Source organism: Mesorhizobium sophorae (assembly GCF_002270415.1).
Lineage (GTDB): Bacteria > Pseudomonadota > Alphaproteobacteria > Rhizobiales > Rhizobiaceae > Mesorhizobium > Mesorhizobium sophorae.
In genome coordinates, this window is the sequence record NZ_NNRI01000021.1 from 114,968 (window position 1) to 172,266 (window position 57,299).

Annotated in this window: 50 protein-coding genes and 7 pseudogenes (2 of these 57 running past the window's edge); 22 read left to right on the forward strand and 35 right to left on the reverse strand. The window is 62.6% G+C overall.

The window, feature by feature from the left end; genetic code table 11:
* The 5 genes from CGZ66_RS28690 to CGZ66_RS28710 all read right to left on the reverse strand — a co-directional run.
* Positions 1-392, reverse strand: the 5' end (the start) of a protein-coding gene (locus CGZ66_RS28690) for an ABC transporter substrate-binding protein (RefSeq protein WP_379018107.1). 877 nt of this gene lie to the left of the window's left edge; only the first 392 of its 1,269 coding nucleotides appear in the window; the start codon lies at positions 390-392; its stop codon lies beyond the left edge, outside the window.
* 215 nt (positions 393-607) lie between these two features.
* Positions 608-940, reverse strand: coding sequence for a hypothetical protein (locus tag CGZ66_RS28695; protein ID WP_095090223.1), 333 nt, complete (start codon positions 938-940; stop codon positions 608-610).
* Between the two features lie 20 nt (positions 941-960).
* The gene (locus tag CGZ66_RS28700; RefSeq protein WP_095090224.1) at positions 961-1,806 is read right to left on the reverse strand and encodes an intradiol ring-cleavage dioxygenase; all 846 of its coding nucleotides are present in this window, start codon (positions 1,804-1,806) and stop codon (positions 961-963) included.
* Positions 1,807-1,849: 43 nt separating this feature from the next.
* Positions 1,850-2,398 carry a flavin reductase family protein gene (locus CGZ66_RS28705; protein ID WP_095090225.1) on the reverse strand — a complete coding sequence of 183 codons (549 nt, stop codon included), beginning with the start codon at positions 2,396-2,398 and terminating at the stop codon, positions 1,850-1,852.
* A 10-nt stretch (positions 2,399-2,408) separates the two neighbouring features.
* On the reverse strand, positions 2,409-3,605 hold the full coding sequence (locus CGZ66_RS28710; RefSeq protein WP_095090226.1) for an acyl-CoA dehydrogenase family protein: 1,197 nt from the start codon (positions 3,603-3,605) through the stop codon (positions 2,409-2,411).
* 244 nt (positions 3,606-3,849) lie between these two features.
* Between CGZ66_RS28710 and CGZ66_RS28715 the strand changes: the two genes are divergently transcribed.
* On the forward strand, positions 3,850-4,431 hold the full coding sequence (locus CGZ66_RS28715; protein ID WP_206073794.1) for a TetR/AcrR family transcriptional regulator: 582 nt from the start codon (positions 3,850-3,852) through the stop codon (positions 4,429-4,431).
* A gap of 335 nt (positions 4,432-4,766) precedes the next feature.
* On the opposite strand, the gene CGZ66_RS28720 is transcribed toward CGZ66_RS28715, so the two are convergent.
* Together CGZ66_RS28720 and CGZ66_RS28725 are read right to left on the reverse strand one after the other, a co-directional pair.
* A complete protein-coding gene (locus CGZ66_RS28720) occupies positions 4,767-5,201 on the reverse strand; it encodes a DoxX family protein (RefSeq protein ID WP_095090228.1) in 435 nt (144 codons plus the stop codon).
* Positions 5,202-5,273: 72 nt separating this feature from the next.
* The gene (locus tag CGZ66_RS28725; protein ID WP_095090229.1) at positions 5,274-6,176 is read right to left on the reverse strand and encodes an NADP-dependent oxidoreductase; all 903 of its coding nucleotides are present in this window, start codon (positions 6,174-6,176) and stop codon (positions 5,274-5,276) included.
* Positions 6,177-6,309: 133 nt separating this feature from the next.
* Between CGZ66_RS28725 and CGZ66_RS28730 the strand changes: the two genes are divergently transcribed.
* The 3 genes from CGZ66_RS28730 to CGZ66_RS28740 all read left to right on the forward strand — a co-directional run bounded on the left by CGZ66_RS28730 (position 6,310) and on the right by CGZ66_RS28740 (position 8,674).
* Positions 6,310-6,900: a TetR/AcrR family transcriptional regulator gene (locus CGZ66_RS28730; protein WP_280952840.1), complete on the forward strand. Its 591-nt coding sequence runs from the start codon at positions 6,310-6,312 to the stop codon at positions 6,898-6,900.
* A 90-nt stretch (positions 6,901-6,990) separates the two neighbouring features.
* A protein-coding gene (locus CGZ66_RS28735) for an IS630 family transposase (protein WP_417568608.1) occupies positions 6,991-7,937 on the forward strand; the annotation gives its coding sequence in 2 pieces (ribosomal slippage) (positions 6,991-7,332 and positions 7,335-7,937; 945 coding nt in all).
* 539 nt (positions 7,938-8,476) lie between these two features.
* Positions 8,477-8,674 (forward strand): GntR family transcriptional regulator, encoded by a 198-nt coding sequence (locus CGZ66_RS28740; protein WP_095090231.1) that lies wholly within the window; start codon positions 8,477-8,479, stop codon positions 8,672-8,674.
* 393 nt (positions 8,675-9,067) lie between these two features.
* Here the strand turns inward: CGZ66_RS28740 and CGZ66_RS28745 are convergent, their stop codons facing one another.
* Complete coding sequence (locus CGZ66_RS28745; RefSeq protein WP_167392290.1) at positions 9,068-9,646, reverse strand: helix-turn-helix domain-containing protein; 579 nt, start codon at positions 9,644-9,646, stop codon at positions 9,068-9,070.
* 243 nt (positions 9,647-9,889) lie between these two features.
* Here CGZ66_RS28745 and CGZ66_RS28750 point away from each other — a divergent pair, with 243 nt between their 5' ends.
* The 9 genes from CGZ66_RS28750 to CGZ66_RS28790 all read left to right on the forward strand — a co-directional run bounded on the left by CGZ66_RS28750 (position 9,890) and on the right by CGZ66_RS28790 (position 20,676).
* On the forward strand, positions 9,890-11,458 hold the full coding sequence (locus CGZ66_RS28750) for a class I adenylate-forming enzyme family protein (protein ID WP_245331272.1): 1,569 nt from the start codon (positions 9,890-9,892) through the stop codon (positions 11,456-11,458).
* A complete protein-coding gene (locus CGZ66_RS28755) occupies positions 11,455-12,438 on the forward strand; it encodes an ABC transporter permease (protein ID WP_095090234.1) in 984 nt (327 codons plus the stop codon). Before CGZ66_RS28750 ends, CGZ66_RS28755 begins: the two co-directional genes overlap by 4 nt.
* Positions 12,439-12,513: 75 nt before the next feature.
* Complete coding sequence (locus tag CGZ66_RS28760) at positions 12,514-13,542, forward strand: sugar ABC transporter substrate-binding protein (protein ID WP_095090235.1); 1,029 nt, start codon at positions 12,514-12,516, stop codon at positions 13,540-13,542.
* 68 nt (positions 13,543-13,610) lie between these two features.
* Positions 13,611-15,728, forward strand: a complete 2,118-nt coding sequence (locus CGZ66_RS28765) for an ABC transporter permease (RefSeq protein WP_095090236.1) — start codon at positions 13,611-13,613, stop codon at positions 15,726-15,728.
* Positions 15,728-16,804: an SMP-30/gluconolactonase/LRE family protein gene (locus CGZ66_RS28770; RefSeq protein WP_095090516.1), complete on the forward strand. Its 1,077-nt coding sequence runs from the start codon at positions 15,728-15,730 to the stop codon at positions 16,802-16,804. Before CGZ66_RS28765 ends, CGZ66_RS28770 begins: the two co-directional genes overlap by 1 nt.
* Positions 16,801-18,303 (forward strand): sugar ABC transporter ATP-binding protein, encoded by a 1,503-nt coding sequence (locus CGZ66_RS28775; RefSeq protein ID WP_095090237.1) that lies wholly within the window; start codon positions 16,801-16,803, stop codon positions 18,301-18,303. The genes CGZ66_RS28770 and CGZ66_RS28775 overlap by 4 nt, the downstream gene beginning before the upstream one ends.
* Before the next feature lie 30 nt (positions 18,304-18,333).
* Entirely contained in the window at positions 18,334-19,515 is a 1,182-nt protein-coding gene (locus CGZ66_RS28780) for a thiolase family protein (protein WP_143748881.1), read from the forward strand.
* A 1-nt stretch (position 19,516) separates the two neighbouring features.
* A complete protein-coding gene (locus tag CGZ66_RS28785; protein ID WP_095090239.1) occupies positions 19,517-19,939 on the forward strand; it encodes a Zn-ribbon domain-containing OB-fold protein in 423 nt (140 codons plus the stop codon).
* On the forward strand, positions 19,936-20,676 hold the full coding sequence (locus CGZ66_RS28790; protein WP_095090240.1) for an SDR family NAD(P)-dependent oxidoreductase: 741 nt from the start codon (positions 19,936-19,938) through the stop codon (positions 20,674-20,676). Before CGZ66_RS28785 ends, CGZ66_RS28790 begins: the two co-directional genes overlap by 4 nt.
* 249 nt (positions 20,677-20,925) lie before the next feature.
* Here CGZ66_RS28790 and CGZ66_RS28795 read toward each other — a convergent pair whose 3' ends face one another.
* From CGZ66_RS28795 to CGZ66_RS40425, 3 genes and pseudogenes are all read right to left on the reverse strand, one after another.
* Complete coding sequence (locus tag CGZ66_RS28795; RefSeq protein WP_206073795.1) at positions 20,926-21,354, reverse strand: transketolase C-terminal domain-containing protein; 429 nt, start codon at positions 21,352-21,354, stop codon at positions 20,926-20,928.
* A gap of 58 nt (positions 21,355-21,412) precedes the next feature.
* Positions 21,413-22,850: pseudogene (locus tag CGZ66_RS28800) on the reverse strand (ISKra4 family transposase).
* Between the two features lie 326 nt (positions 22,851-23,176).
* Positions 23,177-23,320 carry a hypothetical protein gene (locus tag CGZ66_RS40425; RefSeq protein ID WP_206073796.1) on the reverse strand — a complete coding sequence of 48 codons (144 nt, stop codon included), beginning with the start codon at positions 23,318-23,320 and terminating at the stop codon, positions 23,177-23,179.
* Between the two features lie 1,776 nt (positions 23,321-25,096).
* Between CGZ66_RS40425 and tnpA the strand changes: the two genes are divergently transcribed.
* The 3 genes and pseudogenes from tnpA to tnpB all read left to right on the forward strand — a co-directional run bounded on the left by tnpA (position 25,097) and on the right by tnpB (position 25,780).
* Positions 25,097-25,576 (forward strand): IS66-like element accessory protein TnpA, encoded by a 480-nt coding sequence (gene tnpA, locus CGZ66_RS28815; protein WP_095090243.1) that lies wholly within the window; start codon positions 25,097-25,099, stop codon positions 25,574-25,576.
* Positions 25,573-25,665: pseudogene (locus CGZ66_RS41580) on the forward strand (hypothetical protein); the annotation flags it as partial. The gene tnpA and the pseudogene CGZ66_RS41580, both read left to right, overlap by 4 nt.
* Positions 25,631-25,780 (forward strand): IS66 family insertion sequence element accessory protein TnpB, encoded by a 150-nt coding sequence (gene tnpB / locus CGZ66_RS41585; protein ID WP_342586882.1) that lies wholly within the window; start codon positions 25,631-25,633, stop codon positions 25,778-25,780. The pseudogene CGZ66_RS41580 and the gene tnpB, both read left to right, overlap by 35 nt.
* A 6-nt stretch (positions 25,781-25,786) precedes the next feature.
* Here tnpB and CGZ66_RS40050 read toward each other — a convergent pair whose 3' ends face one another.
* Together CGZ66_RS40050 and CGZ66_RS41790 are read right to left on the reverse strand one after the other, a co-directional pair.
* Complete coding sequence (locus CGZ66_RS40050; protein ID WP_167392282.1) at positions 25,787-26,032, reverse strand: hypothetical protein; 246 nt, start codon at positions 26,030-26,032, stop codon at positions 25,787-25,789.
* A 22-nt stretch (positions 26,033-26,054) separates the two neighbouring features.
* Positions 26,055-26,189: pseudogene (locus CGZ66_RS41790) on the reverse strand (IS110 family RNA-guided transposase); the annotation flags it as partial.
* Between the two features lie 215 nt (positions 26,190-26,404).
* On the opposite strand from CGZ66_RS41790, the gene CGZ66_RS39455 reads away from it, so the two are divergent.
* The 4 genes from CGZ66_RS39455 (at position 26,405) to CGZ66_RS28840 (ending at position 30,235) form a co-directional block, all read left to right on the forward strand.
* Entirely contained in the window at positions 26,405-26,722 is a 318-nt protein-coding gene (locus CGZ66_RS39455; RefSeq protein ID WP_206073798.1) for a hypothetical protein, read from the forward strand.
* On the forward strand, positions 26,722-27,216 hold the full coding sequence (locus CGZ66_RS28830) for a hypothetical protein (protein ID WP_095090245.1): 495 nt from the start codon (positions 26,722-26,724) through the stop codon (positions 27,214-27,216). Before CGZ66_RS39455 ends, CGZ66_RS28830 begins: the two co-directional genes overlap by 1 nt.
* An 804-nt stretch (positions 27,217-28,020) precedes the next feature.
* Positions 28,021-29,673, forward strand: a complete 1,653-nt coding sequence (locus CGZ66_RS28835) for an anti-phage dCTP deaminase (RefSeq protein ID WP_095090246.1) — start codon at positions 28,021-28,023, stop codon at positions 29,671-29,673.
* A gap of 1 nt (position 29,674) precedes the next feature.
* Positions 29,675-30,235 (forward strand): hypothetical protein, encoded by a 561-nt coding sequence (locus CGZ66_RS28840; protein WP_095090247.1) that lies wholly within the window; start codon positions 29,675-29,677, stop codon positions 30,233-30,235.
* Positions 30,236-30,337: 102 nt separating this feature from the next.
* Here CGZ66_RS28840 and CGZ66_RS28845 read toward each other — a convergent pair whose 3' ends face one another.
* Entirely contained in the window at positions 30,338-31,477 is a 1,140-nt protein-coding gene (locus CGZ66_RS28845) for an ImmA/IrrE family metallo-endopeptidase (protein ID WP_095090248.1), read from the reverse strand.
* 8 nt (positions 31,478-31,485) lie between these two features.
* Positions 31,486-32,103, reverse strand: a complete 618-nt coding sequence (locus CGZ66_RS28850; RefSeq protein ID WP_143748884.1) for a hypothetical protein — start codon at positions 32,101-32,103, stop codon at positions 31,486-31,488.
* 175 nt (positions 32,104-32,278) lie between these two features.
* Between CGZ66_RS28850 and CGZ66_RS28855 the strand changes: the two genes are divergently transcribed.
* A complete protein-coding gene (locus CGZ66_RS28855) occupies positions 32,279-32,665 on the forward strand; it encodes a hypothetical protein (protein WP_095090518.1) in 387 nt (128 codons plus the stop codon).
* Positions 32,662-33,186 (forward strand): RES family NAD+ phosphorylase, encoded by a 525-nt coding sequence (locus tag CGZ66_RS28860; protein WP_095090250.1) that lies wholly within the window; start codon positions 32,662-32,664, stop codon positions 33,184-33,186. The genes CGZ66_RS28855 and CGZ66_RS28860 overlap by 4 nt, the downstream gene beginning before the upstream one ends.
* 41 nt (positions 33,187-33,227) lie before the next feature.
* Here the strand turns inward: CGZ66_RS28860 and scpB are convergent.
* From scpB to CGZ66_RS28950, 20 genes and pseudogenes are all read right to left on the reverse strand, one after another.
* Positions 33,228-33,933, reverse strand: a pseudogene (scpB, locus tag CGZ66_RS28865) (SMC-Scp complex subunit ScpB).
* A 2-nt stretch (positions 33,934-33,935) separates the two neighbouring features.
* A pseudogene (locus CGZ66_RS28870) lies at positions 33,936-34,889 on the reverse strand (DUF1403 family protein).
* A 205-nt stretch (positions 34,890-35,094) separates the two neighbouring features.
* Positions 35,095-37,062 carry a relaxase/mobilization nuclease RlxS gene (rlxS, locus tag CGZ66_RS28875; RefSeq protein ID WP_095090251.1) on the reverse strand — a complete coding sequence of 656 codons (1,968 nt, stop codon included), beginning with the start codon at positions 37,060-37,062 and terminating at the stop codon, positions 35,095-35,097.
* A gap of 197 nt (positions 37,063-37,259) precedes the next feature.
* Positions 37,260-37,946, reverse strand: a complete 687-nt coding sequence (locus tag CGZ66_RS28880; RefSeq protein ID WP_095090252.1) for a lytic transglycosylase domain-containing protein — start codon at positions 37,944-37,946, stop codon at positions 37,260-37,262.
* The gene (locus CGZ66_RS28885; protein ID WP_095090253.1) at positions 37,934-38,479 is read right to left on the reverse strand and encodes a S26 family signal peptidase; all 546 of its coding nucleotides are present in this window, start codon (positions 38,477-38,479) and stop codon (positions 37,934-37,936) included. The genes CGZ66_RS28880 and CGZ66_RS28885 overlap by 13 nt, the downstream gene beginning before the upstream one ends.
* On the reverse strand, positions 38,476-38,715 hold the full coding sequence (locus tag CGZ66_RS28890; protein WP_095090519.1) for a helix-turn-helix transcriptional regulator: 240 nt from the start codon (positions 38,713-38,715) through the stop codon (positions 38,476-38,478). The genes CGZ66_RS28885 and CGZ66_RS28890 overlap by 4 nt, the downstream gene beginning before the upstream one ends.
* A gap of 147 nt (positions 38,716-38,862) precedes the next feature.
* The gene (locus tag CGZ66_RS28895) at positions 38,863-39,186 is read right to left on the reverse strand and encodes a DUF736 domain-containing protein (RefSeq protein WP_095090520.1); all 324 of its coding nucleotides are present in this window, start codon (positions 39,184-39,186) and stop codon (positions 38,863-38,865) included.
* A gap of 536 nt (positions 39,187-39,722) precedes the next feature.
* Positions 39,723-40,823, reverse strand: a complete 1,101-nt coding sequence (locus CGZ66_RS40980) for a hypothetical protein (protein WP_245331273.1) — start codon at positions 40,821-40,823, stop codon at positions 39,723-39,725.
* Positions 40,787-41,179, reverse strand: a complete 393-nt coding sequence (locus CGZ66_RS40985; RefSeq protein ID WP_245331274.1) for a ParB/RepB/Spo0J family partition protein — start codon at positions 41,177-41,179, stop codon at positions 40,787-40,789. The genes CGZ66_RS40980 and CGZ66_RS40985 overlap by 37 nt, the downstream gene beginning before the upstream one ends.
* Positions 41,130-41,501, reverse strand: coding sequence for a ParB/RepB/Spo0J family partition protein (locus tag CGZ66_RS40990; RefSeq protein ID WP_245331275.1), 372 nt, complete (start codon positions 41,499-41,501; stop codon positions 41,130-41,132). Before CGZ66_RS40990 ends, CGZ66_RS40985 begins: the two co-directional genes overlap by 50 nt.
* Before the next feature lie 26 nt (positions 41,502-41,527).
* A complete protein-coding gene (locus CGZ66_RS28905; RefSeq protein WP_095090254.1) occupies positions 41,528-41,944 on the reverse strand; it encodes a DUF2958 domain-containing protein in 417 nt (138 codons plus the stop codon).
* A 244-nt stretch (positions 41,945-42,188) separates the two neighbouring features.
* Positions 42,189-42,401 (reverse strand): annotated as a pseudogene (locus CGZ66_RS28910) (zincin-like metallopeptidase domain-containing protein); the annotation flags it as partial.
* Between the two features lie 148 nt (positions 42,402-42,549).
* Positions 42,550-43,476, reverse strand: a complete 927-nt coding sequence (locus CGZ66_RS28915; RefSeq protein WP_095084956.1) for an ArdC family protein — start codon at positions 43,474-43,476, stop codon at positions 42,550-42,552.
* 218 nt (positions 43,477-43,694) lie between these two features.
* Positions 43,695-44,132, reverse strand: a complete 438-nt coding sequence (locus CGZ66_RS28920) for a hypothetical protein (protein WP_095084957.1) — start codon at positions 44,130-44,132, stop codon at positions 43,695-43,697.
* On the reverse strand, positions 44,129-46,291 hold the full coding sequence (locus CGZ66_RS28925) for a hypothetical protein (RefSeq protein WP_095084958.1): 2,163 nt from the start codon (positions 46,289-46,291) through the stop codon (positions 44,129-44,131). Before CGZ66_RS28925 ends, CGZ66_RS28920 begins: the two co-directional genes overlap by 4 nt.
* Positions 46,291-48,129, reverse strand: coding sequence for a hypothetical protein (locus tag CGZ66_RS28930; protein WP_095084959.1), 1,839 nt, complete (start codon positions 48,127-48,129; stop codon positions 46,291-46,293). The genes CGZ66_RS28925 and CGZ66_RS28930 overlap by 1 nt, the downstream gene beginning before the upstream one ends.
* A complete protein-coding gene (locus CGZ66_RS28935) occupies positions 48,126-49,472 on the reverse strand; it encodes a tyrosine-type recombinase/integrase (protein WP_245331108.1) in 1,347 nt (448 codons plus the stop codon). The genes CGZ66_RS28930 and CGZ66_RS28935 overlap by 4 nt, the downstream gene beginning before the upstream one ends.
* A gap of 337 nt (positions 49,473-49,809) precedes the next feature.
* Positions 49,810-50,553: pseudogene (locus tag CGZ66_RS28940) on the reverse strand (ArdC family protein); the annotation flags it as partial.
* Between the two features lie 720 nt (positions 50,554-51,273).
* Positions 51,274-51,489: a helix-turn-helix domain-containing protein gene (locus tag CGZ66_RS28945; protein WP_095090521.1), complete on the reverse strand. Its 216-nt coding sequence runs from the start codon at positions 51,487-51,489 to the stop codon at positions 51,274-51,276.
* Positions 51,490-51,838: 349 nt separating this feature from the next.
* A protein-coding gene (locus tag CGZ66_RS28950) for a shikimate kinase (protein ID WP_245331276.1) crosses the window boundary here: on the reverse strand, positions 51,839-57,299 show its 3' portion. Its footprint extends 827 nt past the window's final position; only the last 5,461 of its 6,288 coding nucleotides appear in the window; the start codon falls outside the window, past its right edge; it ends in the stop codon at positions 51,839-51,841.

The following is a 57,299-nucleotide window of genomic DNA, read 5'->3' on the forward strand; positions in this document are numbered from 1 at the left end:
GAGGTGATGCAAGGAATTTCGTTGAGTTCCGCCTGATCGGCGACGGGATTGGCGGTGTCCGGCGCCGCCGAGGCCAGCAGCATGTTGACGCCATCCCGTTCGATCAGCTCGGTGGCGACTTCCGCGGCACGGTTCGAGCTCGATTGCGAGTCCTTGGCGATGATCTCGACCGCTACGGGTTTGCCATTGTTGGTCAACCCAGCGAAGGCCTTCCTCACGCCGCCCAGAATGAACGCGTCCGCCTCGCCGAAACCGGCAATCGGGCCGGTGTTGGGCGACACGTAGCCGATCTTGAACACGGCGTCCTGCGCGGAAGCGCGGGTCACGCGTAGAATGGCTGGCGCGGCAAGTAGGGTCCCTGCACCCTTGAGCAACTCTCTGCGATTCATGATGTTGAGCTTGGACATGAAGACCCTCCCGGTTGCCTTGTTTCCGACGAACCCGCGCCCACTTCTCCTGCGCGGTCTATGCATTTCGCAATTGTCACGACGGCGTCCCGTCGGTTAGAAATCTGCTGTCTTGCCTATGCTCAAAGGGGCGCATCCCTGAGCAAGGGTATGTCTTGAATCCACTGCTATCCTCGCGTTCCTGGTTACCTATCCCGGCGCTACTTCAGTGCCAGATAGGTTTCCGGATTGAGTTGGGTCGAACGAATGACCGCGCGCGCGCCTGCCGCTTGCGAAAGCGCCTCGCGTAACCGTTCGCAAGCGCCAAGTATGACCTCGCGCGTCCTGTCAGGTTTCGGAAGTATCTGGATCTCCGCTGCAACGGGTGCTTGATCGTCGACGCCCCAGGTGGGGATGATGGCCAATTGACAGAGCGACGTGTCGACCTTGAAGGTCTTGCAGAGCATCGACCGTATCGGCTCGAGCACTGCGACCAATTCATCCTTCCTATCTTGCCAGAGGTCGTTCTCGACATGAATCTTTACCAACGGCATGAATTAACCCTCCAATCCGATTAGGCTGAGATTGGCGTGAGCACGAAATCGAAGGGCGAATGCCATTGCGTCTCGCCGTCCTTGACAAGCTCGAACGACGCAATCAGCGATTTCCTGACCCCGAATACGGCATCGGATTCGAGATAGGGATCGTCTCTAACGAAGATGTGGGTCACAAGTTTTTGGTATCCGGGCGCCGTCACCACGTAGTGCATGTGGGCAGGGCGGTAGGGATGGCGATGAAGTTTCCCGAGCATCTTGCCGACAGGACCATCGTCCGGAATCGGATAGGAAACGGGCTTGATACCGACAAAGGCATATCTGCCATCCTCGCCGGTGACGAACAGGCCGCGATTGTTCCACTTCGGCTGAATGCCTAGTTGCTGCACATCGTAGAAGCCGTCGGCATTGTCCGACCACACGTCCACGCGGGCGTCATTGACTGGGTTGCCGCTGAGGTCCAGCACCCTGCCCTCGAACAGGCAACTATCGCCCTTGCCGTCCAGACAGATATTCTCGCCCATCTTCCGGACTGGCGGATTGTCGACGTGGAATGGCCCCAACACAGTGTTTTCGGTGGCACCAGTCGGCCGCCGGTTGTTGATCGCGTCCACCAGCATGGAGAAGCCAAGTACGTCGGAGAGCAGGATGAACTCCTGCCGCTCGGCGCTGCAGATCTGGCCGGTCCGGGTGAGAAAGTCGATGCCGAAGTCCCACTCTTCCTGGGTCAGATGGATTTCCTTGGCGAAGGCGTGCAGGTGCTTGACCAGGCACGTCATCACTTCTACCAGCCGCGGATCGGCGCTCTCGCCCATGCGCGCATTGACGGCTTCGGTCGAATTTTCCTCCGTAAAGTATCGCGTCATCAGATCCTCTCCCGCGGAGCCTTTCGACCGCCGCCGACAGCATTCAGAGAAATTCGTTTTCACCAACATCTACGCCGGCAAAGACCTTGCGCAATTGCCTGAAACGGCGCCCGCCGTAGAGCAGGGTATCTGCGCCCCTGCGATCAGCCGTTGCGACCACATCCCCGAAAAACACGGTATGCGTGGACTGGTCGGACGTCCCCCCGACGAGGCAGTCGAACACAGCGGCCGCCCCGATCAGAGCGGGAGCGCCGGTCTTGAGCGTTATCCATTCGCCCACCGAGAAGCGATCCTGCCGGTTGCCGCCGACCCCCGCGAATACCAGGGCCAGCTTGTCCTGCTCCTCGGCCAATACGTTGACGCAGAAGCTGCCGGCCTCCAGGATCTTCTCATGTGTGATGCCGCTCTTGTTCACGCAGACCAGTAGCCGAGGCGGCTCTGCCGAGACCGAGGACACGGCTGTAGCCGTCATGCCAAACCGTTCGCCGTCAAGACCCGTGGTGATCACGCATACCGAGGAGACGTGTTGCGCCACCGACGTGACATATTCAGCCGCCGGAACCGATGGGAAGGTCGAGGTCCTCGCAACCATGACTAATACCTCAAATCACACCAGTGCCGGGATCCACGCCAAGGAGCACTCGGCCATAGATTTCCGCGCCGGCGTTGTGCAGCAGAAAGCCGTGCATCGATGTGGCCTGCAAATTGCGGAAATTGAGCTGGATCGGGCTCTTCAGCGACAGGCCGGCAGCGCCACCGATTGTAAGCAGTTTCTGCACCGCATCGCGGCAGAGGCGCGGAACAACAGTGATATCCATGCGGATGCGGCCGCGCATTTCCATCGGCATCTTTTCACCGCGACGAGCATACTCGTCCACGTCGTCGGCACATCGGTAGAAGACTAACTCCGCCTGATGGATCATCGCCGCGGCCTCGCCCAATTCAATCTGCAAGGCCGTCCATTCATGCGAAATGTGAGAGGTATACATTACCTTCTTGCCTGGCACGAGCTTGCGGAACTCTTCGAGCGCGCGCCGCGCACCGCCAAGCGCCGAAGTGGCAATGAACATGCCGAGGGCCGGACCGCCCTGACATCTGTAAATCGCAGGCGCGTCGTGGCTTGCGAAGACAGGCGTTTGATTTTCCAGGATCGCGGGCAGCGACACGAAACGATGGGCAGGAACCGCGACATTCGTGCATTTCACCGAGTTGGAGCCAGTGCCCTGGAGCCCGGCCACATGCCAGTCGTCGATTTGCTCAGCGTCGCCTGTCGGCACCGCGAGATCGCCCTCGTCCAGCTTGTTGCCGGCCTCGTCGAACACTTCTGCGCCGAGCAGCAGCCAACGCGCCGCAGCATTGCCGGAGGCGAACGGCCAGAATCCATTCAACACATAGGAGCCATCGGCTTGTCGGACCGCCTTGCCTCGTGGCCCAATGACGGCGGCCACGGCGTTGATATCGCTGGTCGAGTAGATTTCCTCCTGTACCCTCTCGTTCATATGCCCGATGATGTAGTCGTGGGCATGATAGACGCCGAGTACCCAGGCCGTAGCGCCACATCCCCTGGCAATTGTAGACACCGCATCGACATGGGCGCGCATGGACAACTCGGACCCGCCCCATTTCTTGGCACGGAACACGCCAAGCAGCCCGCTCTCATGCAACAGCTTGATGTTCTCCGCCGGTACTTTGCGGTCTTTCTCGGTCTCGAAGGCTCGTGACGAGAGCAACGGGATCAAGCTCTCGGCAATGGCCTTGACGTTCGATTCCTCGACGCGTGCGAGCGCATGAGCGTTCATGGCTACCCTCCCGGAGTTTCTATCCACCCAACGAAAATGAATGGTATTCGAGTTTGAATGATTGTCAATATCGATCTGTAGCCGTAAATGACTTATCTTCGCGTTCTCCGAGTCCGAACTTGACTTTTGTCGGCATCGTACGGCATGCACACCCGCAGGAATGGGAGCAAATCCATTGCAGGTTTCGAAAGCGTCGACCAAGAGCAGAGTCGCTCTCAGGCAGGAACGAAACCGGGAAGCCTTGGTGCAGGCCGGCTATACGGTAATTTCCCAGAAGGGCATTGATTCCGCCACGATGCAGGAGATCGCCGACCTCGCGGACGTAGGCGCGGGAACGGTCTACAGCTATTTCAAATCCAAGGATGATCTCGCCGTTTCAGTAATGGAGCGCGTGATGCATAATCTGGCACTGCGAATTGAGGAGGTCACCAACACCTTCGCCGATCCCGCGCAGGTCTACGCATTTGGCATCCGGACCGTGATTGACCACGCGACGGGCGACATGCGCTGGAAGCAGCTCCTCAACCGCCCTGAAGTGATTGCCGACGCCATGTTCCGTTGCATGGGTCCCTTCGCGATCCGGGATCTGGAAAATGCCACGCAGGCGGGTCGCTTCAAGGTGGTCGATGCCAGACTCACTTGGCAAATGGCGTCCTACGCTATCGTCGGCGTCAGCCTCGCCATCACGAAAGAGCACCTGCCACCGTCGCTCATAGACGAGACGGTCGTCCGGCTCCTCTGCATGACCGGTATCGGCGAGGCCGAGGCCAAGGATCTCGCTTCACGACCCCGCCCTGCCCTTCCGCCGGAGAAATCAAGGCTCTGAAATCTCCAGGTAGCCCGCATAGGTGAGCCTATCCCGGTCGCGAGTCATTTCTCGTGAATCTGCCAAGCCATTCGCACTAAAGATTCATCTCCTATGGGACATCAGGGTAACGGGGAAGCCGGCTGCAGCATGAGCGCGCGTGCCAGGCCGAACGCTGCCGCTGGACACCCGAGAACGCGTGTGGAAAGCGCTCGGCGCGCCGGCGACCGGTCCGGGCGGTGACTAGCCCTTTTCGACGCTAGCTTGAGAGCGGCCTTGAAGGGGTGTGCTGTCTGTTCACTCAGGCAGGCGCATGCTGAAGTGTGCATGCGCCGGAAGATGTGGGAACCGCTGCATCAGCGGCTGGCAATCGGTGCCTTGCGCGTGCGGCCCCAAAGGACGAACAGCGATAGCGCCAGGAAGATGATGTTCATCGGCAGGGTGTGAGCGGTTTCGCCTCGAAATGCATGGAAGCCTACGGCCAGCACTTGAATGGTGACAAATCCGAGCGCGGCCAGGGGCGTCAGGAACGGCAGGATGCGCGTCGCCGCCGGAAGAATCATGCCGAGTGCGCCGGCCAGCTCGCATAGTCCGATGAAGCGCAGCAACCAGATTGGGACGTCGGTTGCCCAGGCAATACCCATCGGCGCAAGAGCCGACGGATCCATGAATGTCTTCATGATGCCCGGCATGCCGAACAGGATGAAGAGTGCGATCTGGGCGACCCACAGCCCGATGTGCCACGGACGAGAGGACGAGCGAGAGGCAGTGTGAGCTTGAGAAACAGACATGGCGGCTATGACCTGATTTGGAGGTTCAGCAGAAACATCGCTCTGTGTGGCTGGACACCACGCTATGGACGTTCAATGGTTCAGCACGACTTTGCCCCCGGCGCCAGCGGCGACGGCGTTCTGTGCGGCGCCGATTTGATCCAGGGGGAAGGTCTTTGCGACCGGGATGGTCAATAGACCGCGGGACGCGGCGTCAGCCACTGCGGCCAGCGTAGCCGCGTCCGCGCGATGGTAGAGTTCATAGATTGTCACGCGATCGCGAACGTTGCCGTCTTCCGGCACCGGAACGATGCTGGCAACCTGACCACCGTTTCGCACATGCTTGATGAGATTGCTCGCGGCGGGTGCTGTGGTGCTGATCGCATAGTCGAATGTCGCGGCAGTCGGCGGCTGGGTGATATCGAGCGCCTCGCCAGCCAGTTGGCGCGCCTCTTCGAGCTGATCGGGACGGACACCGGCCACCGGCTTTGCCCCAATCTCCTGGAGATATTGGATTGCGGCGCGCCCGACCGCGCCGATGCCTCCCGAAATCAGGACGCGGTCGCCCGCCGTGACGCCAAGAGCATCCACGGATTGTCGTCCAGTGAGACCGGCTTTCGGTAGAGCAGCACCTTGTTCGAATGTGAGATTGGCAGGAAGTTTGGCGGCAGCCGTAACAGGAACAACTCCGTATTCGGCATGGGCACCCCTGCCGTTCGCCGCGAAGTCGGCAATCACCCGATCGCCGATCACGATTCCGGTCACGCCCGCGCCGACCTCGACAACGGTACCGGCAGCATCACCGCCCAACACCGCGGGAAGTTCCAAAGGGATGTATTGGGCCATGTAGCCTTGGCGGATAATCAGGTCGAAATGATTGACCGCGGAGGCTTCGATCTTGATCAGCACCTCGCCGGCTTCCGGTTTGGGCATAGGAACGTCATCGATGACGAACTGATCAATGTCCCCATACGCTTTGAGACGGGCAGCTTTCATATGTCGGCACCTTCGTGTATTTTGACGCAGAGATACGATAAGGTTCAGTATCGTTCAAATGATATGATTGACTATCGTATCGGAGTCAAGCCGCATGAAATCCTGGGCTCCCGACCATCCCAAAGCGAAGTTGATGGCGAGCAAGCGTGCCGACATCCTCGCGGCCGCAAAGGCATCATTCCTCGACACTGGCTACGAGGGGACGAGCATGGAAAGCATCGCCAAGACGGCGAACGTCTCGATCATGACTCTCTACCGGCATGCAGAGAGCAAGGACGAGCTGTTCTCGGCCGTCATCTCCAATGCCTGCGATCCCGACGACGAAGCCGAGCAGGCAGAGTGGGCGGCCCTTCTGGAGAAGCCGCTAAGAGACGTCTTGATCTGGGCGGGGATGACAGCGCAGACCCGTTTGACGGACCCAGACACCATAGCCCTCATGCGCACTGTTATCGCCGAGGCCACACGCTTTCCCGGTTTGGCAGGGATGGCGCATACCAGCCTCGTGGGCAATCTCGAAGGCATGCTTGCGTTCACGCTCGGACTTAAGCAGGAAACCAGCGCGCTCAGTGCGGAGCGCCGACGCGAACTCGCCGTCCAATTCATCGATCGGCTGCTCGGCAGCCATATGCTCGGCCTGCTAATGGGGCTTGCCGGCCCCTCCAGACGGGAGCAGCAGGAAAGAAGCGAGACCGCTGCCGACGGGTTGATCAGTTCGCTTGGCTAGAGCGGTTTTCCCTTAATCGGAGTCGTTTGTTTGCAGTGAACGGCTTGTTCTGATTCCCTGATCGAAGTGATTTGCGGAAGGAGCAGCGGCATGGCACGAGCTTACAGCCTGGATTTGCGGACGCGTGTTATCGAGGCGATAGAGGCAGGCCTGTCGACCCGAGAAGCGGCACGGCGGTTTGCCATCGGGATATCGACGTCTGGTGCATGGTATCGGGCCTGGCGTTCGAGCGGCAATCTGGAACCTGGGCGGCAGGGCAAGCCGAAGGTATCGAAGCTGGACGCGCACGAGACTTTCATTCTCGCCTTGGTCGAGACCGATGAGCGGGACATCACGCTTGCCGAGATCGTCGATCGCCTTGCGGCAGAGCGCGGGGTCAAAGCCAGCCTGACGACGGTCCATGCGTTCTTCGCAAAGCGTGGCATCACGTACAAAAAAAGACAGCGCACGCGGCCGAACAGCAGCGACCGGATGTTTTGGCAGCGCGGGAAGAGTGGTTCGAAGGCCAACTCGATCTCGATCCGAGCCGCCTGATCTTCATCGACGAAAGTGGCCTCAATACCAAGATGGCCCGGCTACGAGGCCGCTCTGCGCGTGGACAGCGTTGCCGGGCGGCTGTTCCTCATGGGCACTGGAAATCCACGACCTTCACGGCCGGCCTGCGCCTCGACGGGATCGTCGCGCCCTGGCTCCTGGACGGCGCCATGGATGGCGAAGCATTCCTGGTCTACTTGCGCCGCGTCCTCGTGCCGACGCTTCAACCCGACGATGTCGTCGTGATGGACAACCTGCCTGCTCATAAAGTGGTCGGTGTCCGCGAAATCATCGAGGCTGCGGGGGCTTCCCTTCGCTATCTTCCGCCCTACTCCCCGGACTTTAACCCCATTGAGATGGCCTTCGCCAAGCTGAAGGCTTTACTGCGAAAGGCAGCAGCCCGGTCCATCCCGGAATTATGGGACGCCGTGGCCGTCGCCATCGATCGTTTCCACCCCAAAGAATGCGAAAACCTGTTCGCCCACGCCGGCTACGATGCCTAACCGTGATTATCCAGAAACTGCTCTAGCGGTGTCTGTAGCCAAAAGCCATAAGAACAAGATCATTCGCCGGCTAGTAGTGCCGCCGTACCGCATGTCACCGGAGATGGCGACCAATTGATAGAAACGTAGGGCGAGGCCCGCGCCATCACCACGCTGGTGATGCTGCCATCCGAAGCCTTGAGCGAACAGGACCTTGCCCAGCAACTCAGCGTCAGCCGCACGCCGTGCGTGAAGCGCTCATTCGGCTTGCCTATGAAGGCCTGATTGACATCCTGCCGCAGCGCGGCAGCTTCGTCGCGCCGATCCGGCTGAGCGACGTGGAGGAAGCCCAGTTCATTAGTGAGTGCTCAGTGTCACTGTCGTGCAGAGGCTGGCCGGCCACGACTCGAGTGATTTCATCGCCGACGGCAAAGCGAACCTCGCCAGGCAGGCAAAGGCGGTTGCCGAGGGCGCCCGCGAGCTTTTCCTCGATATCGAGAACGCTGTGAGGAGGCCGGCCTGCCCCGGAGCTGGCGGGTCATCCAGGTGGTCAAGCTGCGATGGATCGTGTGCGCTACCTTAGCTTGCCCGAGCGTCGCCACCTCGAAACGCAGCTTGCTCAGCATGTGGCGATCTTCGAGGCCGTTGAAACCGGCGAGGCAAAACAGCCCGGTGCCCGGATGGCTGCGCATCTGCGCGAAGTGCTGTGGACGGTGCAGCGGCTCAACGTGGCGTGTCCCGACCTGTTCGGCGACTAGCGTCGCTTCCATGCGGCTTGTAAGAGCGCGGCCCTCATCGTTTGGCCGTCATGCGACTTGGTGGCCTTTCGATCCGCATCGTTCAAATCCCAGACTGCTTTGTACGCGACCGGATCGGAACGTGATAGAATTCAACCAATTACTCGACATATAATAGAGTGCCCCGACCCGGCCACCTGCAGACGAGCCAGTTTTCTCCATCAAATGGGACAGACCGGTCGTTGCTCGCTTATCTCGAGGCGCCGGCGTGATGATGCATATGACGCGCGGGCAAAGTGGCGGACCTGATGGGTAGCGCCCATTGCTGGGATTTGTCCGAAGGAGTCTCCGCAGCGAGTTGACCCATTCAAAATGGGCCGCTCGTTGATCAAAACAGCAATATGATCGACCCTGTTACGTTGACCGTTCAGGCGTAATCACCACGAAGGCCTTGGCTTCCTTGCCGTCGATAGCGACGCCATTGTGCTCGAAAGAGGATTCGAACTGGATGCAGTCTCCCGGTCCGAGGATCATCTCGGTTCCGGCAAAGTCGAAACGGATGCGCCCCTCCAGCATCAGCAGGATCTCCTCGCCCGCATGCCGGAAACGCGGCAGCTGGACGTCTTCGATGCAGGGCAAGGTCAGGAAGAATATCTCGGATCGCGGATTGGCCTTGTTGAAGGAGGCCACCTCATAGACATAGCCAAGCTCGCTGCCGTTGCGGTTGATCGGCCTTCGTTCGTCGGCACGGACGATGGAGATCGGCCCCTTCTCGCCGGGCGAGATGAAGACATCGGACAACGGCACGCCATAGACGTCGGCCAGCCGGCTGACCACCGCGATCGAGGGCTGCGAAACGCCTGATTCGACCTTGGAGAGATAGCCCTTGGTCACCTCTGCCTGGCGCGCGGCCGCCTCCATCGTCAGGTTGGCGGTCTTGCGAAGCCGGCGCAGGGACGCGCCGATTTCTCCCATCTTTGCGCTGACGTCCATTTTCCTCCCCCGATCGATCGGAGCACACGAAAACCGCTGGCGCGTCGCACGCTGCGTGTCGGCATAGTCGACGGGATATCGCATAAATCGTGTTGACATGAAAGTTTTCTTGTAGGAAACATCTAGGAAACATCAGTCGTTGTCCGGGAGGAGATGGATGCGACAGCCCATGTCGCGCCGCGTTTTGGCGCGTGCCGAAAATCTGCGCCATCTGTCCGCCGGCAGCCTCTTCGGAGCAGTGGCGTGAGCGATCCGCGCCCCATGGGTCTTCACGGATCCAGCGCGGTTCGTGCCGCGGCGGCGGGACCAACGGTGGCATCGCTGTTTCGCGACAGTGCCCGCGCCAATGCTGCCTCGCCCGCCATCGTCGGGGCTGGCAACACAATCAGCTACGGGATGCTCAACGAGCGTGTGAACCGGCTGGCATCGGCGCTGCGGCATGATGGCGTGATGGCGGGTGATCGTGTCGCAATCGTCTCGGAGAATCGGTCGGAATACATCGAGATCGTGCTTGCTTGCGCCAAGATCGGAGCTATCGCCGCTTGCCAGAACTGGCGGCAGGCGGCACCGGAACTCGCCCATTGCCTCAGGCTTGTCGAACCGCGCTTCATCTTCGCCTCGCCGCGCTTTGCCGAAGCGGCGGCAAGCCTCGGGCTGGCCTACCCGCTGGCCCTGTTCGGCGACGGCTATGAACATATGCTGGACACAGGCTCGCCGCAGGAGCCGGATATTTCGGCAAGCGCCGAGGATGGGCTGCTGATCCTCTACACCAGCGGCACCACCGGCCTGCCCAAGGGCGCCGTCATCAGCCACCGCGCCATCATCGCCCGGGCGCTGGTGATGATGGCCGACTGGGCTATCCGCCCAAGCGACGGCTCGATCGCCTGGTCGCCGCTGTTCCACATGGCGGCAGCCGATCCGGCCCTTGCCGCACTCTGCCACGGCGCGCCGGTCTACATCGTCGACGGCTTCGATGCTGATGCTATCGCCCAGGCGCTCGCCGAGATCGATGTTGGCTGGTTCGTGCTGATGCCGGGCATGATCGAACGCATGATCGAGGCGCAGCGCCGCGCGCCCAATCCGCCGCGGCGGGTCGCCGCCGCCGGCTGCATGGCCAATCTCGTACCGCCAGCGCAGATCGCGGAAATCTCGCGGCTGGTCGCGGCACCTTTCCTGAACAGCTTCGGCTCCACCGAAACCGGCATTGCACCTGCCAGCGGCGACAAAATCCCCGCCGGTGCCTTGCCCACCTCTTTCGCCAAGCGGCAGACCTCGTTTTGCGAAATCCGGCTGGTCGACGAGGACGACCGCGAAGTGGCGATCGGCGAGGTCGGCGAGATGACGCTGCGCTCGCCGACCCTGTTCAGCGGCTACTGGAACGCGCCTGAGGTAACCGAGCGCGATTTTCGTGGCGGCTGGTTCCATATGGGCGACGATTTCATCCACAACGCTGACGGCACGCTCACATTCGTCGACCGCCGCAAATACCTGATAAAATCAGGCGGAGAAAACATCTATCCAGCCGAACTGGAACTGGTGCTGAGGGACCACAAACGCATCCGCGAAGCGATCGTCGTGCGGCAGCCCCACCGCCGCTGGGGCGAAGTGCCTGTCGCCTTCGTCGTGCCCGCCGATGACGGCCTGACCGCGGACGACGTCATCGCCTTTCTCGACGGCAAGGTCGCGCGCTACAAGCTGCCCAAGCGGGTGATCTTCGTGCGCGACGAAGAGCTCGAACGCAACGCCACCGGCAAGATCCAGCGCCAGCCGCTGGAACAGAGGCTGGCCAGCGAAGCCGAGGCGCGCCCATGAGATCTTCCGCAGCCTTCGTCTTCACCCAGGAACGCATCGTGATCGTCATCACGCTGGCGCTTTTCGTGCTGTTCTCGGCCACGCTGAGCAACTTCCTTACCGCAGGCAACATCCTGGCGCTGATCCAGAATGTGTCGATCCTGGGCATCCTCGGCGTGGCCATGGCGCTTGCCATCATCGGGCGCGGCATCGATCTCTCCGTCGTCGCGACCATGGCGGTGTCAGTGGCCTGGGTGCTGCAGCTTTCGAACAACGGCGTGCCGATCGATCTCGCCATCCTGATGGGTCTCGGCCTGGCGCTTAGCATTGGTTTGGCCAACGGTTTCCTGGTCGCCTATATCGAGATCCCCGCAATCTTCGCCACCCTTGCCATGGGCACGGTCGCCTACGGCTTTGTCCGCTCGCTGCTGCTCGACGACAACCTCATCTATCTCAAGGGCGCGTCCGACACCTGGTTCGAATGGATCGGCAGCGGCCAGGTGCTCGGCGTGCCGAACGCGGTGTTGCTGTTCGGTCTCGTCGCGCTGGTGGCACATGTCATCCTGCGTATCACCGTGGCCGGCCGCTTCCTCTACGCAATGGGCGACAACCCGGTCGCGGCGCGATCGACCGGTGTGCCGATCCGGCCGCTGATCCTGCTGCAATATGTGACTTCGGCGGCCATCGCCTTCATCGCCGGCGTCATCGCCGCCACCTCGGTCGACAGCGTCGAAACCCGCATCGCGCGCTCGAACCTGGTCTACGACATCATTCTCGTGGTGGTGATCGGCGGTGTCGGGCTGTCCGGCGGCAAGGGCAGCATCCGCAATGTCATCGTCGGCACGCTGATGATCGGCGTGCTGGTCAACGGCATGACGATCATGAACGTCCCTTACACGCTGCAGAACATCATCAAGAGCCTGATCCTGCTCGGGGCGATCATCGTCGACTCGATCATGAACCCACGCGACGAGCAGACGTCGCAGCAGGGAGACATCTGACGTGCGGTTGCCGGCCGCACCCAACGCAACATCCGGCTAGGGAGGAACTCAACGTTGGAACATGGGAGGAAAGCAATGAATAAGCATATGCTGGCAACGCTGCTTGCGGCAGCAATCGGAACCGCTGGGCTGATCGGCGCCGTGCGCGCCGAGCAGCCCGATGACGGGCTGGTCAATGAAAGTGCTGCGGCGATGAAGGGCAAGAAAGTCGCCTTCGTGCCAATCGCCATGGGCTTCGACCTGACAGAAGCCTGGGCCGCCGGTCTCAAGCACGACGCTGAGAGTCTCGGCTACAATCTGACCATCCGCGATCCGAACTGGAGCGTCGACGCCGGCGCGCAGGCGTTCTCGCAGCTGATCTCCGAGCAGCCCGACGTCATCGTCGTGCACCCGCCGGAGATCCAGGCCTATACGCGGCTGATCCAGCAGGCGAACGCGCAAGGCATTCCGGTCATCACCATGAACCTCAAGGCCGACGCCAATGGCGACGTCTTCATCGGCGCCAACTGGTACGACATCGCCGTCAAGCAGACCGAGGCGATCGTCAAGTCTTGTGGCGCGGGCAGCGGCAAATCGGGCAAGATCGCCGTCATGCAGGGTGTGCTGACCAACCCGACCTCGCAATATGGCATCCAGGCCATCGAGGCGACGCTGAAGCAGCATCCGGAGGTGCAGATCGTTTCCAACCAGGCGGCCGATTGGGATGCCAGCAAGGCGCATGCCATCGCGGTCACGGTGCTGAAGGCCAATCCCGACCTCTGCGGTTTCATCGGCATGTGGGACAATATGGACGTCGGCATCGCCGCGGCCATCAAGGAGGCTGGCAAGACCGGCCAGGTGGCGCTGGTGAGTTCGGGCGGCGGCAATCAGGCATCGGCCTGCGACAATGTCGCGAACGGCAATTTCTCGACCTACATCAGCTACGATGCCAAGGGCCAGGCGCGCGACCTGATGATGGCCGTGCGCTCCATCCTCCAGAACAAGCCTGCGGAACCCGGCGCCAAGGCCTACGCGCTCTACACGCCACTGAAGACGATCACCAAGGACAGCAACTATCCCGGTGCCTGCTGGAACCTTGACGACGTCAAGAAGTACGGCCCCTGACGTCCGCCGGCCGGTGCCCGGCTCTGAGCCGGCGCCGGCCGGTCCAGCAATTCCTGATCGATGATTTGATGCGCGAAACACTGACCCGACTGCGCTACAGGCTGGTGCCGGACCATGTTCTTGGTGAGATCCTCGCCAAGAACTGGATCGACAATGCGATCCCGTTCGTCATCCTGCTGTTGACGCTTGCCGTTCTCGGCGCGCTCATTCCGGGCCTGTTGACGCTTGGCGGCCTCAGCGGGCTGGCGCCGCAGTTCGGCGAATGGCTGCTGGTCGTGCTTGCCATGACCATCGTCATGCTCGGTGGCGGCATCGATCTCAGCGTCGGCTCGGTGTTCGCGCTGTCGAATTTCGTGACGCTGGCGCTGGTCAACATGCTGGGCTGGCCGATCCCGCTGGTGATGCTGATCGCACTCGCCTGTGGCGCGGCGGTCGGCCTGGTGAACGGGGTGCTGGTCGGCTATCTCCGGCTGCGCGCTTTTCTGACCACGCTGGTGACGCTGATCATCGTGCGCTCGGTCGTCGACATGCTGATCCTCGCCTATGCTGTGAAAGTGGCGCGGCCCGTTACCCGATCGGCGATCTGGGACTTCATCAGCTTCAGACACGTGCTTGGCATGCCGGTCTCGCTGGTCGTCGCACTGACGGTCGCGATCGCCGGCCATGTCTTCCTGACGAGGTTGCGGCCCGGTTGGCAGATCCTTGCCGTCGGCGGCTCGCGCCGCTCGGCCTACAATGCCGGGCTACCGGTGCGCCGGACCGTTGCCATGACCTATGTCGTCTCGGGCACGCTGGCGGCTGCGGCCGGCATCTTCTACGCCTCGCGCCTCAACGCCGCGGGCTCCGATACCGGCGTCGGCATGGAGGTGCTGGCGCTGACGGCGGCCGTCGTCGGCGGCAACAGCCTCGGCGGTGGGCGCGGCTCGGTCTTCAAGGCGCTGCTCGGCACCATCATCGTGCTGATCGTCTCCAACAGCCTGATCCGCCTCAGCCTGCCGACCGGCGGCAGTTCGCTGGTGCTCGGCCTGGTGCTGCTCGCGGCGGTGGCCATCGACGTCAAATGGCTGAAGAACCGCGGCAAGGTTCTGTCCCGTGTCTATGTCTCGCCGACCTACATGAAGCTCGGCCGTTCGCCCGAAACCGGCGAACATTCCAGCTCGCCCTATGCGGTCAACGACCGGCTCAGGGATGTCGAACTGATCGGTCTCGGCGAGATCGACGGACCGGAGGATCCGATCCTCGATGCCGAAGGCAATCTCTACAGCGGCACACGCCAGGGCGACATCATCCGCTTCCTGGCTCCCGACTACAGGCGCAAGGAAGTGTTCGTCCACACCGGCGGACATCCGCTCGGCATGGCCTTCGACCGCGAAGGCAATCTCGTCACCTGCGTCGCCGGCATGGGCGTCTACCGCATCGGCCCGGATCGCAAGGCGGTGAAACTGTCGGACCAGACCAACCGCAGCTGGTTCTCGGTGATCGACGATTCGCGCATGCGGCTCGCCGACGATCTCGACATCGCGCCTGACGGGCGGATCTTCTTCAGCGAGGCGACCATCCGTTTCGACATGTCGGAATGGATGGTCGACGCGCTGGAATCGCGCGGCAACGGCCGCATCATCTCATTCGATCCGCGCAGCGGCTCGACCCGTACCGTGATTTCGAAGCTGCGCTTCCCGAACGGCATCTGCATGGCACGCGACGGCCAGTCCTTCTTCTTCGCCGAGACGTGGGGCTGCTCGATCTCGCGCTATTGGTTCGACGGGCCGAAGCGTGGCACGCATGAGGTGGTGATCCCCGACCTGCCGGGCTATCCCGACAACATCAACCGCGCCTCCGACGGCGGCTACTGGCTGGCACTGGTCGGCATGCGCACGCCCGCCTTCGACATGGCGCTGCGCAAGCCGGGCTTCCGCAAGCGCATGGTCGAGCGGGTGGCTCCGGATTCCTGGCTGTTTCCCAACATGAACTATGGCTGCGTGGTCAAATTCGACGAGACCGGCCGCATTACCGATTGCCTGTGGGATCGCCGGGGCACCAATCATCCGATGATCACCTCAATGCGGGAAGATCGCGGCTGGCTCTATCTCGGCGGCGTCTCCAACAACCGGATCGGCCGCTATCGCATCCCGGGCGCCGATCCGGAGTGGACGGCCTCCGCTTCCTATCGCGGGGACAAGCCATGATGGCCGCGTTTTCCCGCTGGTACGACCGCCTGCGCGGCGCCGGTGCCTTCGCCGTGACGACGCCGCCGATGGACGGCGCGCTGCAGCCCAACCAGGCGATCGAGGCGGCCGATCTGCTGCACGCCGCAGCCGCTCCGGACAATCTCGTGCGCAGTGCGGTAGGCCTCCTGTTTTCCAGCGGCAACGCGATCCTGCGGCTCGACAGTGGCGACGAACTCGTACATCGCTTCGACGCTGACATCAGCGCATTGGCCGCAAGTCCCGACGGCGCGCTGGCGATCGGGCTGGAGAGCGGCCGGGTGCTGATCCAGGGCGGCGCGCATGACGGATTGTCGATCGACAAGCTCGACGGCCGTCCGCTCGTCTGCCCGACGGCGCTTGCCTTCGATGACGCATCCACCCTGATCGTCTGCCTGGGATCGAGCAGCAATGCGCCGGCGCGCTGGAAGCGCAACCTCATGCAGCAGGGCGCCACCGGCTCGCTCTGGCGGGTGCCGCTTGGCGGCAAGCCGGCCTGTCTCGCCGATGGCCTCGCCTATCCCAACGGCATCCTGCTTGCACCCGACGGACGCCTCGTCGTCTCGGAAAGCTGGCGCAGCCGCCTTGTCACCATCGAGGCCGGCGGCAGAACCACGATGCTCCTCAGCGATCTTCCCGGCTATCCCTCGCGGCTGGCGCCACGCGCAGGCGGCGGCGCCTGGCTGGCGGTCTTCGCGCCACGCGGCCAGCTCATCGAGTTCGTGCTCGGCGAGCGGGATTACTGCGACGAGATGATGCGCGACATCGAGGAGGAATTCTGGATCGCGCCCTCGCTCACCGCACCCCACTCCTTCCTTGAGCCGCTCCAGGGTGGCGCGCTGAAGCAGCTCGGCATGCTGAAGCCCTGGGCGCCGACCCGCTCGTTCGGGTTGGTACTGGCACTGGATGCGCAGTTTCGGCCGGTGGCGAGCTGGCACAGCCGCGCCGACGGCACCAGGCACGGCATCACCTCCTGCATCGAGGACAAGGACGGGCTGCTGATCACTTCCAAAGGCGGCGATGCAGTGCTGCGGCTTGGGCCCGAGATGCTGCCATGAACGACAGGCCGGTGCTGATCGAGATGCGCGGCATCACCAAGCGCTATGGCGGCGTCGCCGCCGTCGAAGCCGTCGACTTCACGCTTCGCAAAGGCGAAATCCATGCCTTGCTCGGCGAGAACGGCGCGGGAAAATCGACGCTGACCAAGCTGATGGCCGGCGTCATCCAACCGAACGCGGGCGAGATCCTGCTCGAAGGCGTGCCGGTCTCCTTCGCCTCGCCGGCCGATGCCATGCGGCGCGGCATCAACATGGTCTATCAGGAAAACAGCCTGGTGCCGTCGATGACGGTGGCGCAGAATATCTTCCTCGGCGACGAACGCTTCTTCAACAAACTGCGTCCGCTCTACATCGCGGCCCAGCAATTCCTTCAATCGCTGAACTTCAACGTCGACCCATGGGCGAGCGTCGCCGGCTTGGGCGTTGCCAAGAAGCAGATGGTCGAGATCGCACGCGCGGTGCGCCAGAACGCCCGCGTCATCGTCTTCGATGAGCCCACGGCATCGCTGACGCCGGAGGAGAAGCACCATTTCTTCGCTTTGGTCCGGCGATTGAAGAACGACGGCGTCTCGGTCGTCTTCATCAGCCATGCGCTGGAGGAAGCACTGGAACTCTCCGACCGCATCACCATCCTGCGCGACGGCAGGCTGGTGATCAGCGACGACCGCGCGAAATTCGACCGCGAGCGCATCGTTACCGCCATGGTCGGGCGGGCGCTGTCGCGCGACCTCTACGGCGAAGGCGGGAAGCCGCGCCGCAAGCCCGGCGAGCGTGTGCTGTCGGTGCAGAACCTGTCGATGGGCAAGGTCGTGCGCAACACCTCCTTCACCGTCTATGCCGGCCAGATCACCGGCATGTTCGGGCTGATCGGCTCGGGCCGCACCGAAACCGCAAAAATCATCGCCGGCATCGCCAAGCGCAATTTCCTGCATGGCGGCGAGACCAGGCTCGGCGAACGCTCCGTCCGCTACCGCGTGCCCCGGCAGGCCGTCCACGACGGCATCGTCTACGTCACCGAGGATCGCAAGGTCGAGGGCTTCTTCGACACCATGTCGATCGCCGAGAATGTCGGCGTCGGTCACATCGCCGCCGGCTTCAACAAGGGCCTGGTGGTGAGGATGTCGCAAATCGCGACGGTTGCCCGCGACTGGAGCCAGAAGCTGGCAATCCGTTCGATCAACGCCGACGCCCGCGTCATTGAACTGTCGGGCGGCAACCAGCAGAAGGTCGTCATCGCCAAAGGGCTGGTGCAGAAGCCGAGGATCATCATCTTCGACGAACCGACGCGCGGCGTCGATGTCGGCGCTATCGCCGAGATCCACCAGTTGATCGAACGCCTCGCCGAAGACGGCCTCGCGGTCATCGTCATCTCGTCCTACCTGCCTGAAATCCTCGGCCTCAGCGACCGCATCCTGGTCTGCCAGAAGGGCCGTGTGGTCGAGGAATTCCGCACCGAGGACGCCACCGAAGAAAAGATCATGTACGCCGCCGTGCACTGAACGGCGGCGCCAGCAATACCAGGAGGCCCCATGCCAATGCAGAAAGCCAGAGCAGCCGCGGTCGGAATTGGCGAAGTGCCATCCGGCCGGTTTCCCGAACGCAGCGAGATAGAGGCGGCGATCCTCGCCTGCCGGCAAGCCATCCTCGACGCCGGCATGTCGCCGCGTGACATCGATGTGGTCATGCCGGTCGGCGCGCTGGCGTCGCGCCACTTCAACGTCGACCTGGTGTTCTCGAGGCTCTGCGAGGAGCTCGGCATGCTGCGCTCGGCCCGGATGAACGTGCAGGTGATGTCGGGCGGCGCGACCAGCGCCAGCATGCTCGCTTTGGCCGAGGGACTGGTCGCCAGCGGCCTTGCCCGCAACGTGCTGTGCGTCCATTCCGATGCTGTCGGCTCGCTGCCCAAGCAGGCCGGCATCGACCTGTTCTCGACCACCGGCGTCTCCGAGGAATGGGAAGCACCATACGGCCACAACATGAACGCCGTCGGCGCGCTCGCCTCCAACCGCTACATGCACGAGACCGGCACCACCGACGAGGAGATGGCGGCACTTTGCGTGTCGCTGCGCAAATGGGCCGAGCTCAACCCGCACGCGATGTTCCGCACGCCGCTCACCATCGAGGAGGTGCTGGCCTCGAAGATGGTGGCGACGCCGCTCAGGGCCAAGCATTGCAACATGCTGGCCGACGGCGCGGCCGCCTTCATCGTCGCCCGCGCCGAGGATGCCAGCCACATCACGGCAAATCCGGTCTATGTGCGCGGCCACGGCTCGCTCGTCACCCACTACACGACCTCGCAGGATACCGACCTCGCCAGGCTCGGTTACGAACAGGCGGCGGCGCAAGCTTACGAAAAGGCCGGCATCGGCCCGAAAGATATCCAGATCGCCGAGCTCTACGACGCCTATCCGGTGTTCGCCATGATCGCGCTGGACGGGCTGAAGCTCTGCCGTGGCGAGCGCGCCGGCGCCTTTGTCGCGGCTGGCGAGACCGCGCCCGGCGGCTCGATGCCGATGACCACCAATGGCGGCATGCTTTCGCAGGGACATACGGCCGTCGGCGGCGGCATCGCGGTGCTGGTCGAGGCCTTCCGGCAACTGATGGGCAAGGCCGGGGCGCGGCAGGTGCCGAACCTCGTCAACGCGGTTGAAACCGCCTCGGGCGGGACGTGGATGGATTCGCACGTCACCATCCTGTCGAAGGAGCATTAGCATGACCAACTCCCCTCGCCCGCTGCCCCACCCCAGCCACTGGTCGGCCGGCTACTGGCAGGCCGCCGCCGAACGGCGCTTCGTGGTCCAGGAATGCGGCGACTGCGACAGGCCGATCATGTACCCTAAGCGTGTCTGCCCATACTGTCTTGGCGAGAGGCTGAACTGGCGCGCGTCGGCCGGCAAGGGCGAGATCTACGCGGTGACGACGCAGCTCGCCGGCCCACCGACCGGCTTTGCCGACCGCTTGCCCTATGTGCTCGCCGTCATCCGCCTAGACGAGGGCGTGCAGCTGATGAGCAACATCGTCGGCGACAGCGCGCTGGAGGCCCGTATTGGCGACCGGGTCAGCGTCGATTTCGAGCCGGCGGGAGACATGGTGCTGCCGGTTTTCCGTCTCGAAAAGACCGGAGTGTCGCAATGAGCGTGGCGGCACCGGTCGCCGTCATCACGGGTGGCGCCAGGGGCATTGGCGGCACCGCCGCCGGAATCCTCAGAGATCGCGGCTGGAACGTGCATTCGCTCGACCGCCAGCCCAATCCGGACCCGGCGATCACCAGCCATATCTGCGACGTCACCTCGGACCACGAGCTGAGCGCCTGCGCTAGCGAGATCGGCGGGATGGATGCGCTGATCGCGTGTGCCGGGATCAATCTGCGGCCGGACGACAACCGCGCCGAACAGCTGACGCTCGACGCATGGAACAAAACCCTTGCCGTCAACCTGACAGGGGTGATGCTCAGCGTCCGTGCGTTCCGCCCGGCGATGCACAACGACGGCGCCATCGTGCTGCTGTCGAGCATCGCGGCGCTCAGGGCAATGCCGCTCGCCGATGCCTACACGGCCTCGAAGGGCGCCCTGGTGGCACTGACCCGCTCCTGGTCGGTCGACTATGGGCGTTTTGGCATCCGCGTGAACTGCATCTGCCCTGGCCCGACCGCAACGGAGATGATGTCCGGCGTCATGGAAGGCTTCTCGTCCAGCCAGCAATTGCAATTGCCGCAGCAACGGATGGCCCGGCCGGAAGAGGTGGCAAACCTCATCGCCTTCCTGGTCTCGCCGGAGGCATCCTATATTTCCGGTGCCATCATTCCTGTCGATGGCGGAGCCGCCGCCCACAGCGCCGGCATGCCGTTTCCCAAGCGCCGAGTCAAAAAGTAAATGCCACTATCCAGAGGCGGCCTTCACGAATGCAAGACGTTCCGAGTTTCATGGTTTCAGTCTGCTTCTGCGAGGTGGTTATGGCTCCGGCGATGACCCCCTTGCTTGAGGCCGCGCAGAGGGCCGGCGCGCATGTCCACCGGGAGACAGGATGCTGATCGGCCAGATCGAGGCAATGTCCGCCTTTTTTACCGATGGCACTGGCTAAAATGGAGCCGGTGATTCCAAAACCACACCGGAGGCTGGCGGTCAGCCCCCTATTGCTCTCACGGCCTCCGCAATTGTCTGGGCATTCGGGAGAAGCGCCTTCTGCAGTACGGGGCTCGATGGCATTCTGACGTCGGGGGTCGTCAATCGTGAAATCCTGACATCCATTTCCGGAACGAGTTCGCGAATACGCATGGCGATTTCGGCAGCGAATCCCCCCGTCCTCACCGCCTCGTGGACAATGAGCACCTTGCCTTTCGCCGCTGTCACGGCGTCGACGATAGCCTTCTCGGCAAGTGGGTTCAGCCAACGAAGATCCAGCACGCCCACATCGAGCTGTTCCGCTGAAAGAGCCTCGGCTGCCGCGAGAGATGGCCCAACCATGGTTCCCCAAGTGATGATCACAGCGTCGTTCCCGTCGCGGCGCGTTCTTGCCATGCCGACAGCTTCAGCGCCATCGGTCAGCTCCACGGCCGATTTCGTTTGGTAAAGGGAGCGGGATTCAATGAGGCCGGTAATTTCTCTGGGGTTACGCGGCGCGCAGAAGGGGTGGTTTGGGCTTGAATAATGGGCGCACGTTTGGCTCTGGCTGTCGGAAGGGTGCCCGCAGCCGATCGCGAAGTTCGCAATTGATCTCCGCCGTCCGGACTTGCATGAGCATGTGGGCCCCGTAGGAGGACCTGCGCATCTGCTGCTTTTTGACCATCCGCTTGCCGACGAGTGAATTCACCGCCGACTCGGCCAGAGCGGAGGCAACGCGAAGCCCAGCCCGATAGCGCTTTCCATAGTTGACGATCGCGCCGCGATCAGGAGCTGCGAGGCGAGGCTATAAGGCCGTGCGATCGAGAACTCGCCGTCCCTTTGCGAGTCTTTCAGTCTCGCCAGGAGTTGCTCCAGGTCGCGGATCGCGCCATCGACCCGCCCGTGCCAGAGACGCCACTTCACGGCTTTGATGTCCTTGTCGATGGTTGGAAGCACTTCAAAAGGGTCGGACTGGGAACGATGTGATCGGCGATCTGCTGCATGGGCTGGATCTTCATGGCAATGTGGAACCAGTCGATGATGTGGGCTGTCGGCTTCGGCATGGCGCGGGGCAGCCGCTTCAGGATTTCGGCGCCGTCCGAGATCACGGTGACGTTGCCAAAGCCGCAATAGCCTTCTTGCTGAAGTGCGTGGAGGGCTCGATCCCGGATTGCAGCCTGGTCGGTGTTGCTGGTCACGAGGTAGCGGCCACCGACATCACCCCGACCGCCGCGGCCGCATCGAGCTACAACGAGCTCGAAGTTTCGCGCGGAATTGGGATCGGCGCTGCGAACATGTGCCGTATCGATGCTGATGACGAACTCTTTGCGTCGGTCGCCGGGAAGCTGCATTTCAAGCTGGCTTCGATCGTGCCTTTGAGCTCGCGCGCGCCTTTCTTCCTTCGCGATCTGTTCATCGAGCCGTTCACCGATCCTGATGGTCCGCTTGCGCACGGTCACGTACGTCTCGGTGGGTTCAATGGGCAGAAATTCGCCAAGCACCTTCGCTGCCTGCCGATACGGCATCATGCTTCCCAATCGCGCCGTCAGTTCAATCAGTTCAGGCGTGGCTCGATCAGGGCAGATCTCGTTGAGTGGTGCGAAGGCAGCGACCATGCCAGGATGGCACTTCCGGCAGAGCATCCAACGGGGATTGCGAACCTCCACCGTGCCGAAGACAGTCCGGATTTTGCGCGTCGTATAGCCCTTGACCGGCCGGAACGTGTGGCAATCCGGGCAGACGCGGCGAAAGAGCGAGTAGGTCTCCGCCTCGTGGCTGACGACCGCGCTCTGCAGGGCCGCCATGATTTTCTTTCCATCGTCGATCGAGAAGCCGATATCGCCGTCGAACAAGCCCTTCCAGCTCTTGTCGATGCGGACCTCCTTCCGGCAGGTGTCGCCAAATTCGTTCCTGCCCTCGATCGTGATCGTCCATTCCACTGCCATCGCTGCCTCCTTGAAGAAGCGACGGTGATGGACTGCTTGGGCCAAACAACCCGTATTCGACCCCAGAGAAATTACCGGTCTCGATATCATTACGCCGAGGAGTCTCATTATTAAATGCAGCGCGACACACTACCCTGTCGGCCTCCGGGAGAATTTGGACAATCGAAAGTTCGGGCGAAATCAGCGAGCGGAAGGCATGGAGCACGGGCAAATCACGGCGTCGACTGCGATTCCGACTCTATGAACTTATTCGCACCGTCCGTGAATCCCGGCACCTGCACCAAATATGCGGAAGAACCCCTGTTTGTCGTGCGGCAATCGCTTGTTCAGTTTCGGCGGTAGAACACAATGATGTCGTTTTGCCTGCCTGATGGCCCCAACGCCGCTGTGTAGGGCACGCCACCGATGGTGAAATTTGTCTGCGGCTGCGACGGGCTCGGCAGCGCGCCCATGTAGTGCATTCCGCGCATGAGGTCCTCAGGCGCGCGCTGATCGCCGTGTTGCCAGCCGGGGACGTAGATTGCTAGATCCGGCGCCGGAGGCGCGTTGGGCACGTGTGCTGCCCCAAAAATCCATGCCCCGGCGCCTTGATCCGATGGGCCTGGCTGGTTAACGGTTGGCGCTGGCGAAGGCGCATTCATTCCCTGCCAAATGGGCGGCGGAGAAGCGCCGCCCGGCGCCGCCTGGGCCGCATCATAATCGCCCCAAAGCTGATCTTGATTGTAACTTGACACTCGCGACGGGGATGACTGCGGAGAAGCGCCACCCGGCGCCGCCTGGACCGCATCATAATCGCCCCAAAGCTGGTCTTGATTGTAACTTGACACTCGCGACGGGGATGACTCATGCTCTGGTGATGGCCGTTGCACTGGCTGGCGAGAGCTGCCCTCCGCAGCATGCGAGGTGCCCTCTCCAAGGGTTTCCCGATACCTCTTCAGCATGCTCACCCCACTCTGGACCCTGGGGTCGTCCGGACACAGCTCCCTAGCATAAGCCTTCAGCGATTCGTCACTAAGTCCATTAAGAGACAAATTGTAACGCTGCTGGAGCCTTCCAGACAATCTGCGGAGACTCGTGGAATTGTTAGATATAGACCCAGCCTCAAGCCTCCCGCGAGCCGCACCACCCGCATTATGGATTAACGCCGCATCTTCAGGAACGACATCATACCGCCTTCCCTGTCCCTGACGCGAGGTACCCGCTCCAGAGGCACCCTCTCCATAGGCACCCTCGCGGTACGCCCTAAGCATGCCCAACGCCGTAATGACCCGGGCTTCACCCGGAAACAGTTGCTTAGCATAATCCTTCAGCGACACGTCACTAAGTCCATTGAGAGACAAATTGTAACGCTGCTGTAGTGCTTCAGATAACTTGCGGAGACTCGAACCGTTCACGACTGCGGAGCGATACGCAATCTTCTGGCAAGCCGCATTACGCGCATTCCGGATGAGGGCCGCGTCATCAGGGGCGATGGCGTACCGCCTCCCATGATCGGGAGCGTCCTGCTGGCCCGCCTCTTCCAGGTGCTCCTCAAAGTCGCGCTGCGCGGCCTCCTCCGGCTGGCCCCCCTGTCCTGCCTGCTGCTGGGCCAGCATCGCGTAGTACGAGTTTTGCCAATCTGGTGAGAAGGGATTGAAGTTCTTCGGATCCATAATTCACCTCCGTGGTTTGAGAGATCCATCTAGCGAGGAACTATCCTGCCCGCATCCGCTGACGAGAAGCTGACGAGGCCCGCAGTTCAAAGACTGACAGCGCAGGCCTGCCGTTAGAAGCAGCGCTGAAAGGAAAAGGGCCAGGCGGTTTCAGGTGCATGGGGAAGGACTATTCACAAGATGTGCGAACGGGCCATTGCGTCCGCACTCGAAGGCGTCAGCGGAGCGTCAGCTAACGTGACATCCTCTCGGCTCTTACCGGTGCAAGAACAATGCAGGATCGATTTTTTTGTATTTGCTGACGCTGGCGCCGAACAGCTCAATGCACGAGTATGTGATGGCGTGCAAAATTTTGCTCCGATTTTTATCTGTTGCCACCGTCGGCACTGCTGCTTGCGCATTGGCTCGGCCTTCCAACTCCCACATCAGCCATCAATTCGAATTGAACGGTCGTCAGGTCTTCTGCTGCGCCACAATCGCACGCGTTCGAATGTCGGACCGACGGTACGCATACGCTAAAGGCCGCCTACTGACGCGTACCTTGTGGCGGTAGTGTCCGCTTAGATTAAGTGGACGCTTGGCAATGAAGTAGCTATGGAACAGCCGTCGAGGGTGGAAGCGAGCACGCCCGCGGCTCTGCCGCTGCCGACGGATGCGGGCCGACAGCGGACGCGCCGCTCCTGGACGGTCGAGCAGAAGCTGGCGATCATGCGCGAGGTGCAGAAGTCCGGTGATCCGGTGGCGGTTGTCGCGCGGCGTCACGACATGAACGCGAACCACTTGCACATCTGGATGAAGCAAACCCGGGAACGGAGATCGGGTGACCGATCCGAGACCCCACCAATCGCCTTCATTGAAATGGGTGTGGTCGGTCACAGCGTGCACGATGTAGAGCCGGAAGAGCCGGGTCCTGTGCGATCGCACTCCGAAGTGCCAGCTGCGAGCTGCCAAGCGGTGTCTACCGGTGGCCGGATGGAAATCGTCGGGGCCAACGGCCGGCGTGTGATCGTTGACCGCACTGTCGACGTCAGTGTCCTGCTGCGGATCTTGCAGGGCCTGGAAATGCTGCGATGATCCCGACAGAAGGCGTGCGTGTGTGGTTGGCGACAGGCTACACCGATATGAGATGTGGCTTTCCATCGCTGGCGCTCCGGGTGCAGGAGGTCCTCAAACATAATCCCCTTGGGGGGGAACCTGTTTTGCTTCAGGGGGAAACGCGGAAATTTGTTGAAGGTCATATGGCATGACGGCCAAGGAGCATGCCTGTTCACAAACTAACTGGCTTCATACTACAGCCCTTTCCTTGAGATCGGAGCATTTTGAGGAGTTGAGTCGGCGGATAGCCTCTGCCCGATGGGCAAGCTGGTTCCATCGGCTGCACTGTTTGGCTGGGACGTGCGGTCCTGGCAGCTCATAGAGGCTGATATAGCCGTTGTAGGTATGTCTTTTCACGATGTCGTATTTCGCCCATCTGACCAGGGTACATTCGGTGATCCCGAGTTTTGCGCAGGCTTCTGCTTTTGTCAGCATTCCCCGCTCGCGCTCTCCGGCAGATAGCCCGCTTCACGAAAGGCGACAGCACCCGTGATACCGCCATGCAGTTGCCGGTCGCCTCGATCACCACCTCGTCCGTCGCCAAAAGGCTCTTGACGAAGCCTTCCAGCGCCGTCCGGGTCAAATCTACTTTTGTCTCCAGAGTATCCGAAACACTTGAAGGTCGCGGCTTGAGCGTAGGCCAGATCGGTGATCTCGCTACCAAGGCGCGCGATGCAGGCTTTCCTATCCTTAGCGATCACACATATGAAAGCGCGTTGTGGATCATCGCCGAAGGGATGCGGCAGGGAGGCCGAGGCGTTGCTTACGAGGTACGTCGTTCTGGCCGATCGTCCGGTACCGGACGCCTTGGGTTACCTCACAGCAGCTCTGGAGGTTTCATCCCGCGGGCTCAGTCGGAAACGACTTTCAGAATTGCAGACAATTGTCGCTGCCCATGCCACACGGTACGATCTGCTAATCATCACCGAGTTGGACCATGCCATTCCACTTGGCCCAGAGCGCGACACGAACGCGATCTTTCGCTTAGCCGCAGGCCAGCATGTAACGGCTGTGATCGATCAGGTCCGGCCTCAAGCCATTCGCATGACATCAAAAAATACGGACGAAGTCGTGGCCGGTGCCGTCGAACAGGCTCTTGGCCATTTCAGCAAAGGAGGTTCTTGATGTCTTTGTTGCAGGTTCGAACAACCATAAACAAGATTATCAATTCCGCCGCCAAAGGCGGCGATATCAGCACAAAAACTTTGATCGAAGCGCTGCGAAAAGATTATGCCGTGATCATTTCAGCCGCACAGTCAGAACTCGAAACCATCGCGTTGACCAAGATTGTAAACGAAGTTGCCCGCCGGCGTGTCCGAGAGGTGCCAGGTCAGAGCGAGCTTCTCGGTGGCTACTCCGGCATCTGGCAGACCATTGTCGTCAAAAGCCGCGGACCTGACGGCAAACTGCGATATGAACGTAAGGCAATAAACGTTGCTACGCCCGAAGAGGTTGAAGGCTGGCTGCAAGAACACACACAAACGCGCCGCAGTCAGCCAGAGAAATTTGCTGGTATGCGCCGTATGCTAGAGGATGCAAGGAACGTTGGTGGGGCCAACGGCGCCACCATCGGCAGCCTCCTGGCCGAGAAGCGCCGCCGAGAGCTGGCCGCGGAGTAGCTCACAACCTTAAGCTCTATGAGCCTCGCAGTAGCGTCAAGGCATTAGCGGTTCTAGGAACATCCAGCTGAGCTGTTTGGAGCCACCGGCCTTGCCGAAGCTGTGTTGGAAAATAGAATGTTGACTGTCGATAGTCACTTACGAGAGCGTGCCGTTCAACGACCGAATCGTGGAGATGCAGGTTTTCAGAATTGGTTCTGCCGATTTACGATTTTACGAGCATTGCGTGCCGTTCAACCCCGCGCATACGACGAGGCGCTCGGGATCGACACGCCGCGCATGTGGACTGCCGCTCGCAACCGTGGGCCACTAAACAACACGCGCCGCCTGACCTCCCCAAAATCCTCATGCTCCCCAAATGCAGAAATACCCAGAGCTATCCTCCCGTGGCTCGCGGGTTCGTTCTCCGGAGGCTTCGGGCCCCTATCGGCAGCGAAGCCCCCGACCGACCTTTATCGAGAGGTGTTTGGCTGAGGCAGCCGTTCTGCCGGCAGCCTCTTTCGCCATTGCGCAGGGAGCCTGCCAACCCGAGGCTTTGCGGCGCTCGTCGCTTCACGATTGTCGGCCTCCTCGGCTAACGTTGCGATCCCCATCCGAACGGTCTCTCAGGTTTCTTAGTTCCCATCCTTACAGTCCGCTAAATCATCCAGCTCTCTCCCCTAAATGCCGGGCTTCTGTAAGTAGTTCAACATCGGAGGTTCTTCTGGATTTCGTGATTATACCAATGCTATAGACGCTTGCACTTTGCGAGTTCTTCGATATAGAAAAAGAATAAGCCGAATGGGGATCGGGGGAGGCGCTAGCATGGCGAGATCGACGGTCGTCGGGAAGATTGAACAGAAGGCTGGTCAGAAGCCGGATAGCAAGACCGTTTTGGCTGGGAATCACTCGAAAGAGCTTTTCTTCGCCGTTGTCGGTCCGGTAGGGGCAGGTGCGTCGCAGGCGATCAAGGCACTGCAACGCGTTTGCAAGTCCGGCGGCTATGAAGTTCACCTGATCAAGGCAAGCGACTTGATCCGAACCTGGGCAAATGAGAACGGCCTGGCCTTCCCTGGTGTCGGCACCAAGACCTTGGAACTGGTTACCGAGTTGCAGAACCTCGGTGACTCGATGCGCGAGCATGACATGGCCGAAGTCGCCAAGGCGGCAATGCGCGAAATCGCACAGCGACGTGCCAATCGCACCGGTCAGACGTACGTCAAGGGCGAGAAGGTCATTCCCGACAGCGTCAAGCGCGTCTATCTTATCGATTCGATAAGGCACCCGGCCGAAATTCACCTGTTACGCAGAACTTATGGCAACGCATTCGGGCTGATCGGAGTCGTTTGCGAGGAGGGCGTGCGTCGCGCACGAATTCTCGAGAAATACTTCCGCGGGCCGGAGAAAGGGCTGCCCGAAACACAGAACGCCGTCGACCGTTTCATGGATCGTGACTCGGACGACTCCAGTCGCAAGCATGGCCAGCATGTGACCGAGGCGTTCTACGAGGCGGATTTCTTTATCGACAATACCCGTGACGACCCGAACGGCACCAAGAACCTGCTGGACACCGATTTGAGCAGGTTCGTTAGCATCATCTCGCATGATCGGGTGGAGCGGCCCACCATAGAGGAGACCGCGATGCACCATGCCCACTCCGCGCGCGTGCGCAGCGCCTGTCTATCCCGACAGGTGGGCGCGGCATTGGTCGACGCCGATGGAACTGTGGTTGCGACCGGAACGAACGAAGTGCCGGCGGCCGGAGGTGGCGTCTATGGTGAGCGCTTCGCGACGTCGAGTAGAGGCATTGACGATCATCGTTGCGCTTTCCGCGCCGAGGCGTACTGCAGCAGCAATCGCGAGCAAAACGACATCATCGACAACTTGATCGAGGTCATTCCGGAACTGAAGCAGGTTTCGGACAAGATCGACCTGGCTGCGCGCATCCGGAAGACTCGGCTGGGGGGCCTCATAGAGTTCAGTCGTGCGGTCCATGCCGAAATGGATGCGCTGCTGTCGGCCGGGCGCGAAGGTGTCTCGACCGTCGGTACCCGCCTCTTCGTCACGACATATCCGTGCCACTATTGCGCCAGACACATCGTCAGTGCCGGCGTGTACGAAGTTCAGTTCATCGAGCCATACCCCAAGAGCCTGGCCAGAAAGCTGCATAGCGATTCCATCGAAGTGACCCCGTCCGAGTGGATACCGCCGGTCCCAAAGAGCATCGGTGCCGCGCGGGCACAGCTGCGTACCGCTTCGGACGTCGATAAGGACGACGTTAAGCTCAATGAGCCTAAGGTGCTTTTCAGACCGTTCGTAGGGGTAGCACCCCGGATGTACGTCCGTGCATTCGAGAAGACGTGGCAACTCAAGAATAAGACAAGCGGTGAATTTGAGATGCGGGCACCAGAATGGGGTAGCGAATGGACCACCTTGACGGTAGGCTATCCCGAACTCGAAGCAGCCTTGGCGAAATAGCGTGGCGAAACCGCAACTCACACTCGTCGAGAATACCGGAAGCTGGCATAGCCGCGTCGATGGTCGCGTTGTCGCGCAGACGCATGAGGTCGCCACCCGTGATACTGTGCAGAGCTCACCACGCGCTGATCAGCTCGATTTGTTCGACGCGCTTGCTCTTCCCGATTTGCGCGTTTTCGTCGTTGCCATGGATACCGTGCACGGCCGGACGCTTCAAAAGGCAGTGCTGTCTAGCAAACCCAGGTCGGTGATCGATCTGCGATACGCAGCCCGTTTTGACCAATACGGATCTGACAGGGATACGTTGTTTGCCTATTTCAAGTCGGTCGGTTCTTACTATGCCTTGGACTCAATGCCTTGGCATGACCTTTCGATCCGCGACTTCATGACTGAGGGCGGCGTTCAAGTCCCCAGAGTTCATCATGAGCTGGTCGAGCTGGACAGAGGGGCAGTGATGTTCTTCGTTCCAAAGCCTCAGCACGCCAGCATGCTGATTGCGTACCTGAACCGGACGCTCTCGGCCAAAGCCAAGACCAGTTGGCGGATCGAGCAGATCGGCTGATTTTAGAGGGAGCCGCCGGTTTCCGAGTCCGTATCTCGCCGTATCTTCTTGCCTCTTTCCCTACGGAATCTCATAACGTGAGGTCAAACGCGGAAACAGCACCTACAAAAGCCTATCTGTACCGAACGGTACAACATTGTCGGGTAACGTCGGCATGCGCTCCCCGGTAAGTCGCGCAAATAGCTCGGGGGCCATGCCAAGATTGGCAAGCAGGTGGTAAAGGACAATCGGGTCACGGTTGGAAATCCAGCTGATGGCCGCGCGCAGCAGCTCTGGCTCCTCGATCGCAACCCGTTCGTCGTAGCGCTCCGCCTTAGCTTGTCCGGTCTTTACCAGTTGGATGTTGGCGGTGCGATATTGCGCAGCGTCGATTAGGCCCAGATCAAACGCGCGCCGGGCGATGGCGCGTACCGAAACCTTCCAACGAAGCTTCATTGCAAACAGTGCATTCCAATCGAGAGTCCGCCGACTTCGAGGAAATTCACGCGCGAACGCGGCGCGCGGGATCAAAAAGGCCCCGGCGAACCGGTGCGCCTCCCCTTCAGTGACACTGTCGCCGGTCTGGATGCCTTGATGCATAATCAGGTGAGCGGCTTCGTGTGCGAGGTCGAAGCGCAAGCGGGCGCCGGCAACTTTCGCGGTTGAGCGAACGATGATAGGCCGGCGCCGAGCCATAGACAGCGCATCGATGCGGTCAGTGAGATCATCGAAGTGGACCACCACTGCACCAGCATTCTCCACAACACGCATCATACTGGTGATTGGACCATCAAGGCCCAGACCCCAGTGCTGTCGAGCATTCTCGGCAATGCGCTCTATCGCGTTGGGCGAAGCGGGGCGCGCCTCCTCTGGAAAGTCGACAATCGGCATGCGCACCTGGCCCTCGAGCGCGTCAACTAGTGCTTCCAAAGCTGTCCCCCGAGCCACAGCCTGCGCAGTCAGCGCTCGTGGGGCGCTCGCCAGCCGACGGAAGTGACAGTCTTCTTCACGGACGGGGTTCGTCGCCGGCGTTGCGAAGAACGCAGACGTCACCGCGAGCGCAGCTGCTAACGCGTCACGCATCTCTTCGGTTGGTTCCTTGGCGCCCGTTTCAAGCTGATGAACAAACTGACGGCTAGCGGTCACAAGCCCGCCTAACTCATCGAGCGACAGCCCTGCGAGCAGTCGCGCCAGTCGGAGCTTGTCGCCGTAAAAGAAACGTGCCCGATCCTCCCGGACTTGGCCCGGCGCACCTCCCTTCATTGTCACGCTTACACCCCGTCGGAAGAAGAGGCGATTTCGTCGCCACGCTCGTCCTGGTCGTCCCGGTGATCGCCGACAGACGGCGATGAAAGTTCAATACCCTCAGGTCGCTCTTCGTCCAGTAGCGCGATCAAAGGCTCTGCCTCAGCAAGGGGCAAGGGCCACACGACTTCGGGCTGGTCGTTGCGTAACGCGACGAAACTAGCTCCGAGGAGCGCGCCATCCATATCGGTCGTTACACCGATTCGAAACAGCATGCCGGCGGTCGGAATGCCTGGCTCCAGATCAAGCAGCAGTTGCTCGAAGGGAGTGGCAATCGAAATCTTTGCCGTAGGCTCTGCGGGATCTCCGCGCCAGAAGCGCATTGGAACACCGCCGATGCTGAACTGGAAATGCTTGCCGGGATCAATTACTCTTAGCCATTCGAAACCCAGTGTGCCGGCAGCCTTTGCGATCTGAAAGCAGCCGTAGTTGTAGGCGCAGACTCCCAAGGTCCAGTTGTCGTCTCCTATTGTGGGGTCAAAGCGATCGACCGCACTGCCACGGCCCAGGGCGAGCAGCTGTGCAACCTTGACAAGCCGTTCTACGGTCAGCTCGGGGTGATAGTCCCAAGGCAGCATCTTCACTCTCTCTTTCTCGAATCGGGCATTTCTTAGAGTCTGTCAACCATAAGGATCATTGTCAACCAATGCTTTGCTGCTGCTTCGCTCCGAGAATGAGGATGGCGGTGACAGATCGCTGTTCGCTTGCTATGCGCTGAAATGTGCATATATTGTGCGTATGAGAGGCCGGAGATTTGTCATGACCCACGCACAGCTTGCACATTCCAGGGTGGTCTCAGGCTTCGTTGACAGCCTGCAGGAGCCACGCACACCCTATATCTCGCCAAAGCGCCTGTCGCAGGCGCTTGGCGTGAAGGTGGCCAACCTGGCACAACTGACCGGTGTCCACCGCAACACGCTGCGCAACCCAGCCTCGGAGCGCCTGCAGGGCAGGATGCGCGAGATGGTGAAGGTGATTTCCGCAGCCACCGAACTCACCGGCGACGTCGACAAGGCGATCTACTGGTATCGCAACGAACCGATCGCCGATTACGGCCACCGCACGGCTGCGGAGCTCGTTGCGGACGGCCGGGTCGAGGCCGTCCTGGCCTTCGTTCGTGATCTCGAAAACGGCGCGCGCGGGTGAAGATCACCCGGGTCGGGCCGGACGAGATATTCCATCGCTATCTGACACCCAAATGGGCTTTTTTGCCCATCAGCGGTGCAGGCGCGGCGATTGACGGCGGTCGTTTCAACCGGCCAGGCGTCGAAGCGCTCTATCTGTCCCGTTCGACCCAGACCGCTCTTGATGAATACAAGCAGGGTGCCGGCATCACCCCGCCGGCGACCCTTGCCGCTTACAAGATCACGCTCGCCGACGTCGCCGACCTTTCGCAGGGGTTCGACCCGAATGCGTGGGATAGTGCCTGGAAGGAATGGGATTGTGCCTGGCGCCAGATCGCTCGCATTGACAGGAAGATACCTTCATCGTGGAAGCTTGCGGACATGGTCATCACCGCCGGGCTTCGCGGCATCCTGTTTCCGTCGCTGCGTCACGCCGGCGGCACCAATCTGGTGATCTTTCCGGCCAATCTTGTCGACGGCGATCATGTCGCGGTTCACGATCCCGATGACCGGCTCCCGCACGACCAGTCGTCCTGGTCCTGAGTCATCGACCGTCTCTGTGGTCGCAACGCGACAACGCGTGCTCACCACACCTGGTCCTCAACGACATCGTCCTCGCCCTCCCCGCTTGCCAGCCCGGCCGGAATATCGCCGGCCAGCATCTTTTCCTTCGACAGCAGGCCTGCATCCTCGGGCGCCTCGAAATCCGGCAGCTGGCGCAGCGTGTCGAGCCCGAACTGCGACAGGAAGTTCTTCGTCGTCACATAGGTATAAGGCGCGCCCGGCCGCGGACTGCGCGGCCCCGAGGCGATCAGCTGCTCAGCGCGCAGTACGCCGATCAGATCGCGTGACACCTCCTTGCCGAAAAAGCTCGACAGCTCACCACGCGTGATCGGCTGGAAATAGGCAATGCACATCAGCACCAGCGCCTCCGACTGCGACAGCTCTTTTGTCCCCTGCTCCGCGGGCGTGCCAAATGCACAGTGGATGGCGTCGCCAAATACTTTCTTGGTCCGGTGCTGCCAGCCGCCGGCGACCGCCACCAGCTCGTAAGGGCGGCCGGCGAGCTCGGCGCGGATGTCGTCGATGATCAGCTCGAGATTGCAGTTTCTTCCCACCACCCGCGCGAGGACACTACGTGTCACCGGTTCGCTGGCAGCAAAGATCACCGCTTCAACGCGACCCATCCACTCGCGCCAGCAGTTCTGGCGGCAGGTGCTCCAGCTCGGTGTCGACCAGCATTCGCTGGACATTTTTTTTCGCCCTTTCGTCGCTCGCTGTCTCGGCCATCGCTAAAGTCCAAACAGCCGGAAAGAGGAACCAGACAGCTCGCGCACCGCCTCGAGCTGTCGCAGCCGCTCGAACAGGCGGCGCGCCGCAAAACGCAACAGGTTTTTGGTCGTCAGCGAGCCCGAAACGGCGTCTTCGTTGAGCAGCAGAAAAATCACATCACCGGCGCCCTTGGCGCGCAGTTTTGGCCCGATCGCCAGAAGTTTTTCGGCGCGGCGCGACAGCTCGGCGGCCAGCTGGCAGGCCTCCGCCGCCGCCTGGGCAAGCGCCAGGCAGACCGCAGCCTCAAACCCCTCTTGTCCCGGCCGGATTCTTTTGTCGCGCGCCTCCGTCGACCGAAATGCCGGACCCAAAACCTGCGCCATCAGGAGCGGCAGCGGCCGCGGCCAGCGCAGGCTTTGCGCCAGCACCAGGTCGGCCAGCTACCAGGCCAAAAGCTCGGCATCGGGGCGCAGGGTAACGGTATGAGCGGCGATCGCCGCGGCCGCGAACGGCGCCGGCCGCCGCGACCGCGCCAATTCCTCGATTTGCACGCAAAGCGCGGCGAGCGCGGCGCCGCCCCAGGCGACCCCGAGCATTTCGACAATCTTGGCTAGCCGATCGGGGCTGGCTGCCGGCGGCCGCAGCGCCAGTTGCCGCCAGGCGCCAAGGACAGCGCCGGCGGGGCCGGGATCGGCGCCGGCCGGGCAAAGCTGCCAGGCATCGCGCAAGGCGGCTTCGTCCTCGGCGCGGCTGGCTAGCCGCATGCTGGCGGCGGCGCATTTGAGCGCCAGCCGCTGGCGCCAGGCACCGGACCAGGAAGGCTGCGCCCGGCAAAGCGTGTCGAGCGCGCCCAAGGCGGCTCCGGCCTGGAAGGCGGCGTCAGCGTTGCTCGGCGCGCCGCCCCGGGCGAGCGCCCAGGCCGGAACGGTCGGCTCTGGGGCGGGGCTGGCAGTCGTGGGATCGAGCCGAGTCATGGTTTTGCAGGGTAAAGCACCCGTGCGCTTTCCGCCATGATTTTCGCGCCAAAGCGCACAGCCTGTCGTCAGTAAATAACGAATGATAATGTTGCATTATCAGTCTTTTAGATGCTGCGGCATCTATGCCGCCACCAACGACTGGCGTACTCCTTCCGACAGGGCACCCATTCTGGCGCACAGGCAATGAATCCGTGCCGCCATGTCACGAAACGCTCGGCCCGCTCCTCTGCCGGCCGATGGTCCAGGAAATCCCCTCCCCGCGCACGATACCGGAAACCTCCTTGCCGAAGTATCGTTCGAGCACCGGCCGCCACGGTACGAGGGTGAATTCGCGCGATTTCTCCACGACGGCATATTTGCCGCTGGCTAACTCAACTGATCGGCGCAATGTGCCCTCTATCCGATCTCCTGCCCGGGCTTCGACATAGGGCAGACCGAGCTCGCCCGACAGTTGACCGGCAACACGGTTCAACTCTCGCTGACGCAAGACCGAAATCATGTTGGCGCGGTAGACGATACGCCCTTGCTCTTCGTCCGCGAGCGCTTGAGCGATCAGCCACTGCCGCCGGCGGGCCTGCGCCTCCCCGACCTCGTGGCCGAAGCCGGTATTGCGCAAGGGCTCCGGCGCATCCGAAACCAGCTCGCGGTCGAGCCAGGTGGCGCCGTCGAAGCTAACCTGTCGCGCCAACGGGATCGATGACAGCTTTTCAACGATCACAGGCTCGGCTCTGGCCCGCTGGCGCTCGTAATCCGCGACACGGTCCAGATGGTCCGGCGCGATGATCCAAGTGCCATCCGGCTCACGCTCCACGCCGCCGGTAGCACGCCGGATCGCCTCCAGTCGACGGACATGCGTTTCGGCGAAACGCTCGGTGGCCGATCTATCATGCTTGAGATGGATATCAATACTGTAGCGCCCGCCACTGGTCGCGGCGATATCGGCAACGGTGCGGTCGACCTGCCTAGGTTCGGTGTTCCTCGGCGTGACACGCACGATGTACCCGTCGGGCGTCGGTTCCGTCGCCTCGCCTTTGCCGATATCGATGTAATGGCTTTTGCCCTCCATCCCATCGAGGATCAAGTAGTGCCGGTCGTTGATTTCGTCGGCCAGGCCGCGAGCGACAACACGGCCGACCACAGGCTCGGTCTTCGGTTCCGCATCGTGGACGACATAGTCTGCGGCACTGCGGGCGAGCCCCTTTCCGGTCAGCTCGCGATGCATGGTCTTGATGATATCGCCGCGCTCGCCGATGCGGCGCAGCGTCACTTCAAGCTCATCGTCCAGGCGCCAACGGCCCGGAGGGGTCTCCTGGGCAAGTCCCATGCGCTCCAGTTTGCGCAGGCGGCCCTGGTGCAACGTTTGGCGAAACGCGTCGCGGCCGGCCGCCGAGACGAAACCGTCATCGTCGCGCATGCGCAGCAGCTGCCGGTCGATGCTGGTGAAGCGTTCCTGGTCCATTTCCTGGCGCAAGCGCTGCTCGATCTCGCGGTCGGTGCGGGGACCAAGATCGAGGCTGACCAGCTCGGCCGCCCGCTCGCGGATTCCGCTCGAAACATATTCCCGCGCGATGACGAGGTTTTCGTCGCGGTCATCCTTCCCGCGAACGATGATGTGGGTGTGCGGATGGCCGGTGTTGAAATGATCGACGGCGACCCAATCGAGCCTAGTGCCGAGGTCCTTTTCCATCTGCGCCATGAGCCGCCGCGTGAGCGGCTTCAGGTCGTCGTACTCAATGCCGTCTTCGGGCGCCACGATAAAGCGAAACTGATGGCGGTCTCCATCCGCGCGATCGAGGAACTCTTTTCCGTCAACGCGATCCTTGTCTGCGCCGTAGAGCTCGCCCGGCTCACCCTCGCGGGTGACACCGTCGCGCTGGATGTAACGCAGATGAGCACGCGCCCCGTCCTGCCCCTTGCCGGCTAGCCTGACGATGCGCGCCTTGACCATCACCCGGCGCTGGCGGAAGGCAGCGTATCGATCGCGCGATCTGAGTAATGCAGCAGCCGCCCCGCCTCGCCCTGCCCGGCTTCCGGTAAAGCGGCCGCCGCGCATGGGCTTGCCGCCTGCTCTGTTGATCGCCGCCCTGACCTGTCCAGCGTAGCCTTTGCCTGCCTTCGAGCCGTTAGACCGGATTTTGCCTAGCTTCGGCGTGAACTCATCGTCCTGCATGCCGGCCTCCAGCTAATCAAGAGTGAGATCAAGCGCTTATGCGCCCCAGCCTCCTGCGGTCGGTAGCAGCCTCTTGGAAAAACGATGTGCAGACAAAGACTTGACTGCCGCCTGGAGGCGGTACCTTTATCTTGCCTTCCGCCGACCCTGCTTCTGCCCCCGCCCAGCCGCCCTCACCGACCCGCAGCCGCCAGCCCTCACCGGCTGTCCGGCTTGCTTGTCCCAAGGTGATCCTTCCCGAGCGGCACCAGAATTTTGCCGTTCGATTTGCGCGCCAGCTCGCCGTTCCGCAGAAAAAACAGCGATCCTCCGGAGGGAGCTTCTGGTGCCTTTGCACGCGGTGATTTGCCCTTGAACTGATCCATGTCGGCGGCCGAAACCCCGGCCGCCGTTAGCCCTTTCAGATAAGCAACCGTCTCATTTGGAAGCGGTGTTCCGCGTTTCAAATGCGCCGCATAGCGTACCGGTCCAGCGTTGTAGGCGGCGAACAGGCCGGGGAAGCCGAAGCGGTCATACATGGCGCGCAGATAGGCGGTGCCGGCCAGGATATTGTCGTGCTGATCGTGCGGATCGGTGCCCAGACCGTGCGCGGCCCGCATGTCCTGATAGGTGCCAGGCATGACCTGCATGAGGCCCATGGCGCCGGCGCGCGAAGTGATGGGACGGCCATCGAGCCTGGTCTTGCCGTCGCTCTCGGCATCGACGACGGCGTAGATCCAGGTTTCAGGAATACGGAAGCGCCTGCTTGCTTCCGATACGAACTTCTGCCACTTTTGAAGCTGCGGACTATGGGAGATGGCGACCGGCTCAGCGCCGGTCGAGGCGGAACAGGCGCATGGCGCAAGGGCGATCATGCCCAGCATCAGGAGGGTCAGTCGGTCCATAGCGGCACCAGCCTCCCGATGACATTCGAGGCCGGGACCGGCCCGAAATAGCGGCTGTCGAAGGAGCGGGGCGTCTCGCCATTGAGCAGGAAGACCTCGTCATCGACGAGCTTTCGACACGCGTTCCACCATGGCAGCGCGCGGCCTTGAATGTCGGTTGCGAGGCGGCGCGCGACGATCGCGCCGCCGATGATTATGGCTTCGTTGAAGGTACAGACATGCTCGTGCGGCAGTGCAGCGATGCGCTTGACCAGCGGCACGTTGCGGGGCAGATAGCCGCGTTTTTCGGCGAGATCGGCGACCGCTTGCGCGGTCCGTACAAGCACCAGATCGCCGCGCGCCGGTGCTGCCGAAGCGACCAAATAAAGGCCTAGCGGCGCGCTGGCCGAGGCGTTCCAGACCAGCCAGGGCGATGGTTTTTCGAAGGCGGTGAAGCCGATGAGGCCGACGCCAATCGCAGCTATGGCGATTGCCTTACGGACCCGAATTCGCCGCAAACGGCTGCCGATCAGACGGATGGGGGGACGACTCATGACCGGCCTCCATGCTGAGCGTCGGAGTCCTGCTGGCGTCCTTTTGACCACTCATCGAGTTCGTCGATGTGGTAGCGGACATAGCGGCCGTGCTTGCGGAATTTCGGGCCACCGCCGGTGAGCCGCATCTTTTCCAGGGTGCGCTGGGACAGCCCGATATAGAAAGCAGCCTGCGCTGTATTGAGGAACGGGCTGCCCTTCTTGGCGCGGGCCGCGCGCTCGTTTTCGTCGTCCATGATCATCCTCGTTCGCGTGGGAGAAGCGAGGAGGATGATCGCGTGAGGGCGCTTCAGGGACGGGCGAAGAGTCGGACCATGGGTTTTCGCCGCCCCTTGAGAGGAGCCCCCGCGCCGGCTGGGGCGCGAGGGCCTGGGGCTTGCCGATCAGTCGACCGGGTTCCAGATGATGGCGTAGGTTTCGTCGTCATCCTGCCCGGCGGCGCGGCCGAGATTGGCGTAGAGCTTGCGCGGGCCGAACTCAGGGGCGGCGATTGACAGGCTCACATAGTCCTTGCCGGAGGTCTCGCCGGTGCGGATCCAGCCCGCGCCGACCTCGACGCCCTGCGTCAGCACCCGGAAGTCGGGATGGTTTTCGGCACCCTTGGCCTGGTTGGGCACGATGTCGATGTCGGCGCGGACGCTGAGCGTCTTGAGCTGGCCCTTGTAGCCGCCGTTGTCCTGCTTGGTGACGTAGCCGATCGCGGTCATGATAGTCTCCTTTTGCTGTTCGCCGGGGACCATTCCCCTGCGATGGCGGACCGTGATGGGCGCGTCAGGAACGCCTGAACCCTTCAGGGCCGCAGCGACAGCGAAGGACCCGAGCGGACGGCTTTTTTTGAAGCGAAGCGGCGCGAGGAAGCCGCCGCAGGCGGCGGGGAAAAAAGCTGGCGGCGAGGGTTTCGGGCGGGCCGGATCGCCCATAGGTCGACAAGCCAGCCGCAGGGAAATGGTCCCTGAAGACACATGGAGACAGGTCGCGCTGACCGCGCTGCATGCAACAAGCAGACGACGGCAAGGTGGGGCCGTGGACGCTCGGAGGCCGTGCCGACGACAGCTGGGCCGATCAGCGCTGGCGCTCTGCCAGCCATGCGGGTGTGGTGATCATTGGCCGATGGCGAGGAGTTTGGCGGTCGGATCTTACTGCGGTTGCGAACCGCCAGGGACGGCTGAATGCGGAAATCCACCCGACCGGAACGTCGCGTGGGCGGCGGTAAAGGGAGGTGCCGCCGCCCGAGCGAGAGGGGTCATTCGGAGCCGAACAACGCGCGGACTTTCGCCCACTGATCGGCGGTGCGGAAGCCGCCGCGACCGGTATAGGTTTCGGCAGGGACTTTCATCCGGCGCGGCAGCCATTGGTCGACCTTGTGGCGGCCGTTCTCGCCGCAAAGGAAGTCGCGGATGATCTTCTTTTGCGTCTTGACCTTCTCCGAAACATTGCCGTCCGCGACGTGCTTGCCGGCTATATCGGCCAGCATGGCGTTGGCGATTTCCCTGTCGCGAATGAGGTCGAAGAAGGCCTCGTCCGGCTGCCAGCAGGCGCCGATATCGACATTCAGATGGTTGCCGAGCGCCTCGACCACAACACTTCCTGCCTGCAAAGTCTCGCCCATGACGATGGTGAGCGCGCGCATCACGTCTTCGTCGGGAAGCGCCAGGAGGCGGGCAAAGACGCTCGCCGTGGCATGATCGTCGCTTTTTCCCCCGGCGACGGTTCTGTTCTCATCGGCCATGTTCAGCAGGGCCAGGACCGCGCGGCGTTTTTCGGCGAAGGCGGCTTCGGCCTTGCCGTTCGCGAGGCTCGCGGCCACCGCCTCGTTGGCGGCGCGTTGCGGTCCGGGCCGCACGTGCCAGAGACCCGAACCGGTGATGGCATGGGCCACCATCAGGCGCAGTGCTGTGCCCGCATGATCGAGCATGGCGGCGCGCACGGCGGCGTGGCGATGCAGATCGACATAGTTCTGCATTGGGCCAGAAAGCTCGGGGCGTGACGGCTTGGCGGGCGTGTCTGCTTCCTCACCGGCATCGGCTTTCCCGCGAGCGCGGCGGGCTTCTTTGTGCGACAGCCAGCCTTCGTGACACTCGACTTCGCCGCGATGCGAGACGGTGATGACGACCTTGCCGCCTTTTTTCTTCGGCGTCTTTTCGTGGTCCCATGAGTGGAAATACTGGCCGGGTTCCAGCACCACCACTTCGGCCCAGCCGGCTTCCAGATAGGCGTCGCGTCTGGCGGCAATTGTCGCGTTCTGCTTTTCCCAGAACAGATCGGCATCGGCGAAATAGCTATCCTCGCCGAACAGGTCGCACACCATCAGACCGGGGTAATCCTCGATTGGAAAGAGCGCCACCTTGGTGGAAATCGACTGCCGCCGAACAGCCACTGCTTCAGCTGGAAGCCGCGCGGCGGGTATTGCTCGGGATCGGCAAGAAGCGCCAGCCAATCCTGTTGCTGCGCCTTCGAGGCCATGGTGAGATGGCGCGCGGTCTCGGCGTCGATTTCGTCGCGCCTATAGGCCTCGCGGAGTTTCGGCAGCAGGTCGCCAAGCGCCAGGATGCGTTTCACGGCAAGCTCGGTGATGCCGAAGGTGGCGGCGATGTCTGGAACGGTGCGGCCCTGCTTGATCAGCCGCGAAAACGTCTCCCACTGCGATACTTCATCCGGGTCGAGGCGGGCGATGTTTTCGATCAGCGAGGCTTCGAGCATCGGCGTCGTCGCCGTCTTCCATGATGGCGCAGGGCAACGGTTCGGCTTCGCCACGCTCGTTGGCAATGGATTTCGCGGCGAAGTAACGCCGGCGTCCGGCGACGATTTCGAACATGTCGGGCGCGCCGTTGGGCCGCATCAGAAGCGGCACGAGAACGCCGCGCGCGCGAACCGAGGGCAGAATGCCGGACACGTCCGGGGCGCGTCTGGCATGGCGCATGTTGACGGCGGAAATGTTGAGCCGGTCGATTGCAATGTGGGCAAGCTGCATGGTTTTTCTCCTTTTCTTCGGTTGGGATTGTCCTGACGCGAGGCGCGACAAGCGGCGCGGCAGGGACGGTTTTGCGCCTAGCGGCGCTCTCTCGCCACGTCGGGCGAAAGCTCAAAATGGCGCTTCGAGAGTACGCTTGCTGCCTGTCGAAGAAGCTGTTCGGCCTCGGTGATATGGCCGGCGAGGCGCGCGGCCTGCGCATGGACCGAGAGCGGGAAGCGGCCCTCGAAATGGAGGTCGCGCTCGATGCCGAGGCCAAGCGGACCTTTGACGGTTTGAAGCTCGGCAAGGCTGACGCTGCCGAGTTCGGGGTACCCGAACCCGAGGTCGCAAAGGCCGAACAGCGTGTCGCCGTCGGGGTCGAGTTCGGTCAACAGCCAGGTCGCCGCGCCTGCCGGATCAAACAGCTTCACGACCGGCTGATGGTCGGTTTCAACTTGCGCCGCGCCGTTGGCGAGAAGCCGGGCGCAAAGGTCGTCGGTGATCAGGATCATGGCAAAAACTCCTTTTTCAGAACGGGTCGAGTTGATTGCGGGCATTCGGCGGGAGAAAGGTTCGCTGGACCTTTCCCTGATCCGCCTCACCAGAGGCCGATATCGAGCGGCTTTTGCGCGGCACGCGGCCGCCTCCATGAGGCGGTCGAGCCAGCCGCGCGGTGATCGGGCGGACACCGGGGACGAGCGTTTGCTCGTCTTGCGGGGTCGTCTCGCTCTGGAGGGGATGGGAAGCGCACGGCGCTCATGCCGCGATCCCCTCCTGCGGCGGCTCGGCTTCATCGTGGTGGAAAGCGAGCAGCAAATCGGCGGCTTTCGAGGCGCGGCTGGCAGCGCTGAAGATGGCGCGATTGTCCTCGCGCAGCACCTTCAGCCATGAGCCGATATAGTCGGCGTGGCGCACGGTCGGCTCGATGCCGAGACTGCTGCAGACAAAGGCTGCGGCGATTTCGGCGACTTATCTGAACAGTCAAGCTGTCTCAGGCGGATTTTGCGGAGGCATTTGCCTGAAGATCCGCGCACTTCGATCGGTCTGGGGCGCGTGAGACAGATTCCAGGGGTGGTGCGAGCGCCATGCGGCTGCTCAACCGATCGAGTTTGAGGGCCTATGCGGCGCCCCGGACCTTGTGTTGGCGAGCGCCCGCCTGCTCGGCGTGCATCCAGTCGGCGATCTGTTGCGCCTTAGCCGCGGCGGTGAAGATGGCCCGCTTGTCGGCACGAAGCACTTCGAGCCAGGACGCGACATAGGCGGCGTGATCGGGCCGCGGCTCGACACTGAGGTTGAGGTCGGCGCAGATCATGGCGCTCAGGAGTTCGACCGTGCATTCCTCCATGGCGTAGGCCGCCGAGCCGAAACGTCCGGAGAGATCGCGGTCGAGGCGATGGCTGACGCCGGAGGCATGCCCGCATTCATGGAGCAGCACGGCGTAGTAGGCGACGGCATCGCGGAAGCAGGCAAACTCGGGCATCTGCACGTGATCCGTGGACGGTCTGTAGTACGCTCGTGAGCCGCCGTGCCGGATGTCGATGCCAAGCGCCGCACAGAACCGCTCGGCCTGCTCGATACGCTCTGCCTCGGGCAGCACCGGCATCTCGGGCGGCGTGTAGCCATCGACCTGGGCGCAATTGAAAACCGTGTAGCCGCGGGCGAACATGCGCCGGGCAGGCTCGTCGCGATCTTCGTCGCCGTCCTCGGCGTCGGCCTCGCCGTGGCGATCGGCAATCTTCCAGAACACGACCAGATGGCCGCGCTCGCCCTTGCGGACCTGGGCGCCGAGTGCCTGCCACTGGCGATAGGTGCCCCAGATGCCGGCGGGATAGCCGACCCCGTGAGCCGCGGCCCAGAGTGCGATGACGTTGACGCCGCGATAGGCCTTCTGCGAGGCGACGTTGACGGGCGTGGTGATGGCCGATCCGTCATGGTGCCAGGGCATCCGATAGTCGTCGGCGCCGGCCTCGATGGCGGCGATGATCTGGCTGGTGACGCGCTCGTAGATGTCGGTCCGGGTCTCATGTGTGCGATTCGTGGTCATGGCTGCCTCCTCAAGCTCGCCCTCTCCGTCGAGGGCGAGGCGGCAGAGGCAGACGCGGGAAGCCGGCCCGTCACACCCTGTTCTCGGTGCTGGTGCGGAACAGGGTTGACGGGCCGGCAGCGTCTGCCACAACCCGAGCCCTGCCTCGACGGGCGAGCTTGAGGAGGCGGCCATGACCGGCGCGCCGAGACCGGATCGATGAGGATGACGCGCGGCTCTCAGCCGCCACCACGAGGCGGACGCCGCAGCGGCACGACTCTGGCGTCAACGGATCGTGCCAGCTCGTCCTGCAGACCGTCGATCACGGCATCGCGCTCGGCGACCTGCAATGTCAGCACCTGGATATGCTGCGCGAGCGTGCGGGCGAGCGCCCGCAGCTCGGCCATCTCGGCACCGCGCACGGCGCGCAGCTCCGCTTCGAGAGCGCGGACGCGTTCCTTGAGGGCGCTGGGCGACGATCGTCGCTGGCGGACCTCGGCGGTCCGGAACTCGATGAGAAGATCACCGGCCCGGTTCGCCGTCGCCCGGCTGATGCCGGCCTCGCGTGCCAGATTGGCGATGGTCAGCGCCCCGTCGGTGCGCTCGGGGCGGCCGTCGAGAAGCCGCGCCATGGCCGCCCTCAACGCGGCTTCGCTCTTCGGCCCGAGCGCTGTCATGCGTCACCCTCCAGGAGGGGTGCTACCAGTCGGCGCTTCCGCTCATTGTCCTTAAGGATTGCCGTGCGCTGCAGCTGCGACAGGCGCCGGTCGGAAAGGAGCGCTTCGCCCTCGGCGATCGAAGTCTGCCAAGGCCCGAGGTGCCGGACGGTCAGACAGGCGTTGGGACAGCGGTCCGGGCTGCATCGCGACAAGGCCGGCGCCGTTCGTTCGGAGTCCGACACGCCGGTGAGGCAAAGCGCGGTCGCCGCTTCGAAGAGACAGTCGTTGAGGAAGCCGACATGCAGCGTCCGCCCGAGATGGGCAAGCATGGTGCGCAGCCGCTTGCGGTCCATCATCCGGCCGGGGAGATCGCCTAGTTCGCCCTCAACGCGGACGAACTCCCGTCGCAATCGGGCCGCACCCGGTCCGGCCGGACCTTCCTGGCGAAGGAACGCCTCGTAATGGGCGACGATATCGTCGAGCTGGCCGAGCGCGCGCTCGCGCTCGACAGCGAGCCGGAAATCGGCCTGGCTCGATCCGGCATAGCCCTCGAACATGGCGACGGAGGCGTGCTTGTACTGGATCTTGCCGGCGACCGTACCGAACGGCCGGTTGGCGATGTACCAGGCGACCGTGCGGCGCAATTGCCGCGTCGTGAACTTCCAGGGCTCGTCACCAATGCGCGGGATGGCCGGCCCGTCTTGCGCATGCGCATCGACACCGTCGCGGAAAAGATTGAGCGTCGGCGCCGCACCTATGCCGAGATGATCGGCGCTCCAGGGCCAGTCCTTCAGGGTCACCCACAGGGACGAGAGCCCCTTCTCCTTGCGGTTGCGTGCCGAGAGCACTTCCATGACTTCCACGGCGCGGGCTACCGGCTCGATCGTGATCCAGTCGGCCGTTACGCCGCGCGGACCATGGCGCTTGTAGACGGTGCTGCGCACCCGATAGCGTTCGACCAGGCCGTCGGCGCTTCGCACCAGCGACACGCAGCCCGGCTGCATGGCCTGAACCTCGCTGTCGCGCATGCCCGTGAGATAGGCGCAGACGAGATAGCAGGCGCCCTGCAGCATCCGCTCCTCGCGGGCGAGACTGAGGCTATCGAAGCGCTCGCGCCATGGCAGGCGCGTGTCCGGATCGACCGAGATCGGCGTATCGAGACCACCGACCTCGGTCCCAAGTTCGGCGACCATCTCCTCGATCAGCCGCGCGGTCGGCTCGGACTGGCTGACGCGTCCGCTCTCCGGCGCGCCGGCGTGCAAGCGCATTAGATAGAGGTTGTAGGGCGGCAGCTCTTCGCCGGTCAGCGGATTGATCCGCCGCGCGGCGTTGGGCGCGCGCTCCCAGATCGGCACGCCTCGGCCGGCGGCTCGGCGCGCGTCGAGCCACTTCGCCACGCGGGCGCGATAGGTCTTGGCGACGGCCCGTCCTGTGCGCGCATCCCGCGCCATCAGCCGGGCGCCACGAGCTTCGAGAGCGTCCAGTTCCGCCCGCGCGGCAAGGATATTGGATGCATAGACCTCGACATACTTGAGCGCCCAGCGGAGCATGGCCCCGATGATCGGCTCGGGAATGCGCGGCGTGGCGTTCTCGGCCGGCGCCGGCGGCCGGCCGGCAACGCGGTGCGCGGCGCGCCCGCGCCACGGCAGAAGGCCGATGCCGCCGCCGGTCAGCCACGGCGACAGGTGATGCATGTCGATCGGCACCTCGACATACTTGACTGTCTCGTGAGGCGTTCTCCGGCCGCCATCGCGGGCATGCGCCAGATAGGCGTCGAGCAAAGCCTGATCGATCCGGCCGAGGTCGACTACGCCGAGCTGCGTGCACAGGAACGCAGCAAAGTGCTGGACGTAGCGCAGGAGCCGGATCGCCGAGGTCGCCCCACAAGGTGCGCGATATCCCGGCACATGGATGCGCAGGCGGGCGATCACGTATTCCTTCGCCAACCGCCGCGTGGCCGGATCGGCGATCCCTGCGAAGTTGAGCCGGTAATTGCTGTAGCGGGCGTTGACCCGGAAAATGGCGGCGCTCAAATCCCAGTGATCGTCACCGAAGCGGGGAAGCTGCGCGCGGTCGGCATCGTCCCTGATCGGAATGCCGCTGAGCACCGGCTCGTCATCCCGGTACATGGCCGAAGGCAGCGACGGCCGCGGCGAATGCTTGGCAGAGCCCGGCATTACGGCGCCCGCGCTTCGGGTGGCAGGTAGATGAGCGTCGGATCCGAAGTTGCAATCCGGCGCGCCTCCTCGATCTCGACGTCTGCAAAGCGGGGAAGAATCTGATCAGCAATGCGCCCGTGAACCTTGGCGAACTTGGTGATCCAGTCGGCTTCACTCAGCACCTGTCGCTGCGCCCGGATGAAGCCAAGGAAGGCCAGAAGCGCTGGTAGCTTGCGGGAGGTGATCACCGCATTGCTGCATTCAAGGCAGCCCCAGAAAGGGGACGGACAGGCCTCCCCTTGCGCGCCGAACGGGCTCGCGTAGAAGCCCGAGCAACTGGCGAGCCAGACGTCCTGCTCGCTGCCGAGCAGCGCGTTTACCGCGGCGGCGCCTGCAATCGGAAGGCCGGTCGCCTGGTCGGGATCGGCCCGAACGGCCGCCTCCTCTTCCGACGATAGGACGCAGGGGCGCATGGCGGCGTCGAGCGCATCGCTCATGGCGTCGGCAACGGTCGCCTCGTGCAGGTGGCGGAGCGCGGGGATATCGGCGTAGTGGTTCGCCGCGACCGCGACGGTGTGGCCGACGGCGAAGCGGTCGAGTTGGCCGCCCGTGCGCCGATACCATGCCGCCTTGTGGGTCTTGCGCAGGCGCGTCAGATTGAGACGAAGCGGCTGACCCTGTTCATCGGCGATGCCATGTCGCCTGACCCATGAAGCCGCAGTCTCCTTCATGCTCAACACGCGCGGGGTCAGTCGGCCCCAGGCGCAATGGACCCAGAGCGTGTCGGTGACGAGCCGGCTTCTTGCCGGCTCCGTCCATTGCAGCACCTTGCGCAGCAGGCCGCCCGGCGTCGAGGAACCGCCGTCGCGCACGCGTAGCCGCTTCCACTCGGCGCCGCGCGCACGCCGCTTGCAATACTCGATCTCGACATAGCCGCCTGCCGGGTTCTTCAGGCAGTCCGCGCGTAACTCCTTGATCGCTTCGATCTCGAGACCCGTGTCGAGCGAGATAAGCACGATGAGCGGCACGAGATCGGCGGCGATGAGATGCCGGCGGCCATGCAGATCGTGGATGAGGCGGTCGTTCGGCAGGCCGCTCTCGCGGCGCAGCGTGTAGAGCCGCGTGAAGAGAGGATGCCGGTGCCCGATGACGCCTTCCGCATCGATCAACGCCATGGCCGCTTCGTGAGCCGTTGCCAGAGCCTCGTTCCGATCAACAACGTCGACCGTCGGAATGCGATCGGCCTCGGCGAAGCGACGAATGATGGCGGCGAGATCGGTGCGCGCAGCGGTCCGCAACGCCGTAGCGATGTAGTCGCCATAGGCATCGCGTGGACGGGCGCGCACGCCGGGCCGGTCGCTCGTGTACATCAGCCGCCGCGAGGCATCGGGCGGCAGGCGGCCGGGCTCCGCCGCCTCGGCGAGCCGGAGGAGGTTGAGCACCTTGCTCATCCGCTGCAGCCGGTGATTGGGATGGAGACCGCTCTCCTCCATCCAGGCATCGAAGCCGTCGATGCAAGCGGCGTTGACGTCGGAGAGACTGGCGACGCGCGGTCTGGTGGAATCGAGATAGCGCCAGAACGTCTTGAGCGCATTGGCATAGGCGGAGGCTGTCGAGATCGAGCCCGCTGGACCCCCGACCTGGCAGGCGCGCCAGAGCGCGCCTGCAAAAGTCCGGGCCAATGCGGTTCGACCGCTCAGCGTCATCAGGTCGATCGTGACGCTGCGATCCGCCAGTGTGACGGTGAAGCGGAGCGACGCGATCGCAGCACCGGCTTCGCCTTCCGGATCGGGCAACGCCTCGGGAAAGAGGGCACGGCGGCCCGGCCGCCGCACCGCCGCAGCTACCGTGGTCATTCCACATCACCGGTCGTCTCTTCAGCCCAACGATCGGCCGCCGCATCGACCAGCTCCTGCGCTTCGGCAAGGCTGTCGAGATAAATGTAGGTGCTCGTCACACTAGCGTGCCCCAGGAGGTGCTGGAGCTTCTGCAACGGATCGCCGAGAATCCGTCGATAGGCCGCACCATGCCGATCCTGTGGATCGAACACCGCGCCGATCTGCTCGCGGATCAACATGGAAAGCATGCTGACAGCGAAGGTGTGCCGCAGGGTGTGCGGCGTCACGTCGAGATCAATACCGAAGCGGCGGCAGCGGGCGCAGGCCCGGCGGAAGGCGGCTTCCCAGGTGGCCGATGGCACAGGCTGGCCGCCTTCGGTGAGCCAGAGCAAGGCGTGCTGCGCCTTGCCAAGTGCGCCGATCAGCACACGCCGGCGCTCGCCCGGCGTGAGCCGGTCGAGCCGGACGCGCTTGCCCGCCGCGTCGACAGCCTTCCCGGCATCCGGAGTCAACCACAGCGGATCGGGCATCGAAAGCTCTGAGCGCGCGGACGTGATGGTGCGCTCGAGATCGACATAGTCGCCGATCAAGGTCAGCACGCGGCGGGGAATGCGAATGCGCCGCGGTCGTCCGCCCTTGGCGATCGGACCGGGAAGATCGAATGGAACGGAGCGCGATCCGGGCTCGGTCGAGCGCGGCAGCTCGGTCAGAAGCAGGCTGCCCGCCTCCGTCAGCCGCAGACCGGTGGTTACCAGAAGCTCGGCGAACAGCGCGTTCCGCTCACCATTGCGGCCGCGCCATGTCGGGTCCTCCGAGCCGTCGGGCAAGCGTCCGCGCAGCCCCACGTCGCGGAACAGGAGATAGCGGCCGAGGTCGATGTAGCGCATATCGTGCCGCCGCGCTGCGCGCTCGCGCGCCCGGTTCGTCTGGACGGCCAGCACGGCGCGCGTGCCCGCCGCCCTGCGAAGAGCGACGCCATAGCTGAAGGGTGATGCCGTGGTGATCGCTTCTTCGACGGCCCAGCGGTAGAGCTTATCAAGCGCTGCAACGCTCCGATTCCAGCTTGCCGCCGAAATGCGGAACGCGGCGTCCGACAGGCGCCGCGCCCGGTGAAAGGCAAGCACGTCATGACGGTCCGCCTGCCAGACCGTCTTGCCGCCGCGCCGCTCGCCGAGAAAGCGCGCCCAGACGAGAATATCCCGGGCATAGGAGCGCCACGTGTTCGGCGACCGCGCGCCCACGCCCGGACAGGCGCGAAAGAACCGATTGAGGTTGGGATCGTAGCTGCCGTCATCCATCAGGATGAAGGGCATGCCGTCGATCAGACCGGCGCGCTCGGCGATGTCGAGCGCGCCGGTCATGATGTTCACGGGGGAGCCGTCAACAGAAAGCGGGCGCGACAGAGCGCCAAGATCGGTAAAATACAACTGCACGCACGTGACCTAAGCGGAGCGCCTACGGCGCAAGTTATTGTCTTGAATGCGAGGGGTTCCCCTCGCGCTCTCCCGCTCGCCGCGTGGCAGGGGTGCAGGACTTCGCCTGCACCCCATGAACAGCTTGTCGTGCCGCCGCCGCGTCAAGCGTTGTCCTCGCTACGCTGCGGGAACGCTTGACCCGGACGTCTGAAGAGCCTCACCGGAACAGTCGGTGGGGCCCCTCAATGCCTGATTCTGAGACAGGATTACAGAGTCAGGATAAGGCGACCAGTTCCTCGCGAGCATAGACCTTGGAGCCGAACGAGCCGGAGAGATCGCGGGCAAGGCGCGAGGGGTGGCCGGTCCAGTGGCCAAGCTCGTGAAAGCAGGTCCTGTAATAGTCGATCTGCTTGAAAAATGCCGGCTGCGGGGGGACCTGAATGCAGTCGCTACCGGGCATGTAGAAGGCGCGTTCGCCGCCGATGCGCAAATCGGCGCCGCTGGAGCGGATGAGCGCTTCGGCCTGCGGGATGATTTCGCGTTCGGGTAGCGGCTCGGCGGCGGCGCGAACATGCTCGGGCAGGCCGTCGCACTGAGCGACATTGAAGACGGTGAAGCGCTTGAGATAGGCAATTGCCCGCGGCTCCTCGCCATCGTCGCTGGCGCGTTCTTTTTCGTCTTTGGGAACAAAGCGGTCGGCATGCACGATGGTCGTGCCGCGCTCGCCCTTGCGGACATTGCCGCCAAGGATCAGCGCCTGCCGGAAGGTCAGCCAGTTCTGGCAGGGATAGCCGCGCTCGATGACGGCGCCCCACAGGATCAGGATGTTGATGCCGGAATAGCAGCGCCCGGTGGCGGCGTTCTTGGGCAGGCCGAGCCCGGCATTGGCCCTGCCCCAAGGCTTGACCCATGGCACGGTGCCGCGTTCCAGCTCGGCGACAATGCGGTCGGTGATCTCCTGATAAAGGCTGGCGGCCGGGCGCCCGCCTGCCCTTGCGTTGGCGCAACGCTTACTGTTTGCACGCATCGTTTTATCCTCCGCTCTTCAATCGCACACCTTTCCCCGGAAGCGGGGTGGGCGGCGAAACGCGACCGGAAAGGCCCGCCGTCGGAGGCGAACCGCATCCGAAGGACCGGAACGAAGTGGAGGACCCGGAGCGACAGCAAAGGGTTGCGGATTGCCGCGGCGGGCCTAGAAGGGAGTGCCGCCCACCCGCGCCGCCGGGAAAGGCAGCTAACCCAATGCCGCGCCGGCCAAAGGACGGCGACCATCGGCAGCCGCAAGGCTGCTTTTGCGCCAGGGGGCGAAGCCGGATGGCCGAGACCGCCTGAGCCTGCCGAAGAAAAGCGGGCTCGGTTCACGAGCACCCGGTGCGCGCCAAAGGCGCGCTGGCGCCCAGGTTTGGGAGATCAAGTCGCCAAGCTCAAACCCTATTTCTTCGACGGCCTGATCAAATCGCAGGGATCAAAGCGATCGCCAATCGCCCCAGCACATTCACGCTGGCGCGTTCGATCGCGCCCACCTAGCGCATGATCAAGCTCAGCGCGCGCCGCCAGTTCCTCTTGCGTCAAGTACTGCTCGTGACCGCGAGGAAAAATGGACGGCCGAGACCGCCTGGGGCCGGCAAAGCAGATCGGGCTCGGTCCGCGAGAACCCTTGCGCGCCAGGCTCGGAACGATTTGCAACAGGATCATCGGGAAGCAGATCCTGTAGTGCCGGACCCGCCCGACCCCTTGTTGAACAACTCTATTCCGATCGAGGATCCAGCAAGGCTGCCGGATCAACCTCAAGCACCTTGGCGAGCTTCTGGACCATATCGATACTGGCACCGTAAACGCCGCGTTCCTGGGCGCTGATGTAGGTGCGGTCGACGCCGGCCTCATGCGCCAGCGCCTCCTGGGACAGTTTCTTTTTGTGTCGGTGCCGGCGAAGATTGCGGGCAAAGACCTTTCGAATCTCAATGCATGAGAGGCCAGCTTCTTATCGAGCATTTCACCACGGAGTATTCTCGACAAAGCGGCGGAGTCACGGGAGAGATTACAAAATGCAAAGGCTAGATTAAATGATCGCGGAGAAGCTGGATGCCGACTACATCGAAGTTCATGGAGCAGCTGGGACAACGGGGCGAACCCGAGACGTCGTTCGGGTGTCGTCAGGCTCTCCGGTCTGGCTGAGCCTCAGCTTTCTTCATGGCGCAAATACTCCTGGGAGGGCTGCTTGGGTTCTCGTTCACTTTGTATGAAATACTGGGGCGAGCATGCTCCTGGGTTCTTATCCGCGTCGGGAGCGGGAAACTCATTAACGGGATTTATTAGACGCCCGGCTGAGCGGCTGCCGGCTCGGGACGCAGATAGGCGTGCAGCGCCCTGACGCATTCATCCATCTGCCTCTCATGCGACACATTGCGCGAAGCGATCGTGAGATGAGCATTTTGATAGATCGGCTCACGCTCAGCGATCTGTTGCGTGATAGTGCCCAGCAGGTCCGAGGCCTGCTGCAGCCGGCGACCGCGTCGTCTCCCGAGCCGTCGCATTATCAGGTCGGCATCGGCCTTGAGCCAGATCGAGACCGCCTTGTCCTGGATGAGCCCATGGGTCTGCTGATGGATGAAGGAACTGTCACCGGTCGCGAGCACTGCCGGTCCTTGCTTCAGCACACGCGCAATCACTCTCGCCTCAAGCTCCCTGAAATGCTCCTCGCCATGGGTTTCGCAAAGTTTTTTTATCGACATGCCGGCCTCTTTCCTGATCTCGGCATCGGAGTCGATGAATTTCAACCCCAACCCTTTTGCAAGCCGCTCGCCAATGGTGGATTTACCGACGCCCGACATGCCGACGAGCGCTATCGGCCGCACGCCGAGGGCCGGCGCAATCTGGCTTGCTTCCGGCGACCTGGCGATCTCGGACATTCTTGATTTTTCGCCAACTCGCATTCCAAATGCCGCAGCAGCGCTCCATCTAGGATCCTCTTCGGCTTTCCAGTTTGGTATGCCAAGGGCGCCTTTGGGGATCGCAACCTCGGCACAGACCTCGATGGCGCGTTTCATCAGTTCCTCGGCCTTGGCTTGCGGAGCATCCCCGCTTGAATGCTGCTGCCGAAGCTTGCCAAGGATCTTATAAGTGTCGTGATTGGCCAGTTTGGCCCTGTAGCTGCCTGGCGTGTGAAACTCGACCTCGAAGCGATAAGCTTCGGGCGTGGCGAGCACTACCTTGATGCCCAAGAAATTTCGAGTCTGCTTACTGAACCAGTTGACCACGCTGACCTCGGTGTAGCCCCGGTCATCGAAGGCCAGCATGGCTTTCTTGAAAGCGTTTATAAAATGCTCGTCAGGGATTTCGAAGACATGGCGTACAGCATTGGTGAGGAGCTGTGGAGCGCTGCCGGGCGGGACGCTCATGCCGGTGAGTTCATCTGTTATGGAGGCATGCGATTTCAAGCGGCGCTCCAGATGGGGCATCTTCATCTGGAAGTCCGCTTTCCAGAGGCTTTCGGCGACGCCGAGCGCGGCCTCGGTGATTTTGCTCTCTTCGGCTCTAGCGCGGGCAGCCTCGATCTGGGCGCGCTCTGAAGCCTCCGCGCGGGTCAGCGCAATCATCATGTCGGCATCCTCGGCGGTGGGCCGGAGGCCAGAAGGTTTCGGCAGAATGCCTTGCTCCGCAGCGAATTTGATCGAGGCCTCCATGATGCCCGCGGCCAGCGTGGGGTTGTCTTTCAGATCATCCAAGGTCGCATCGACGTCAAACCTTCCCTGGGCGAGGGTCGCCGCAACGCCCTTGACATAGGGCACGGACTTCAAGCCCGGTGTCTGGTGGAGGAGCCGCTGAAGGTAGCTGCCCTTCTTGAAGAAAAGGTTGGCGCCAGTATCGGATTTATAGGCGTCGGTGCCGACCTTGATGCCGAGGCTCAGCAAGTTGGTTGCGCTTTGTACGAGGTCGTCCGGATTGTAACCATCTGGGCGAGAATCGATGCGAGCAGGATAGTGGTCGAGCAAAAGCTGGATGCGGTCTCGTGGCTGAGGCGTTGCCGGATAGGTCTCGGTCAGACCCGGGAAAAGCTCGCACAGCCTTGCGCTGAAGCTCGGGTTTGCGGCGTTCGCGCTTTCGATTGTTTCGGGCAGGAGTTGTCCACCCTGCTTGACTGCCCATGCCACAAGGTCGGAGACGAGCAACTCGGCCATTTCGCGGGCAACCGGATGTTTGGCGACCTCAATCTCGCGCCTCGCCCTCGCAAACGTGTTCTGGATATCCTGGCCACTCACCTCTTCCTGGTTCAACAGCTGACCGATATCTCGCCGGAGCTCCTTGTGAACGCCCTCATAGGTGCCAAAGACGGCACGCTCGGCAAACCAGCGTCGTGCTTCATGGGATTGAGCCAGAAAGCTTCGCTGCAGGCAGGTATAAGTTTCCAGAACATTCTGCGTGGCAGAGAGGATCTGGCGGGCGCGACTGAACTGGTAATCGTCGCCCTCAAGCGCCGGGGTATGGGACTTTGGCGGCTTCAGCGACGGAAGTCCCAGAGCTTGCTCCCGGTGATCGAACGCGCGCAAATGCTCATAAAGCTGCGGCCGGTCGCCGAGGATGATGACGGTGTCGCCGTCGAAGTCGCCGTCAAGTTTTTTCTGCTCACCGGTCGGGACAGCCACCAACGAGCCCGGGGCAAACACCTCGGTCGCCTGCAGGATGCCGAGGCAGTCGAGCGGCGTGTCCACCTTGACGCGGTCCTTGCTCGAGGTCCAGCTCGCATGGCATTTGACGTCCTCGGCAGACATCACCAGCCCACGGTCGGCGTAGGCGGCCGGCCACATCTTATCCGGGACAACGATCAGAATGCCTTTGGCAAAAAAGGTCGGATCGTTGGCCGCCAGTTCCCTCCCCGACTTCTGGGCGACGTTGAAGCTGTATTGGATGGCCGTGCAGTTATCGAGAAACACAGCGGTCGGATCCCCCTCGAGGGCCGACTTGACTCCTTCTGGGGCAAACGGGCGCAGGTTGGGCTTGTCATAGGGCGAGCGCCCGATCAGCACGCCGCTCGTCCCCGTCAACGTCTCGCTCTTGAGCGTCGGCACATGGAGACACTCGTCGCTGGAGGGTATGGCAACCGCGCCAGGACCGTCGATATGTCCGCCAGTCACGGTTCGAAACAGCTCCTCGGCCGACAGCCTTTGCCCCTGTCGGCTCTCGAGCCAGGTCTTGGCCTTCTCTTGCGCCTCATCGGCCACCGACTCGCTGCGTGGATAATGTTGCAGCGCCGAGGCAGGCAGGGACGATCTGCGTCCCTCAGCAAAGGCAGGCACCCGATCAGGACCTTCCTGCCGGCGGGCGCGATGAACAGCCGGCATGCGGTTGGCCAGCGAGGCCTTGATGAAACCGCAGCCATTATGCGATCGCAAGGCGATCGGGCCTTCCGGCCCAGTTAGCTTGAAGGGATGTTCCTGGTTCGCAGGGCGATCCGGCAGCAGCGACAGTTTGAAGGCGCCCTCCAGCGCGTAGTCGTGAGGGCCCAGCCCCTTGATTCCTGGAGGCGCGGCAAAACCCCTGCGCTGCATGTAATAATATGCCTCCTTGAAAGGGGCCCAGGCGCGCAATAGCTGCTCGAACGCCGTGCCCGATGCGGTATCGGCATACGGAATGGCCAGCAGCTTTCCGCCAGGAGACATGGCTGCCGCGGCGTCCGGGGCGCGGGCGGCGAGCTGCGAGAGGGTCGGTTTCGGTGGTTTTAACTTGCTTCCGCCGAACAGGTCCATGCGGTATGGCACACCCTCGACGGTAACCGTACGCGCCAGCATGAAGGGGCTGGGCTTTCCTGGCAGCTGCACCGCGACGACTGGCAAAGCTCCCGAGGTCAGGCGATGAAAAATCGAATAGCGTGTCTCGGGCTCCGTGGCCACTGGCCGGCCCTGCATGTCCACCACCGGCAACTGCATCAGTCCCGCCTCACCTTGCGGCGGTCTGGGCTCGTGGTCCATTGCTCGCAACACCTGATGGACGTCGAACACCGACGCTGGATGTTGGGCCTGGACCGTCGCCACATTCTGCGCCATGAACGTGTCCAGCCCATCAAGCGGGGTCTCTGCCGCGATCTCCGCGATCAGGTTCCAACTCATGGTGGAAAGGTCGCCTTCGATGAGGCCGGCCGTTTTCTCCAAAATCTCCTTGGTCTTGAACTGCAGCTCTTCTTGCCTCACCCGCAAATCGGACTTCTTGCCCTCGACATACGGCCGGCGGAACAATGTCGCCAGAACCGTGCGGGTCTTGAGCACTTGATAGATCGACAAGGCGGGGCGACGGCTCGAGTACGGGCCACGGGTCCGCTCGCCATCGCCTGCTTTGAGATGCGCCTCAATCTTATGCTCGACGATCGGTTGAATGTCGTTCAGCAAATTCAGAGCCTGCCTCCGATGCCAGCGCAGGCTCTTGCGCGGGCTGCGCGCCAGCGGCAGCACGGCGAGGCAGAGATTGCCCATGGTTTCGAGGTTGTTCTCAGCGGCAAAACCAGGGGCACGATGCAATTCCGTAAGCCGATCCAACGCCGGCCGTGCGAGCAAACCGAGATCGTCAAACAATCGAGCCTTGGCCAGCGCCTTGAAAATCACGGCGATGTTCAGAACGTGGGTCTGCTCCAGACGATCACTGGCATAGTGAAGGTAGCGGGCCAGCTGGTGTAGCCGATCCTTCAGCAGAGCGGTCTCTATGATCTCTCCTGTGTCCTCTCCCCTGGTGACACTTCGCCCCAGAGCATTGGCCATCATGCCGAGCTCAAGTGTGGTGAACGTTCCGAATCGTTGGCCTCCGGAGCCCAGTTTGCGCACGATGTCCAGGACTGCCTGGTGGCACGCCGCTGCTTCCGGCCACTTGCTGAAGCCGTTCACAAGGTTCGCCAATCCCTGCGGACTAAAATCAGAGAGCCGGTTGTCACGGCGAAGCACCTCACCGGCGATCGCGACCGTGGCCTTGCTGCAGCCCGTCTCGTCCGGCCACTTGCTGAAACCGTTGACCAGGTTCGCCAGGTTCTGGGGAGTAAAATCAGAGATCAAGGCGCTTTCGGAGCGACGAAGGACCGCCTCGGCAATAGCGACTGTGGCCTCGCGACAGGCCCCTCCGTCCGGCCACTTGCTAAAACCGTTCGCCAGGTTTGCCACGTCCTGCGCATTAAAATCAGAGAGCTGGGCTTCGCGTTTGGCAAGGCGAGAGACCTCGCCGGCGATCGCGACTGTTGCCTCGCGGCAGTGCGGCGCTTCCGGCCACTTGCTGAAACCGTTCACCAGGTTCGCCAGGTGCTGCGCAGTAACGTCAGAGAGCTGGGCTTCGCGTTTGGCAAAGCGAGAGACCTCGCCGGCGATCGCGATTGTGGCCTCGCGGCAGTGCGGCGCTTCCGGCCACTTGCTGAAACCGTTCGCCAGGTTTGCCACGTCCTGCGCATTAAAGTCAGAGAGCTGGGCTTCGCGTTTGGCAAGGCGAGAGACCTCGCTGGCGATCGTGACTGTGGCCTCGCGGCAGTCCGGCGCTTCCGGCCACTTGCTGAAACCGTTCACCAGATTCGCCAGCCCCTGCTGGGTAAAGTCAAAGAGCCGGACGTCGCGTTTGGCGCGGCGAGAGACCTCGCTGGCGATCGCGACTATGGCCTCGCGGCAGTGCGGCGCTTCCGGCCACTTGCTGAAACCGTTCACCAGGTTCGCCAGGTGCTGCGGAGTAACGTCAGAGAGCTGGGCTTCGCGTTTGGCAAAGCGAGAGACCTGGCTGGCGATCGCGACTGTGGCCTCGCGGCAGCCAGGC

Bases quoted from the DNA above. Each gene is read 5' to 3' on its own strand.
- CGZ66_RS28770 (WP_095090516.1), top strand. From the start codon at position 15,728: ATGGCCGCGTTTTCCCGCTGGTACGACCGCCTGCGCGGCGCCGGTGCC.
- rlxS (WP_095090251.1), bottom strand. From the start codon at position 37,062: ATGCAGGACGATGAGTTCACGCCGAAGCTAGGCAAAATCCGGTCTAAC.
- CGZ66_RS28905 (WP_095090254.1), bottom strand. From the start codon at position 41,944: ATGATCCTGATCACCGACGACCTTTGCGCCCGGCTTCTCGCCAACGGC.
- CGZ66_RS40985 (WP_245331274.1), bottom strand. From the start codon at position 41,179: ATGCTCGAAGCCTCGCTGATCGAAAACATCGCCCGCCTCGACCCGGAT.
- CGZ66_RS28930 (WP_095084959.1), bottom strand. From the start codon at position 48,129: ATGACCACGGTAGCTGCGGCGGTGCGGCGGCCGGGCCGCCGTGCCCTC.
- CGZ66_RS28710 (WP_095090226.1), bottom strand. From the start codon at position 3,605: ATGAACGCTCATGCGCTCGCACGCGTCGAGGAATCGAACGTCAAGGCC.
- CGZ66_RS28845 (WP_095090248.1), bottom strand. From the start codon at position 31,477: ATGAAGGGAGGTGCGCCGGGCCAAGTCCGGGAGGATCGGGCACGTTTC.
- CGZ66_RS28745 (WP_167392290.1), bottom strand. From the start codon at position 9,646: ATGGACGTCAGCGCAAAGATGGGAGAAATCGGCGCGTCCCTGCGCCGG.
- CGZ66_RS28920 (WP_095084957.1), bottom strand. From the start codon at position 44,132: ATGACAGCGCTCGGGCCGAAGAGCGAAGCCGCGTTGAGGGCGGCCATG.
- CGZ66_RS28830 (WP_095090245.1), top strand. From the start codon at position 26,722: ATGTCTTTGTTGCAGGTTCGAACAACCATAAACAAGATTATCAATTCC.
- CGZ66_RS28765 (WP_095090236.1), top strand. From the start codon at position 13,611: ATGCGCGAAACACTGACCCGACTGCGCTACAGGCTGGTGCCGGACCAT.
- CGZ66_RS28760 (WP_095090235.1), top strand. From the start codon at position 12,514: ATGAATAAGCATATGCTGGCAACGCTGCTTGCGGCAGCAATCGGAACC.
- CGZ66_RS28720 (WP_095090228.1), bottom strand. From the start codon at position 5,201: ATGTCTGTTTCTCAAGCTCACACTGCCTCTCGCTCGTCCTCTCGTCCG.
- CGZ66_RS28785 (WP_095090239.1), top strand. From the start codon at position 19,517: ATGACCAACTCCCCTCGCCCGCTGCCCCACCCCAGCCACTGGTCGGCC.
- CGZ66_RS28790 (WP_095090240.1), top strand. From the start codon at position 19,936: ATGAGCGTGGCGGCACCGGTCGCCGTCATCACGGGTGGCGCCAGGGGC.
- CGZ66_RS28835 (WP_095090246.1), top strand. From the start codon at position 28,021: ATGGCGAGATCGACGGTCGTCGGGAAGATTGAACAGAAGGCTGGTCAG.
- CGZ66_RS28935 (WP_245331108.1), bottom strand. From the start codon at position 49,472: ATGACCGGCGCGCTCGACATCGCCGAGCGCGCCGGTCTGATCGACGGC.
- tnpA (WP_095090243.1), top strand. From the start codon at position 25,097: ATGGAACAGCCGTCGAGGGTGGAAGCGAGCACGCCCGCGGCTCTGCCG.
- CGZ66_RS28855 (WP_095090518.1), top strand. From the start codon at position 32,279: ATGACCCACGCACAGCTTGCACATTCCAGGGTGGTCTCAGGCTTCGTT.
- CGZ66_RS28740 (WP_095090231.1), top strand. From the start codon at position 8,477: ATGGATCGTGTGCGCTACCTTAGCTTGCCCGAGCGTCGCCACCTCGAA.
- CGZ66_RS28730 (WP_280952840.1), top strand. From the start codon at position 6,310: ATGGCGAGCAAGCGTGCCGACATCCTCGCGGCCGCAAAGGCATCATTC.
- CGZ66_RS28915 (WP_095084956.1), bottom strand. From the start codon at position 43,476: ATGACCACGAATCGCACACATGAGACCCGGACCGACATCTACGAGCGC.
- CGZ66_RS28880 (WP_095090252.1), bottom strand. From the start codon at position 37,946: ATGGACCGACTGACCCTCCTGATGCTGGGCATGATCGCCCTTGCGCCA.
- CGZ66_RS28775 (WP_095090237.1), top strand. From the start codon at position 16,801: ATGAACGACAGGCCGGTGCTGATCGAGATGCGCGGCATCACCAAGCGC.
- CGZ66_RS28725 (WP_095090229.1), bottom strand. From the start codon at position 6,176: ATGAAAGCTGCCCGTCTCAAAGCGTATGGGGACATTGATCAGTTCGTC.
- CGZ66_RS28925 (WP_095084958.1), bottom strand. From the start codon at position 46,291: ATGCCGGGCTCTGCCAAGCATTCGCCGCGGCCGTCGCTGCCTTCGGCC.
- CGZ66_RS40425 (WP_206073796.1), bottom strand. From the start codon at position 23,320: ATGCGCGGAATGCACTACATGGGCGCGCTGCCGAGCCCGTCGCAGCCG.
- CGZ66_RS28885 (WP_095090253.1), bottom strand. From the start codon at position 38,479: ATGAGTCGTCCCCCCATCCGTCTGATCGGCAGCCGTTTGCGGCGAATT.
- CGZ66_RS28700 (WP_095090224.1), bottom strand. From the start codon at position 1,806: ATGACGCGATACTTTACGGAGGAAAATTCGACCGAAGCCGTCAATGCG.
- CGZ66_RS28705 (WP_095090225.1), bottom strand. From the start codon at position 2,398: ATGGTTGCGAGGACCTCGACCTTCCCATCGGTTCCGGCGGCTGAATAT.
- CGZ66_RS28780 (WP_143748881.1), top strand. From the start codon at position 18,334: ATGCCAATGCAGAAAGCCAGAGCAGCCGCGGTCGGAATTGGCGAAGTG.
- CGZ66_RS28895 (WP_095090520.1), bottom strand. From the start codon at position 39,186: ATGACCGCGATCGGCTACGTCACCAAGCAGGACAACGGCGGCTACAAG.
- CGZ66_RS28890 (WP_095090519.1), bottom strand. From the start codon at position 38,715: ATGGACGACGAAAACGAGCGCGCGGCCCGCGCCAAGAAGGGCAGCCCG.
- CGZ66_RS28695 (WP_095090223.1), bottom strand. From the start codon at position 940: ATGCCGTTGGTAAAGATTCATGTCGAGAACGACCTCTGGCAAGATAGG.
- CGZ66_RS40050 (WP_167392282.1), bottom strand. From the start codon at position 26,032: ATGCTGACAAAAGCAGAAGCCTGCGCAAAACTCGGGATCACCGAATGT.
- CGZ66_RS28755 (WP_095090234.1), top strand. From the start codon at position 11,455: ATGAGATCTTCCGCAGCCTTCGTCTTCACCCAGGAACGCATCGTGATC.